Consider the following 57671-nt stretch of genomic DNA (forward strand, 5'->3'; position numbering starts at 1 on the left):
CACGGCTTGCGTTTCCAGCAACACCACGTCCTTCAGGGTCGGAGGAACCGGCGGCGTCGGGTCTACTGGCGTCGGGTCTACTGGCGTCGGGTCTGCTGGCGTCGGGTCTGCTGGTGTCGGGTCGGCTGGTGTCGGGTCTGCTGGCGTCGGGTCTGCTGGCGTCGGTTCCACTGGCGTCGGTTCCACTGGCGTCGGTTGCACCGGTGTCGGTTCTGCTGGCGTCGGTTCCACTGGCGTCGGTTCCACTGGCGTCGGTTCCACTGGCGTCGGATCTACCGGAACGTTATGCGGCGTCTCATCCACAGGCGCAGGATCGCTTTTAGCGGGAGGATTCTCCGGCTTGGGCGGCATGCCGGAAATGTGATCGACGCGCGGCAGCTCCTCTGAATCGAAGCGATGCTTGCTCAAGTCTCCCGGATGCACCACCGGCGGCTGCTTATGCGCCGCATCGGCATGTTCAGCGCCAGCGGTTTCCTGCGGCGGCGTTTCTACAACAACGACCTCCTCTTTGGTGACCACTTTGGGCTCTTCCTTGCTGACCTCTTTCGAACTTTCCTTCTCGGCGGTGCCCTTGCCCTCGTCGTGATGCGCGACAGGCGCAGCTACGTTTGGCGCAACCGTGACCGTCGTTACATAGGCAAGTAACTGATCCGACGGAATCTCTTTTCCATCGGCGAACACCAGCGTAAAGACCTGCTTACCCATGGTCGCAAATTGCGCCGCGAACGGGAAAGTCATGGTGTGTCCATCAGCGGTCTTGACGACAATGTCAGGACCGTTGATCGAAATCTGCACTTCTGAAAATTTGAACGGCAACTCGTTTTTTGAGTAAGTTTCGAGAATGACCGTTGTGTCTAGCTGCTTAGGGACTGGCAATTTCATGTTAAGGCTCCATTAGGACGGCTCATCAACATGAACCGTTCAACAATATGACTACAAGGTGACCGAGTCTGGGAACTCGTCAGGACTCGGACAGGGCCGTCGATGCGCCCGTCATCAAGGGTTTCAAAAGATATTGGGCAAGGGAACGATGTCCAGCGAGCAAATAGCTTTCTACGGCCATGCCTGGATAAATCGGCTTCTTCAAATTTGACTTGGGGACTTCCACGGTGACATCGTAAAAACGTCCCGTTCTGTCGTCGCCCAGCGCGTCGGCGCTGACCACCTCGACGCGTCCATTGCACTCTGCACCTGATTCTTGCGTCGGCCAAAATCGAACACGGTGTATTGCAGCGTGGCGCTCGCCTGCGCCGCCTGGTCATAGCTGCGGCCATAACCTTGAGCCGCGCCAACAACCTTGTCCGCCGTCTTCGCAATCACGCTCACCTTCGGATAGTAGGCAGAGCGTGCGCCCATCACACGGGCCTGCGCTTGATCTGCCTGACCCCTGGCGATCTTCGTGGTCAACGCGTTGTCGGTGGCGGCATCGAGCGAGCGGGCCAGGTCCATCGTGTTTCCGGCTAACTCATTTGCCGGAGCCACATTCGCTGCGCGGTCTGTTGCCGGCGAGCTCTGGGTGTTACCGGCCGCCGTTTGCGCCGGCTGAGCATCTGCTTTGTCAGCAGCCGGCGACGCTAGCAACTGACCGTCAAGCGCACCGCTCACGTCGACCTTCTTCGGCCTGCGGGGCGGCTCGATGTACTGTTGCGCAAGCTGAAGCGGATTTGCCGTCGGTGTCACAATCGACCGGTTGTTGATCATGCGGTCAACCATGCGCGCCAGGTTCTCATTCTCGGCAGCCGATGCGCTGGCGCAAATTCCGCTGAACATGAGGGCCGCAATCAGCTTTCTGGGTGCAAAGGATGTGTGTGTCATGACGCGCCCCTTAAGCTGCTTCTGCCATGACGACCGCCGAACCTGGCGCACGGACGCGCCCTGATTCAATCGCCACCCGAGCACGCGAAATCTGCTCGACACAATCCATCACGGCGTTACGTTGCATTTGCACCGACACGGTCATCTTTTCCAGCGCTGCATGCTTGGTTGCCAGACTGCTTTGGAATGCTTCGAGACCCGCAACCGTGTGTTCCGTGTTCGTCTTGATATCGACCAGTACGTCCGTTACGCTGTCTACCGCCGCCGTTACCTGAACACGGTTGGTTTCCACGCTGGCGGCCATGGTGATGACCGCTTGTTTTGCCGATTCCATCGCAACCGTATTGGCTTGCAAGCTGTGCTGGATTCCACCAAGCAAGACCTCCTGGCGTTCCGCCAGATTGGCCATGCGATTCAGAGCATCGAAGCTCGCAGCGGCGAGGCGGTCTTGCTCTTTACGGCCGGCGCTGGTTACATCGACGAGTTGGGCAATGCGCGTTTCAATGGCGCTCGCAACCTGTTCAATGCGAACCATTGCCGCGTTGTTGTTACCGCTCGTTGCCGGTGCGGCATCAGCCGTTGATTCGTCGCCACCCACTACCGTGGCCCATTCGCGAATCGATTCAATCCAGTTGCTCGACGAACGGCTAATGAACTGAGCCAGCGCGCCCACTGCAAGCGAACCGATCAAACCGAGAAGCGAAGCAGAGAATGCAGTCGACATCCCGGCAAGCGGAGCGGTAAGACCACCAATCAACGCGCTTGCCGATGCCTTCCCGCCAGCGCCCGATACCAGCGCCATGGCGTCCTTGATGCCAGCCATGGTGTGCATGAGGCCGACGAACGTGCCAAGCAATCCCAGACCGATCAGTACGCCCGAAGCGTAGTCAAGCATCCGGCCGCGCCATTCAAGCGCTTCATTGAGCGCTTCGATTGCCGAATGGCGGTGCGCCGCTTCTGCGTGAGCCACGTCAGGAAAATGCTTTGCAACGGCCTTCAGCGCATTCGGCGAAGCGGGATTAACCGCAACACGCGTCCACGTGGATTCGCCGCGAAATACGATTACCGCAGCAAATATGGAATAAACAATTGACGATATTAAAACAGCGAGAATCAGTGAATTAACAACGGGATTATGGGAAATAACTTCCTTCAGCGTTTCGTAGAACACGCCGAGGCCACAGATCATGATAATCTGAATTACGAAAACAATTAATGTAGAACGCCGAGTCTTGGTCATTTCAGTTTAAATTCCAATGAAAGTTGATTACTGACTCGACCAGCCATGCATGAGCATTGGCTCCGCCGCGCTTGAAGAAGCGTCGTGACGCGAATCAGGGTTTGATTTTTAAGTTTGTGGAAGCAGGCCTTTTGAGTAAGGCACTGCAACCGTTGCAAGGCTTTTGTGCCTCGCATGACTATTAATATAGGCTTCGAGCGGACTTTCTAATTTAAGACAAGTCTTGAATTAACTGTAAATGCATTGATTCAATAATCAGAAAACTGATGAAAGTAATTCTCACCCTTTTACTTTTCAAAAAATCTCTGGAAATGATGCTGCGCGCCAAAAAACACCCGGCAGAAATTCGCCGGGTGTTGGCAGACGGATATCTTTCACCCAAATAGCCGAGTTGAAAGCGTCATCGGCTAACGATCCAGTCGAGTCAATTCATTAATTAGAACTCGTAGCCGACCTGCGCGCGGACCCCGGCGTCGCCATTGCCCGTTAGCGAGACTGCGCCGTTCATCAGCCATTTGCCGTCGTCCGAACGGTATGTCGCGCCCGCACCAAACGCCCCGTAGCCCTTGAAGTTCCCAACGCCCGCCGCCATGACCACCTTGCCCGGTGCGCTCGGCATCAAGTTAGGCATTGCCATTGCAGCGGCTACGCCACTGTAGGCCGACCGTTGCAAGGACCGCATGTCCGCGCCAACGTCCTCGCGCAACTTGTTCAGCTGGTTCACGTTGGCGGCATCGGTGCCTTTAGTGCCCGCAGCCACAGCCGCGGCGGTTACGCCGGCGCCGATTGCCGTCGCGCCGTCAGCTATGCTTTTCGCTGCATCGCCAATAGCGATTGCGTCCTTGGTTTTACTTTGTGCCGTTGCGCCCGGACCCACCGCGATGTCTGTTGTATGAAGGGCGACCGCATTCGGTCCTGCTGTCACGCCGTTGCTCTGAGCAAATGCCCCACCCGCCACACTAAGCCCAATAACCAACGCCACCGCCCGCGCCGTCTTCCCGCCGCCCTTTTCACGTCCACGGCACAATTCCGATGCAGCCACCCAAGCACCGAGTGCCTCGCTCCAAACCGATTTAAAGACCTTGTTCATGCTGAATACCTGCAAAGAGTTGTGCGAAATGTGTCTGGCGCGAAACAAATATTCGAAACGACTTGTCTAGACGCTCAGGAAAATGAAACGATCCGCGACTCTACTCAGCACAACTTGGCATTCGAATCAGATTTGTCCGAATAAGAAAGGCGTCGTTGTATGCGCCACACCCTTCTCTATCTCTTTAAAAATTCATTGAGCGTCGTTAGCGTATTTGCGCTACATGTGGAGGTGACATGCACCAAAAAAAAGCGGTGACCCAAACCCTGGGGCACCGCTTCATCTATGTCTCAGCCATCCGTCATCCAATAGTAAGGATGACGGATAAACTCACCGGCTTACGCCTCGTTGCTGACCACCTTTCCAACCCGCGCGTTCGCCGACGCCACCGCCGTCATATTGATGATCCGACGCACGGTCGCGGCCGGCGTGAGAATGTGCACCGGTTTATCCGCGCCAAGCAAGAACGGCCCAACCGTCACGCCTTCGCCACTCACCATCTTGAGCAGGTTGTACGTGATGTTCGCCGCTTCCACGTTCGGCATGATCAGCAGATTCGCCTCGCCCGTCAGCTTGGATCCCGGGAACGCAGCCTTGCGCACAACTTCCGACAACGCCGCATCGCCATGCATCTCACCATCCACTTCCAGCTCCGGCGCACGCTCGGCGATCAGCTTGCGAGCCTCGGCCATGCGCTTCGATGAAGCCGTCGGCACGCTGCCGAAGTTCGAGTTCGACAGCAACGCCACCTTCGGCGCAATCCCGAACTTCTCGATTTCGCGTGCCGCCAGAATGGTCATGTCGGCGAGTTGCGTGGGCGTTGGGATCTCGTTAACGTACGTATCGCTGATGAAGAGGTTGCGCCCCTGCAGCATCAGCAAGTTCATCGCAGCGAAGTTTTCCACGCCCTCCGCCTTGCCCAACACTTGCTCGATGAATTTGAGATGGTCGTGATACGTGTCGATCATGCCGCAGATCATGCCGTCGGCATCGCCGAGACGAACCAGCAGCGCGCCAATCAACGTGTTGAACTTGCGCAGCGCGGCCTTTGCGTTGTCCGGCGTCACCCCCTCGCGTGCGGCGATGTTGTGATATTCCTGCCAGCACTTCTGGTAACGCGGATCGTCTTCCGGATTCACTATCTCGAAATCAGTACCGGGCTTGAGCTTCGAGCCCATCTTCTGCAGACGCATTTCCACCACCGCCGGCCGCCCGATAATGATCGGCTTCGCGATCTTCTCCAGCAGCACGAATTGCGCGGCGCGCAGCACGCGCTCGTCTTCGCCCTCGGCAAACACAATGCGCGCCGGCGCCGATTTCGCCGCCGCGAACACCGGTCGCATCACCATGCCCGTGCGATAAACCGTCGTAGCCAATTCCTCGCGATACGCGTCCATGTCGTGGATCGGCCGTGTCGCGACGCCCGAATCCATGGCGGCTTGAGCAACAGCCGGCGCGATCTTGATGATCAGCCGTGGATCAAACGGCTTCGGAATCAGGTAATCCGGGCCGAATTCGAGCGAATGGCCTTCGTAGGCTTTCGCGACTTCATCGCCTTGATCAGTCTCTTCGGCCAGTTCCGCGATCGCGCGCACGCACGCGAGTTTCATCTCTTCAGTGATCGTGGTCGCGCCCACATCCAGCGCACCGCGGAAGATGAACGGGAAACACAGCACGTTGTTGACCTGGTTCGGATAGTCCGAACGGCCAGTGGCAATAATCGCGTCCGGGCGCACCTTCTTCGCTTCTTCCGGGCGGATTTCCGGCTCGGGATTAGCCAGCGCGAGGATCAGCGGCTGCGTGCCCATGACCTTGACCATTTCCGGCTTGAGCACGCCAGCGCTCGAACAGCCGAGAAACACGTCGGCTTTATCAATAGCATCGGCGAGCGTGCGGTCGCTTGTATTGGCCGCGTACCGTTCCTTCGATGGATCCAGGTTGCCGCGTCCTTCGTAGATCACGCCTTTGGAATCGCAAACCAGAATGTTGGCTTTGTTCAAGCCCAGGTGGACGAGCAAATCGAGGCACGCAATCGCCGCTGCGCCCGCACCCGAACACACGAGCTTCACTTCGTCCAGCTTCTTGCCGACCACTTTCAAGCCGTTGAGAATCGCCGCCGATGCAATGATTGCCGTGCCGTGCTGGTCATCGTGGAAGACCGGAATCTTCATGCGCTCGCGCAGCTTCTTCTCAATGTAGAAGCACTCCGGCGCCTTGATGTCTTCAAGGTTGATGCCGCCCAGCGTGGGTTCGAGCATCGCGATGGCATCGACCAGTTTGTCGGGATCGGTTTCAGCGAGTTCGATATCGAACACGTCAATGCCCGCAAACTTCTTGAAAAGGCAGCCTTTACCTTCCATCACAGGCTTGGCGGCGAGCGGTCCGATGTTGCCGAGACCCAGCACCGCCGTGCCGTTGGTCACCACGCCGACGAGATTGCCGCGTGAGGTGTATTTCTGCGCGTCGAGCGGTTCGTCGAAGATCGCCATGCAGGCGGCCGCGACGCCCGGCGAATAAGCCAACGACAAATCCAGTTGGTTCGACAAGGGCTTGGTCGGCGTGACCGAGATCTTGCCGGGCTTCGGAAACTGGTGATATGCGAGGGCGCTGAGCTTCAGTTGTTCGTCCATGATTGACCTGAGACGTTTAGGAAAAGAGTTGGAAAATGGGCGAAATGAAGGGCTAGGACACTGCGCTCGGGACGGCCAAATCTCGTTACGGATCAAATCGATTCTGGCCGCTCGGCTGGTCTAGATGATGCTGCGCGATGGCGAGGCTCATCGGAGACAAGCGCATGTGCGCCAACAGTGAAACACTTGGCCATAGCATTTTTCGTGGATAAATAGTGTACACCGCGCGTTAAAATTGACGCACAGCACCATTTTCGACAGAAAGAGCGCGTTAATATGCCAAAGCGCTTGCACTGATTGCTCCGCAAGTCTTGGATTACGTAGACAATTTCACTGCGGCTTGCCGTTTCGTCCGTGTCATGTCCGTCGACTAAAATTCCACCTACACGCGCATTGAACTCCGTCTACATTTGCTCGACCGGACGTTACCGCTGCGCCTGGCCCCACTAGCCGCCGCCGCTTGATCGCCGATCAATACGGGCCTCAGGCGCCAACCCAAAGATCCAAGGATTCGCCCATGACAGGCTTCGACCGCCAGACGATCTCCGACACCACCGCCAAGATGCTGCTCGAGGTCCAGGCCGTGCATTTCAGCGCGGACAAACCGTACATTTTCACGTCGGGATGGGCGAGTCCGGTGTATATCGACTGCCGCAAGCTGATCTCGTATCCGCGCGTACGCCGCGCCCTGATGGAGATGGCTGAGACCACGATCCTGCGTGACGTTGGCTATGAGCAAATTGACTCGGTCGCAGGCGGCGAGACAGCGGGCATTCCATTTGCCGCGTGGCTATCCGACCGGCTGATGGTGCCCATGCAATATGTGCGCAAGAAGCCGAAGGGTTTCGGCCGGAACGCGCAAATTGAAGGGTTGCTGACCGAAGGCCAGCGCGTGCTGCTAGTGGAAGACCTGACCACCGACAGCCGCAGCAAGATCAACTTCATCAACGCACTGCGCACAGCCGGCGCAAGGGTGAATCATTGCTTCGTGCTGTTTCACTACAGCATTTTCAAGGAAAGTGTGTCGGTACTGAAAGATATCGACGTGGAATTGCATGCGCTCGCCACGTGGTGGGACGTGCTGCGCGTCGCGAAGGAAGCGGGCTATTTCGACGCCAACACGCTGGATGAAGTCGAGAAATTCCTGCACGCACCGGCGCAATGGTCGGCCGCGCACGGCGGCGTAACGGGATCACCGCAATAAGCGCCCGATAGTGAAGATAGTGAATTTTTGTGTAATTAAAAAAGCCGCTCGTTTCTGCAAACGAGCGGCTTTTTTATGCAACGACACTAAAGATTATTACGTATTAACAGGAATAGCGTCATCAAGATTTCCATCGCCCACATAAGCCGATAGATTCAATAATCCATTACTTTGGGCGTATTGAAATAATTCAGAATCCCGTTCAATTCCCAACTTGCGCATAGCCGTATTCTTTTGCGTACTGATTGTTTTAATACTGCGCTTTAATTGCGCAGCAATTTCAGTAATCGTCATGCCGGAGACGAATAAACGCACCACTTCCAGTTCCCGTTTCGACAACACCACGTCGCGCTGTTGACCACTCGCCGACAAGCCCATGCTGTCGAGCGCGAGACGCACCGACGGCCCGATGTATTCCTGCCCTCGCATCACATGAACGATGGCCAGTCCGATGTGGCTCAGATCGTCGGATTTGTTGATCACGGCCGTCACACCCACCTCACGCAAGCGTTTCAGGAGCGCGGGGTTTTCCAGCATGGTCAGCACGACAATGCGCACCGTTGGAAACTGACGCCCGATATAACCCAGCAATGGCATGCCGTCGCCATATTGGCCACCCGGCATGGCAAGGTCCGACACGACCACGTCGCAGGGCGATTTTTGCAAAAGCTGAATCAATTCCGTCGATTGACGCGCTTGGCCAATCACTTCAATCTCGGGAAACTTCAATAGCGCCTGGGCGGCGCCAAACAGAATGACAGGATGGTCATCGGCGATAATGACTTTTATCCGTTGACCCATTATTTACCCCTCGCTCGTAAATGGACTAATCCCTCAAGCATTATAGGCAATGTGCTCTTATTCATTACATTGACCCTTCAGCCGGGAGAGCGAAACTGCGGCTAAACCCGAAGTCACGGTGTTGACCCTTACGGAGCCTTGTTTTGAACATTTGAAAAATTTTGTCCTTTCCCGCAATGTTAAACTTGAATCCAGCTCTAAGCCAATTTCTGAGACAAAATACATCGTTACAGTGGGTGAAACGCCGGATTTGGCCTCGCCCGTGACAGGAGAACTCGCACCATGCGCTTGGGGATCGGGCTTGTGGTTTGTGCTGTGTACCGCGCTATTGAACGGCGTGTCGTCAGGTTCCGAATTTCTCACCGCGCGGTGCTGCTGCCTGTTTTCTGCGCCGCGATGGTATCAAATGCGCCGCGTGCGGTCGCAGAAGTTATCGCGACAGTCCCTTTCACGTTGACAAGTACGGACCTTCGCCCGAACCAGCCAGTGCCGCTTGCGCTCGTGTTCGACCAGAATGACTGCAAAGGCGGCAACCGTTCGCCACATCTGTCATGGCACGGCGCGCCGGCAGCCACGCAAAGTTTCGCGGTCACCATCTTCGACCCCGACGCACCCGGCCACGGCTGGTGGCACTGGGCCGTCGCGGGAATTCCCGCGAGCGTTTCGCAGTTGCCGTCGAACGCAAGCGCCTCGGGCGCATTGCGCAAAATGGGTGCAGTGGAAGCGCGCAATGACTTCGATATTGATGGTTACGGGGGGCCTTGTCCGCCGCCGGGCAAACCGCACCGCTACGTGATCACGGTCTACGCGCTCAACAGCAGCGACTTGCGTCTGCGCCAGAGCAGCCCGGCGCTCATGTTCGAGCACGAAATCCGAACTACAACCATCGCTAGCGCGCAACTCGTCGTTACCTACGGGCGCTGACCGGTCTTTATCGTGCGTCGGCAGGTCGAATTTGGCTTTGCTAGACTCGCCAGTGAACCATCACCGGCGTTGTTTTTTTGCAGCCGGCCAAATTATCGTGAAGACGCGTGGTTCGGGTTGTTCTTGCGCAACGCGCGGCTTTGTGTCGCAAACGGGGAATGAAATGCCGAAAATCGTCATCGTTTATCACAGCGGCTACGGACATACGAAAAAAGTCGCGGAAGCCGTGCTCACCGGCACGATCGACGCTGGCGCGGACGCGAAACTGCTTGCCGTCGCCGACCTGGACGACGCCGGCTGGGCCGAGCTCGACGCCGCGGACGCCATCATCTTCGGCGCGCCCACGTACATGGGCGGTCCGTCAGCCGACTTCAAGAAATTTGCCGATGCCAGCTCCAAGCCGTGGCTCGCGCAATCGTGGAAGGACAAGGTCGCGGCCGGGTTCACCAACTCGGCGACCATGAACGGGGATAAGCATTCAACCATTGCCTACTTCGTCACACTCGCAATGCAGCACGGCATGATCTGGGCCGGCACGGGCATGATGCCGTCGAATACAAAGGCGGCCACGCGCAATGACCTCAACTTCGTCGGCGGCTTTACGGGCTTGCTGGCTCAATCGCCGGCGGATGCGTCGCCTGACGAAGCCCCGCCGCCCGGCGATCTGGAGACGGCCAAAGCGTTCGGAGCAAGGGTCGCGGCCGTGGCGGCGCGCTGGAACGCAAAGTAGATTTTTTAGCGGCGTTGCAACATTTTTAAGGCCGATTGGCCGATGTGCCCGGCAATGCCATCGCGTTGTCGCGGAAGCGCATTAAAATGGCGTTTTGACCGCGCTCGGGCACCATGACCTCCCGGCGCGACCGACCCAGCGAGATCGAGATGACCACGAAAGTATTTGTCGACGGACAGGAAGGCACCACCGGCCTGAAGATTTTCGAATATCTGTCCGAGCGGCGTGACGTCGAGGTATTGCGTATCGAGGAAACGCGGCGCAAAGACGTGGAGGAGCGCCGGCGGCTGATCAATGCGTCGGACGTTACGTTCCTGTGCCTGCCGGACGTCGCTTCGCGCGAATCGGTTTCGCTGGTGAATGCGGACAATCACCGCACGGTGGTGATTGACGCCAGCACGGCATTCCGCACGCACGACGACTGGGCATACGGCCTTCCCGAACTCATGCCGGCGCAGCGCGAGCGTTTGCGCACTGCGAAGCGCATCGCGGTGCCGGGCTGCCACGCGTCGGCGTTCCTGCTGGCAATGAAGCCGTTGGTGGCAGGCGGTCTTGTTTCCGCCGATTTCGCTGCACACGCGTATTCCATCACCGGCTACAGCGGTGGCGGCAAGAAGATGATCGCGGACTATGAAGCGGGCGGCAATCCGAAGCTGGACAGCCCGCGGCCTTACGCGCTGGGTCTTGGCCACAAGCATCTGCCGGAAATGGCGGTGCGTTCGGGACTGAAGCACGCGCCGGTGTTCACGCCTATTGTCGGCAATTTCCTGAAGGGTCTCGCCGTCACCACGTACTTCTCGCCGGATCAACTATCGCGCGCCGCCAAGCCGCAAGACGTGCAGGCGTTGTTTGCCGAGTACTACGCGAACGAACCGTTCGTGCGTGTATTGCCGTTCAATGCGGACGGCAATCTCGACGACGGTTTCTTCGACGTCCAGGCTTGCAACGACACCAACCGGGTCGAGCTGTTCGTCTTCGGCAACGAAGAGCGGTTCGTCACCGTTGCCCGCTTGGATAACCTGGGCAAGGGCGCATCGGGCGCGGCGATCCAGTGCATGAACCTCGCAATCGGCGCCGACGAGGAATCCGGGCTCACGCGTTAAGTTGACTATCGACTCCAGCAAAAGCTGAGCGCGCCAAGCGCTCTACTCAGCCAAAAGCCGGTTTCCGCCATTGTGCGAAACCGGCTTTTTCACGCCTGCGTTTTACTCCCTCCACCAGCGCCTCGGCCCCGTCTTCGAATCTCCGTCTCGCAAATTTCCCGCTGGTCAAACAGAACTTACGCCGCGTTTCATAGGGATTCTCCTAATTTATTTACGAACGTTCGTTCGTCGATGATTACGCGCTTTCGCACTAAAACCTTCTTCGTTTTGCATCGCTTTGAAACAGATTTTCTCTAATCAACCTTACGGAAAAACTTTTGTTTCAATGCACCGTCCGCGCCTTATCAGTCAAGGCACCGCCGGAACACTGCTGTTTGAATCGACTATTTAGACGTTTCAGTCGGTTGACATACGAAAAGGTGACCGCGAAATTACACGCGCAAAACTAGATAAGGGAGACAGCGGTATGCCGTATGCCATTTCGAAAGGACTCGCGCTCGCACTTGCGAGCGCGCCGTTGTTTGTTGCGTGCGGCGGCAACGCCGACACACCGGGTCCGATCAACACGCCGCAATGTTCCGGCGCGAGTTGTGGCACGCAAGGCGCGCCAGCTGTGGGTGCGGGTGCCGCGCCGTTATGTCCGGCCAACGCGGACATTGTCTCGAGCACGTATCTGGGTGGCGCGGGCAGCGGCGAGATCGTGAGCCTGAACATTGACGCCGTGAACATGAAATACTCGCTGAAGTGGCTCGAATCGCCCATTCCGCTTGTCACTGGCACTGTCAACCCGACCCGCAAGGGCACGACGATTGTTGGCGCCGTGGTGCACCCGCCAGCGGGCACGCTGCCCACGGCGGAGCAAACGCGTTGCGCGTTCGTGCTGACGCCGGGCGGTGGCCAGGCATCGGATGGCTCGATTTACACCACTGCCGCCGCGTTCAACCAGGCGAATCCGCCGACCATCTTTATCGGCCAGGGCGTGGCCGGCGGTGGCATTCCAGGTGCGACCGCGCAATACAACGGCGCGACGCTGACCGCTGACGGTATCAACCCCATTCCCGGTTTCCCGCCGCTGTTCCCGGTGCCGAACCGCCACTTCGACTTCTATCCGTTCATCGGTTTCTCGACGGTGAGCACGAACGTCGCGGATCTCAAGGGCACGTATAACGCGCTGCTGTACCACCTGGTTCCATCGAACAATTACTCGACTACAACCACGCAGGCGCAGGAATCCTTCGATGCCGCCGGCAACTGCACCGTGCCCGTGCCGGCATCGAATACGTCTTGCCAGACGACCGGCGGCGCATGGACGGCGAACGCCAGCGGCGCGTACTTCACCAGCGCTGACGCCCCGCAAGTGCAGGGCAAACGCTCCTCGCCAGCGTTGACGGGTCTCGGCTTCCCTGCGTTCCCGGCTGTCGCTAACGCGAACATGGTGATCGGCAAGATCAACGGCGCGATCGTGCCCATTGTCGTGCGCACGGGTCAGGTCTTCGTGCCATCGCCGCTCACGCCGCTGAACGCGAGCGCATCGCAAGTCGATGACGAATCCGGCATCGCCATGCTCGCTCCGAACACGGCGCTGACGTCGGGCGCGTTCGATGGCGGGTATGTCGGCGCGGATTCGAACTTCAAGTACACGGCGACGTTGCTGCAAGGTCCAGTCGGCTCGTTCATCAATCCATCGACGCAGGCTTCCGAGACCGGTTTCGGCATGAGCTACGCGCAGCAGTTGCCCGGCTTGATCGGCGTGCAGGACCAGAACGGCGGCCAGGGTGCGCTGATCTCGGCGGGTGGCTTGTACGGCATTTTCATTGCCGGCAGCACGGTGAACGGCGGGCTGACCTCCACGTCCGCTAACGCCGACACGCCGGCGAGTCCGTACTTCGGCATCGGTGCGCTGCTCAGTAAATAAGCACTGCCGAGCGCACAAAACACGCACAAGCAAACAAGACCAGGGTAGCCGGCACGCGCCGGCTACCGACGAATGACGAACGAACAAATGTGGATGGAGACAGCAGTATGAAATGGAGAACTTTTGCGTTGGGTGCGATGGGTGCGGCCGTCGCCAGCGTCACGCCGCTCCTTGGCGGCTGCGGCGGCGGCAGCGATGCGCCTCAGGCGCCGGTCGTCCGGCTGTGCCCGGCGTCGCTCGACTACACGACCACGTTCACCGGTGGCGCCGGCAGCGGCGAACTGGTCCAGCTGCAACTCGACACAACGAAACTCACGTGGCAAGTGACCTACGTGGAATCTCCGATTCCTGCCGTCACCGGCACGGTCTCCCCGACCCGCGCCGGCACGTCGCAGAACGGCACGCTGACCATGGAAACCGGCCTGCCCACGCAAAAGCTCAATCAGTGCGCGTACCAGTTGAACGGTGCGACGCTCGACCCAACGCGACCCGCGCGCATCTTCGTAGGCGAAGGGGTGGCGGGCGGCACGATTCCGGGCAAGGAACTGCAGTTCGGCGGGATTCTTGGCCAGGGTGTGGTACCTGACCGGATCTTCCCGTACTACCCGTTCATCGGCTTCTCGACGCTTGAGACCAATCTCGCCAATGTCGCGGGAACGTATAGCCAACTGGGCTATCACGAGATTCCATCGCAGAACTATGCGCGTATTTCCGTCGATTCGAAGATCACCATCAATGCCGACGGCACCTGGCAAGAGTGCGACAACACGGGTGTGAACGCCGGCAAATGCAGCCAAGCGGGATCGAACTTCGCGCAATCGCCCGATGGCAGCGGCGCGTTCGTCACCAGCAACTTCCTTGGGCAAGGCAACCCGACACTCGCAGCCGGTCCGCTGGGCAAGGGCTACATGATCGTGGGTAAGCTGCGTAGCCAGAACGTGCCAATCCTGGTGCGTACCGGCACCGCGAACGCCACGATCACCACGGGCATTCCGCCGTTCGCCGATGACGAATCCGGCATTTCGATGATGTCGCCGCAAATCAACGTGGCGTCGGGATCGGTGAATGGCGAATACGTCGGCGTGGATAACGCCTTCGATTACCGCACGACCGCGCTCAGCGGCACGCAGGCGACCTTGATCGATCCGTTCCAGCCGTCGCAGGTTGCGTTGTCGCGTGCGTTGAATCTGGACTACACGGAAACCGTTCCGGGTCTGGTGACATCGACGGTCGTGGGCGCGTCGACCGGCACTACGCCGACCGGCAAGTTCATCTTCTCCGGCGGTGTGTTCGGCTACCTCGACCAGAGCGACCCGACGACACCGTATTACACCATCGGCTCATTCGTGCAGTAACCGTCCAGCAGCCCATCAAGAACGGCTGCATGCGAACAAAACGTGGTTTTCCACGAAGACGCGCTGCGTTCGCATGACGGCCTGTAACCGAAGAGAGACGAAATGAAAAAGCTTTTGGCTGCGGGAAAACCGTTGGCGGTAGCGGTAGCTGCATGTGCGTCGATGTCGGCGCATGCGCAAAGTGCCGGCGATAACGTCGTTGGACTCGGCTGGTTCCACGTCATGCCGCAGGATTCGAGCGATGCGCTGACCACGTATGTGGCGCCCACGCCGATCAATACGCCGCTGCGGTTGCCGTCGCAATTCACGTCGGCGGGGACGAGTTTGTCGACAAAGAGCGCCGATACCCTCGGCCTCGTCTTCACGCACTTTTTCACCGATCACATTGCGACCACGTTCGTGGGCGGTGTGCCGCCCGCGTTCGAACTCGATGGTCACGGCACGATCCAGCCGCCTGGGCCGGCGGGCGCGCTTGGCAACCAGAATCTCGATCAGACGAACCCGATCGTGAAAAGCGTGCGGCAGTGGAGCCCAGCGCTGATTTTCCAGTACTACTTCAATGCGCCGACTGCTGCGTTCCGGCCGTTTGCGGGCCTTGGCGTTTCGTATAACTTCTTTACGAACATTGAGCTCACCAACGGTTTCGTGACATCGACGCAGAATAATCTTGGCGCCGTGCTGGCTGCGGGCGCGGGCAAACCGGGACCAACGTCAGTGGAGGCGAAGGCTTCGTCCTCATGGCAACCGGTGTTCAACCTTGGTGCGACTTATAACTTCGACAAGCACTGGGGTTTGATTGCGTCGCTAACCTACATTCCGCTGAAGACGACATCGTCGTTGATTATCAAGGCGGCTGACGGGACCGAACTGGCTACGACGAAGACGCGGCTGAAGGCCGATCCGCTGATTACGTTTTTGGCGGTTTCGTACCGGTTCTGAGGGGGCGCGGATCTAAGCGCGGACAAAAAAAAGCCCGCCTAAGATGGGCGGGCTGAATCCATATCAGTAGAGACATGGAGGAGACAACCCCACTTTACCAAAACCATTGGTGCAGCGCAACATCATCGTGTTGATCCACGTCAATTTGTTGCGAACGTACAACATCAAGGCTGGGTCATCGACAGAATGAAGCCCAACTGATCGATAGAAACCGGTTTTACCAGATGGATATCGAAACCCGCTTCCTGCGTCATCGCGTGATGCTGCGGCTGTCCCCAGCCAGTCAGCGCAACCAGCAACATAGCCGGCCCCTCAGGCAAGGCACGCAAAGCACGCGCGGCGGAAAGACCGTCCATTGGCGACATGCCCAGATCCAGAATTACCACTTCCGGTGCGAATTGCCGCGCTACGTCGAGCGCCTGAACGCCGCTCGACGCTTGCGCCACCTGATGCCCCAGCCCCGTCAACAGATTGGCCAGACAGCTCAACGCATCGTCGTCATCGTCGGCTATGAGAACACGTTTGGTCACGACTGCCCCCTCATTTGCCCGACACCGCGAGCGTCAACTTTCCAGCACCAGCAGTCGTTGCAGTGATCTGCGTGCGCTGCCCCCGCGCCCCAATATAGAAATGCTGCCGACCCGGCGAGTTTTGATCGTGTGTAGCGTCCGGCAAGCACGCGGCAATGTCCGCCGCCACGCCCTGCAAAGCGTCAGCCGCCGAGCCCGCGTTCGCACCCTTCGTCCATGTGCAGCTATAAGTGCCGGCTTTCGCCACGCACTGCGCGTCGCGGCCATAAGGCTGCGCGACGGCTTTGCCATCGTCGGGTCGCAAGGAGGTGAAACCATCAGGTGCGGCCGCCACGATGCGCTTGAGTGCATCGCAGGGATTGGGGGTGTCGTCGGCGAGAGCGATCCCCGGCGTACTCAGGCAAGCCCATGCAAGGCCCGCCGATGCCGCCACGAACATGAGACCCCGAAGAGTGCTTTTCATAGTGGGCGCTGTCCTGTCTCCGCTTCATCTTTTTATAAGCCGGCCCCGAAACCGCCCCGGAAGCCAGCTTCCAAGTCACTTCAGAACCCGCTTCCAAGCCGGTTTCGTCGCCGACGAGACCTTTTGAAAAGCCTGCACCGGCGGCCTGTGTCCGTATGTGCGCCACCGAATGCTGCCCGGAATGCTGTCAAATTCGAAACAATCCCGAATTTGAGGCACGCGGCGCGACAAGTATAGGGAACGTCCCTATCTATTGCCTCTATTTATTGTCGATACAACGCCGTCGCACTCGGGCTTTACTTTTATGGCCGAGCAAGAATCAAACCGAATCAGTCACACCTTCTTCCCTGCGCGCCGTGCCGCGACCTTTCCCAGCACGGCAAGGTCCTTGTCGCCGTCGCCTTGGGCGAGTACATCGATCAGGTTGTCGCGCACCAGGCTTGCCACGGGCAGCGCCACGTTCACGGCGTCGCCGGCAGCGAGCGCAAGCCGCACGTCCTTCAGACCGAGCCGCGCCTTGAACAACGCCGGCTCATAGCGGTTGTCGGCGATCATCCGGCCATAACCCTGATACACCGGCCCCGGAAACAGCGTGTTCGTGATCACGTCGAGGAATGCGTGTGGATCGATGCTATGCCCCGTCATCAGCGACGCGGCCTCAGCAGTTGTTTCGATTGCCGATGCCAGCATGAAGTTCGCCGCCAGCTTGAACACATTTGCGTGTTGCGGTGCAGTACCGACGCGCCATGTTTTCTGGCCGATGACATCGAAGACAGGTTGCACGCGGGCGATGGCGTCATCCGCGCCCGCCGCCACTATATTCAGCTTGCCCGCCGCCGCCACGTCCGGGCGCCCGAGCACGGGCGCCGCGACGTACGCTACGCCGTGCTGCTCGTGCAGGTCCACCAGTTCTCCGCAGAACGCCACCGAAATCGTGGCCATGTTCACGTGTACCAAGCCCTTCGGTGCGCGCTCTAGCAAGCCGCTATCTAGCAGGACGGCGCGCAACGCGGAGTCATCCGCGAGCATGGAGAACACGGCGTCGCCCGCGAACGCTTCATCCGCCGATGCGACCACGCGCGCGCCTTGTTCGGCGAGCGCTTTCGCGGCGTCGGGCGAACGGTTCCAGACGCGCACTGTGTGGCCTGCCTTCAATGCATTCAGCGCCATCGCGCCGCCCATGTTGCCGAGTCCAATGAATCCAATGTCCATCTCACGCTCCTTGTCGACCAGAGTTCCCGCTTTAGCGGGTTACTCTGGTCCCATGCAACTTTACGTTGCCCATGCAACTTTACGTTGCGGTCGACCAGAGTTCCCGCTTCAGCGGGTTACTCTGGTCCCATGCAACTTTACGTTGCGGTTGACGAATCCGATGACCTCTCACCAAGCCCCGCTGCGACCCGTCTCAAAGCAGGCGTGTCGAACCGATGCGATACTCGAATCCATGACGACTGCCACGTTCCGTTTTCATCGGGAGTTGAATGAGTTCCTGGCGCGGCCGCAGCGCGAACAGGCGTTTGCGTGCGTGTGTCCGGTGGCGTCGACGACCAAGCATATGATCGAAGCACTCGGCGTGCCGCACACGGAGGTGGCGCTGATTCTACGCAACGGCCTGCCCACCGGCTTCGATACCCTCATGGAAGACGCCGATTTTATCGATGTCTATCCGCCCGGCGTGATGCCTCGTGCGCTTGAAATCGTGCATCCGTTGCGCGCTCCATTGCGGCTGGAGACGCTGCGTTTTATCGCCGATGCCCATCTTGGTGGCCTGGCTCAATTGCTTCGATTAGCCGGTTTCGATACCTACTACGACAACCATTTCCCCGACGATGAAATCGAGCAACTTGCGCTCGCAGAACATCGCGTGGTGCTCACGCGCGATCGCGAATTACTGAAGCGCCGCTCGCTGGTCCACGGCTGCTACGTGCGCACGCTGCAACCCGATGCGCAATGGCGCGAAGTCGCTACGCGGCTTGGGCTTGCGCAGCATGTCCGCCCGTTCCGGCTGTGTCTGATGTGCAACGCGCCGCTGCGTCGCGCAAGCGCGGACGAGGTGAGCGATCGCGTGCCGGAAGGTGTGCTTGAGCGGCACGCGCGATTTGTGACGTGCGATGTCTGCAGGCGGGTCTTTTGGGAAGGGTCGCACTGGAAGCGGATGCGGGCGCGGATCGAAGAATTGATGGACGCCGCACCCGGTAATCCGCCTGTTCCGGCGTCCGGCTGATGGCTCAGTAATAGCTCACAGTAATGGCTCAGGCCCGGAGGTGCGTACAATACGCGCCTCGGCCCTGTGCCTCTATAGCTTTTGGAGCTTCGCGTGAAAAAATTCGATCTGGAAAAAAACAAGGCGCTCAAGCTCGCCAACGGCCTGAAGCAAAACAGCGCGTCGAGTTTCGGCCCGCATACTGGGCAGCCGAAGCTGGACAAGCGCGAACAGCGCCGGCTGGATCAGGAAAAGGGACTCGTCCCGTTCGCCTGCAAACTGGATAGCGATCTCGTCAGGCAATTGCAGGAACATGCGGCAAAGCATGAAGGTGGAATGTCGGAAGCGCTGGCGGACTTGCTGGTCAAGGCTGGACTGGAACGCAAGGCTACGGTTTAAGCTCGCGCGTTAAGTCGACAAGTCTGCTCGAATGAACGCGACTGACTCAATGCGGCGCTTTAACCGCGCATGGTCGTCGAGCTAAAGCGCAGCGCGGGTATATCGTCTGCTGAATTAAAAAGCCGTTCCGGCGTGTCGCGGAACGGCTTTTTAACGCGCCCGTTCAGTTCAGTCCAAGCCGCACTCGCCGGACTGAAACCGGCGCCAGTCCTGGATGTGTGCACGCCAAGCGCGCGCTAGCAGGAAACACCCGGTAGTCCCACGCGAACTTATTTCAAACGCTGCCTTCTTTCTCGATCACCAGAATTCGCGCGATACCCACCGGCTCGGCAACATGTTCGTCGCCGGGTTGGGCGTGAAAGATATCGCCAGCGTCCAGCAGTACTTCTTCCTCTACGCCCTCCCGCCGCACGCGCATTCGCACTTGGCCTTGCATGACAGCGAAGACTTCCTCACCGTCGTTCACGTGCCATTTATACGGCGCATCGGTCCAGTGCAGGCGGCATGAGACGCCGTTCATCGTGGTGATATCCAGCGCGCCCCACGCGCGCTCGGCAGTAAATTCGCGGCTTTTAATAACTTTCATTGGTCATCCGGCAAGACATCGAAGCATCGGGACATTGGGACAAAGCCCGCGTTTTGTCGATACCGGCGTGTCGACGCATTGGGTCAGGGGCCTTGGCGAGTGTAAAGAGCGCTGAGATCGTTTTCAAGCGGCGACGAAAAACGCGCCCGGCCTGTGTGGCGGGGCGCGTTTCGATAATCACCAGCTACATTGGGGATATGTTCTGGACCGGTCAGGCTTTCTTGTTGTACGCGTTGCACCAACCCTTCGACGCAACCTGCTTGCCCGCGAACATCGGGCAGGCTGCAAAAGCGTCGGTGGCTTTGCCTTGATAGAACGAACAATTGCCGCAATCCTGACCGGCGGCGTAGCGCGGGAATTTGGCTTTATCGACGGTTGTGGCGTCGAGCTTGTAGCCGAGGCTTTGCGCCATCGGATCTGATTCGGCCAGTTTGACGGGGTCGGCGAATGCGGTGCGCGATACCGCCAGTGCCGATGCCACGCCAATGCTCGAAATCAGGAACGTGCGTCGTGAGGACTTCATGAGAATGTGCTCCGTTGTATTGGGGGTGTGCGCCGTTCTTATCGACGACGATCTCCAAAGCATATCAACGCGGAGCACGACAAACTAAGCCAAATCTTATAGATAACCGATGGCGAAAGGTCGCAGCGGGTTTGCCCTCATGTCGATTCTCTTATCTCGCATCGATCAGCTCATTTCACGTCATCCCACACGTCAGCCGAGCATTTTCGCGACCTTCTCCGCAATCGCCAGCGACGCCGTCAACCCAGGCGATTCAATCCCAAACAAGTTCACCAACCCGGCCATGCCGTGCGCCGCCCGGCCCTGAATCAGGAAGTCGGCCGCCGGCTGCCCGGGCCCGGAAAGTTTCGGACGAATCCCTGCGTAAGCGGGCTGTAGTGCGTCGTCGGGAAGATTCGGCCAATACGCACGAATGGCGGCGTAAAAGCTGGCCGCGCGCTGCGGATCGACGGAGTAATCGATCTTCTGGATCCATTCCACGTCTGGACCGAACTTGGCCTGCCCGCCCATATCGAGGGTGAGATGCACACCGAGTCCGGCTTCATTTGGCATCGGGTAAATCAGGCGGTCAAATGGTGTCCGGCCGCTCACGGTGAAATAATTGCCCTTCGCGAAATACAGCGGCGGCACATGACGCGCGTCAAGCCCGCGGATAGCGCGTGCGATCTGGTTCGCCGATAGCCCCGCGCTGTTGATCACGCAGCCGGCCTGAAAGCGCATGGGCGCCTCGCCTCCGGTTTCCACAATGAACGCACCGTCACAAGCGTCGATGTCCGTTACCGGCGTATGAAACGCCACAGTCGCGCCGTCGCGTTCCGCATCGCCTTGCAAGGCGAGCATGAACTGATGACTATCGATAATGCCGGTCTGCGGCGAGAACACCGCCTCCACGCACTGAAGCTGCGGCTCCATCTCGATGGCTTCGGCGCCGCTTACGCGCACCAGGTCTGTGACGCCGTTTTCGACGGCTTTGTGCTGGATTGCCGCGAGTTGCGGCAATTGATTACGCGCCGTGGCAACGAGTAATTTGCCGCAGCGGTTATACGGAACGCCGTGGGCATCGCAATACTCGTAAAGCATCGCCCGGCCGCGCACGCACAAGGCGGCCTTCAGCGAGCCGCGCGGGTAATACAGCCCCGCGTGGATCACCTCGCTATTGCGTGAACTCGTGCCCGTGCCGACCGCTTCGCCCGCCTCGAGCACGATCACCTCGCGGCCACGCGCGGCCATCGCCCGCGCGACGGCGAGTCCGACCACGCCGGCGCCAATCACCACACATTCGATTCTGTCCATCTCACTATTCTAGGCCAGCCAGCACGACCGTTCCGCGCGCTTTATTGCGCTTTTTGTGCAATTGGCAATACTGATTTCGCCAGGACACCATTTTCCGAAATAATCCGGGCCAAATCCAGAAATATGGCCTTTTTGCCCGGGAAAAGTCAGTTTCAGGCCATATTTCGAGGGGTTTTTGCAGATTTCGCCAAAATGCCTCCGTCAGAACCCGATCGATTTCTTTCGGCCACCATTGCCCAATTCGATATCTCGAGCCTGCACTTCATGCCGGTTATCGATGCGCGCGTTGCCAAAAGCGTTCAGCATTGCACGCCGCATGGCTCGCGGAGAAGCCTGGGTCAACGCGTCGAGCGGCGCGTCGCCGAGTGTTTCCGGAAAGCGTGCGCCCCAAGCGTGGGCGCTGCGGATCTCGTCATAAATCGACTGCGCGATGCGGCGCGCGCCATCGCGGTCCGGCGGCGCGATTTCGTACACGTTCATCCGGTTCAGCAACGGCTCGGGAATCGTGTTTGCCTGATTCGCCGTCGCAACCCAGACCACGTTGCCGGCGTTGATCGGTATTTCGGCGAATTCATCGATAAAACTCTGCGCCGTATCGTGTTCCAGCAACGCATAAAGTGCGCCGAGCGGGTCGTATTGCGCGTCGCCTGTCGCTTTGTCGATTTCATCGACCGTCATCACCGGATTGGCGTAACTGCCGTTCACGAGCGCATCGAACACCTTGCCCGGCTTCGCGTTGCGCCATTGCGACGACGCGCCCGACAAGATCCAGCCCGCCGTCAGCGAACTCATGGCGAGGTAGTGGCACGACGTGCCGAGCAAACGCGCAAGCTGTTTCGCGAAATGCGTCTTACCAATACCCGGATCGCCGAGCAGCAGCATGGGCATCAATTCGAGCCGGTCCTCGGTTTCGAGGCACAGTGCGATCTGCTTGCGAATGTCGTTGAGCGGCTCGTGGAAATTGGGCAAATCCGCCACCAGATCGTCTATGGAAGGCATCCGGTTTGGCTTGACGCAAAAGCGCAGATTGCCCGCTTTGAGCATCTTTTCGTACGTTGCGCGCAGCGCCTCGCTGCCCCCTTCGCTCAGGTCGTTCAACGCGGTTTCGACCTCGTCCAGGTCGTAGACCTTGCTGAACGACGCCACGGCGAGTTCCTGTTTAATGACGGCGGTGCTCATCGCTTTCCCCGGTTTTGTTGATCGATAAATTCAGTTTATCGGCCACAAAAATGCGCGCAAGCGAGCAGTCCCGGGCGTCTGCTGCTAATCGCCTAAAAATGCGATAGCTTCGGCAGGCGGCCCGAAGCGCTTGTATGATCGATGAGTTGCGCTGCGGAAAAAGCGGGGAGCGAGCGGGTGCGAAAAGTGCGCTGCCTGTGCATGACCGGCTAGGCGCAACACGAAAGATTGCTGCAGTTTTTGCGTTCGCGCAGGTAGCTTTTGGAAACACTTGGCGCTGAACGCACGCACCAGATCAGTGTCAGAAATAACCTACCCGGATCGACCGGGCCATGGCCCAGACGCAATAAGGGATCAGGAGAAAAGCACACATGTTGAAACACCACACGGCAGCGCTGCTGTTCTGCGCCGCAATCACCGCGCCTTTCAGCGCTTTTGCGCAAGGCACGCAGCCGCAGCCGGTCAAATGGGAGCTGCAGGTTTTACAGGATGGTCAGCAGATCGACAGCTTCACTGGCACGACCAGCGTCGGCCAGGCCCGCACCGATACCCATCATCACGTGGTAAAAAACAACGTAGGTTGCGCGGACAAACCCGCCGGCGATATTGACCTGCAGCGGACCCTCACCATTTCCCCCATCCACGCCAACAGCGACGACATCACGTTGCAGATCGACGCGCAGGAAACCTTACAAAGCAACACCGCGCCGTCGACCGCGGAGGGTTGCAAGCTGCCGCCCCAACCGCGTCAGGTCAGCGCCACGCATCCCGGGCTGGTTCTCAAGCCGGGCGAATGGTCGACGTGGCAGATCGTCGATAAAAATCCGTCGCTCACCTACAAGGTTCGTGCGACGCTGGCAACGGCTGCGCAGTAGCGCGCCGCGCGTCGAGACATTCGACGCCACCGCGTCCCACACCGCGCCGTTCAACTCCGCGGTCAATACATTCATCGAATGCGAAATCCAGAACATTTCAACTCCGGCATTCCCTCCGCTCACGAGATCCCCGACTTCGTGGCCGTGAGCTGGAACCTGCACAAGGGCCGCTCGCCGCTTGGCCTCCAGGCGTGGAGCGCGATGCAGCGCTGGGTCCAGTCGACTAAAGCCGATGCCTATTTCCTGCAGGAAGCCATGGCTCGACGGATGCCGCAGCCTGTGTTGGCAGCGAGCTTCGGCAATCCACTCGATGCCCCGGTCGATGACATCTGGCACTGCCAGGCAACAGAAATAGCAACGTCGCTCGATTTGCAGATCGCGCTCGGGCAGAACGTGTTCAAACCATCGTGGCGACATGGCAATGCGATTCTTTCGCCGCATCCGCTGGATCTGGGTGGACGGTGGGACATCTCGGCGCACAGGTTTGAGCGGCGCGGCTTGCTGGTCGCGCGCGCCACGTTTGCCGGGCGCTCGGTCACGCTGCTGTGCGCGCATCTCGCATTGACGCGGGCGGCACGGCTGCGGCAGATGAACTGGATCGCGTTGTGGATTTCAAAGGAAGCGCCTGTTGGGCCGCTCGTTTTGGCGGGCGACTTCAACGACTGGCGTAACGATTCGGTAGGGGTCTTCGGCGAACTCGGGATGAGCGAAGTGGCGACCATGCTCGGCGAATCCGGGCGGACCTATCCCGCGTTTTCACCCGCGCTCGCGCTCGACAAGATGTTCGTACGCGGAATGAAACCAGTTGAATGGATTACGCCGACGCAGGACACCGCATGGTTGTCCGATCATCTGCCGTATATGGCGAAGCTGCGGGTGGAGTAACTCGTCTTTTTAGTGACGGCCTGCAAATGACGCGGCAATCACGGCTTCTATCGCGGTGAAGGACACGGGTTTGACCAGGTGATGGTCGAAGCCGGCGTCGTGGGCTGCCTTCTTGTCACTGTCCGCGCCATATCCCGTCAGCGCGATCAGCAATGCGGATTTAGTCACCGAGCGCGTGCGCATCTCCCGCGCAACATCGAAGCCGTCCATGCCCGGCAAGCCGATATCCAGGATCACGACATCGGGCGCGAAGTCATCAACCATGGCAAGCGCGCTCGGGCCGTCATGCATCACGCGAACTTCGTGGCCGAGCGTTTCGAGCAACATCGACATGGCTTCGGCTGCATCGACGCTGTCATCGACGAGCAATACCCGGCGCGGTTGTGTGGATTCGCCTGGCGCGCTGTCGGTCATCATCATGGTGGTACTTTCCTGGATTTTTGAGAATGCTGAAGGTGCTCGCGCGCTGAGCGAATCAGGCGCGCGGACAATTTCAGGATGATACCGGGAAAGTGGATTCACTCCGTCTGGCGGTAGATTCGGCAGACTCGTGCGGCATCCAGCCGAAGCGCGCTTGCATCATTTCACCCGGCATCAACACCCCGCCGCCTACGTCTTCTCGCGGCGCGTCGAGGTTCAAGAAATCCACCGTGTTCGTGACAGGTTCCACGCACAACAGGTTCGGATGCGCCGACGGCGCGTACAGGACCATGTGATTGAACGGCTCATCGGCGTGAAGCGTCACGCTGCGGCGCTCATCCGGCCAGTCGATGGTCGCCGACCTCGACCAGCCCGCAAAGTTGTTGTCCAGATCGTAAGCATCGGCGGATAAGCCTTCCGGCGACGCCAACGCATCGACGCACGGATGCGCGCCAAGCTTTGTCGGCAGGAGATCCTGTGTGGCGTGCCACATTGCGCGGGCGTTGGTGTGGATACGTGTGGCCGGCGTCCGAGGGTAATAAGGATGATGACCCATGCCGAACGGCATAGGCTGATCGGCGAGATTGCGTATCCGCATGGTGACGAACAAGCCTGAATCATCGAGTTCGAAACGCTGCGTGGCTTCGTATCGATACGGCCAGTGATGCGCCGGTTCGCTGCCGGGCTCGTGGTTCAGATGCAATTCCACCATGGTCGATGAGACCAAACCCACGCGCCACGGCCGCCGCCACGCGTGTCCATGCAGCGCGTGATCGAATGCGTTGCCATCGGCGGATAGATCGACCTCACGGCCATCGAAAGCAAAACGCGCATCGCGCAGCCGGTTGCAGTACGGCAGCAACGGAAAGCTCGCCATGCCGAGCGGGTTGCACGCAGCGAGCGCGTCGGCCGAAGCGGGGCGCAGCCAATGCAACTCGGTGCGACCATTGGCATTGGCATTGGCATTGGCATTGGCGTTGGCGTTGCCGCCATCCCGCAGATCGTAGAACGCCGCGATCGCGCCGCCGACGTGCGGCGCCAGCAACACTCGCCGATCCTCAAAGCGTAGTTCGATCAGCGCAGCGTCATTCAACGCCAGGCGAAACGCGTCGTCAGCGATCGGCGCGCGCTGAATGGACTGGGCGGCGGCGCTTTCACCCGCGCCTTCGTGGCGATCGGCGTTCAATATGCGAACCGCTGATAACTTTCGTCGAAGGTCCGCGGCGTCTTGTCGACTTGCGGGCTATAACGCAGCAGCCGTTTCGCGCGGGCGGGCAGCGCGGCGAACACATCGCGCGGCACTTGCACCTGCACTTCCGGCCTGAAATACCACGAACGGCTATAACCAATCACGACCATCGGACGCGGGGTATCGGTGAAATTCGGTGTGCCGCGATGCAAACCGCGCACGTCGCGGATCATCACGTCGCCGAGTTGCATCGGGACGCGTTCTGCTGGAAAACGGCCATCCGCCAAACCAGCGAGCGCTTCCTCACGCGATAACCGATGCGTCCCACGCGTGGTTTCCAGCGACCCGTTCTCCCCATTCACATCGATAAGCGGAAAATTCACCGCCAACTGAAACGATGGCGTTTCCGGCAGGCCATCGAACAAAGGCGGCGTGTCGCGATGCCAGTCCTGAAAGTCGGAGCCGCGCACGGGTGTATCGGTGGCGAGCTGGCACATCACGGGATCGGGACCGGCAATTCGCTCGACGATCCCCAGCACGTCGTCATCGCAGAAGATGGCAGGATCGGCGAACTCGCCTTCAAACGGCAACGTGACGTAATAGCGCCCGGGTCCTCGATTACCGCTGTCGCCCTGCTCGCGCGCCGCCGCTTCGTGCGGCTCGAAAAGGGGTGCGAAAGCCGCACGCCACGCTTCGAGCGTCGCACGCGGGAAATGGCTGTGCAGCAGCACAAAGCCGTCACGTTCGAAGTCCTCCGCAAACGCATCGCGAGCGCGCTCGTCGTAGCGGGCCATTGTTGTCTCCTTGTGTTGCGCCGCGTGAACCGGGCGCGGTCGGCACGCGAGGCTTTCATTGATCCGATAGCCCGCGCGCGCCCCGAGAATCGCACGATCGCCGCGAATTAGTCAATATTATTAGTAATAACACTTAGACCAGCCGGATCACCGATAAGAGCAATACAGGCAATGGTTTATGAGCGTTGTCGGTAGAAAATATTAGTGGTACCGTCGGCGGCATCCGCAGAACGTTTCAGCGCCACGCAACGACAACGCCGCCGCTTTTTCGCGGCCACAGACAATGAAAAAATCCACGCAACGCCGTCCGACGATGACCGACATCGCGAAGCTGACCGGCGTCTCGCAATCGACCGTTTCGCTCGTGCTGAACAACGCGACCAGCGCGAAATTCTCCGATGCTACGCGCAACAAGGTACTGAAGGCGGCACAGGATCTCGGCTACCGGATGACGGCCCGCGAACCGCTGGACGCGGCGATTGGGGCGAACGAGAAGAACTTGATCGTATATCTCGCCGATGAGATTTCCACGAGCCCGCATCCGGTGGTGAACATCGACGGCGCACGCGATACAGCGTTCGCAAACGGCCGGATGCTTGCTGTTTACTCGACCCACGGCAACGCAGAGATCGAGCAGCAAGTACTCGACGCCACGCTGACGAATCCCAACGTGCTCGGCGTGATTTACGCAACGGTTTATACCCGCAAGGTGATCTTGCCGGCTGCGCTTTCAAAGGTCCCGACGGTCCTGCTGAACTGCTACACAAGCGATTCCGAGCTTTCGTCGGTGGTGCCGGCGGAAGTCACGGGCGGCCATACCGCGACGGAATACCTGCTGAACGCGGGGCATCGAAGAATTGGGTATGTGAATGGCGAGCCCTGGCAGGACGCGGCGCGCGACCGCCTGAAAGGCTATCGGATGGCGCTCTCGACTGCGGACCTTCCGTTCGCCGCTGAACTGGTGCGCGAAGGCGACTGGAGCTCGGGTTCGGGCTTCGAGCAAACGCTCTCTCTCATGCGCCAATCCAATCCGCCGACAGCCATTTTCTGCGCGAACGATTTGATGGCGCTGGGCGCAATTGAGGCGCTGAAACAGCTTGGATTGCGCGTGCCGGAAGACGTGTCCGTACTCGGCTACGACGATCAGGAAATCGCCCGGCATACCCATCCACCGCTCTCCACGGTCGTCCTGCCCAACTATGAACTGGGCCGATGGGCCGTCGAAACACTGCTGCAAGAGGAGCACAACCGCGCCGCCGGTGCACCGGTACGCCGGCGCACGGTGAAGCTCGACGGACCGCTGGTGGAACGCGCATCGGTAAGGGTAATTACCGTGGCAAAACAGCCCGCAATTAATAATATTAGCGATTGACCAATAATAAAATACGGTGGAATAATCATCGCACCCCGACTTATTGAGATGAAGCGGCGAGGACGGAAAACACCGTAGGACCAACCACTTAAAAAAGCAGGACCATCCATACCGGAGGAAGACATGCTGTCGCTTGAAAACTTCAACAAACGCAAATTCCCGTTGCGCGTGCTGGCCACGTCGGCGCTCGCGCTGTCGATGGTGGCGGGCGTAAGCATCGCCCACGCCGACGACTCTCCCCTGCCGAAACTCGCGAACAAGAAACCCTTGCGCGTCGGCTTCGCTCAGACGGAAAGCAACAACCCGTGGCGTCTCGCCGAAACCAAGAGCTTCAAGGACATCGCGGCGAAGTGCGGCTGGCAGATGGTGATGACCGACGCGAACAGCTCGGCATCGAAACAGGTCGCCGACATCCAGAGCATGATCGCGCAGCACGTCGATTTGATCGTGTTCCCGCCGCGCGAAGAAAAGCCGCTCGCGCCAATCGTGCTGCAGGCAAAGAAGGCGGGGATTCCGGTGATCCTGGTGGACCGTAACGTGGATCAATCGGTGGCGAAAGCGGGCCAGGACTACATCACGTTCATCGGCTCTGACTTTATCAACCAGGGACAGCGCGCGGCCGACTGGCTGGTCAAGTCGACCGGCGGCAAGGCCAAGATCATCGAGCTGGAAGGATCGACGGGCGCGTCCGCGGCGAACGATCGCAAGAAAGGGTTTGACGACGTGATCGCGAAGAATCCGGGCATGCAGATCATCGCGTCGCAAAGCGGCGACTTTGCCCGCGACAAGGGCCGTCAGGTCATGGAAACGCTGCTTCAGGCGCATCCCGATGTCACCGCCGTCTACGCGCACAACGACGAAATGGCGCTCGGCGCGATTGCCGCAATCAAGGCGGCCGGCAAGCAGCCGGGCAAGGACATCACCATTGTGACGATCGACGGGACGAAGGGCGGCATGGACGCCATCGCGGCCGGCGAACTCGGTGCCAGCGTGCAGTCGAGCCCGTTCTTCGGCCCGCTCGCGTGCGACGTGGCGCAGAAATTCGCGAAGGGCGAAACGGTCCCGCCGTGGGTGAAAGTCTCCGACCGCTTCTACGATAAAAGCAACGTGCAGCAGAGCATGCAGTACGGTTATTGAGCGGACACGTTCAGTGAACGTGTAACGCTTGGTCGACAGAGCAACGAAGGTGTTCGAAGCGGCGCGCCCCGTCTTTCGCGGGCCGTCGCTTCTTTTGTATCCGGCGCGCGCAAACGCATTCAGCATTCATTGCGTGAAACCAACCGCCAGGGAGACGCACTAGATGAACACGCCGAATTCTGGATCCCCCCTGCTCGAAATGCAGGACATCGACATCAGCTTTGGTGGCGTGGCCGCGTTGCGGCACGCGCGGCTTTCTGTGTCGGCGGGAGAGGTGCATGCGCTGATCGGGCAGAACGGCGCGGGTAAATCGACGCTGATCAAGATCCTCACGGGTGCATACCGGCGCTCGGCGGGCACGATTCGTTTCGATGGCCGCGAAGCCGATTTCCGCAGCCCGAAAGAAGCGCGCGAAGCCGGTATCAGCACGATCTATCAGGAGATCAATCTTGTCCCGTTCCGCTCGATTGCCGAGAACATCTTTCTCGGGCGCGAGCCGCGCCGGTTTGGGTTGATCGACTGGAAGACGATTCATCGTCGTGCGCAGGAATTGCTCGACTCGTTTGGCTTGCAGATCGATGTAAGCAAACCCGTGCGTGAGTTTTCGACGGCTATCCAGCAGATGGTGGCGTTGGCGCGGGCGGTATCGTCGGAAGCGAAGATGGTCATCATGGACGAATCCACGTCCTCGCTCGATGAACGCGAAGTCGAATTGCTGTTCACCGTGGTGCGGCGCTTAAGGGACGACGGCCGCGCGGTGATTTTTGTGTCGCATCGGCTGGATGAGTTGTATGCGCTGTGCGATCGCGTCACGGTCATGCGCGACGGGCAAACCGTCGCGGAAAGCCCGATGGCCGCGCTCGACAAGTTGCAACTCGTCACCACCATGCTTGGCCGCACGCTTGCGGCCGTGGTGCACGAGGACAGCGCGGTCAAGGAAGCCAACCTCGCCAAACGCGGTTCGACGGCGATCAGCGCAACGAACCTCGGCGCGGGCGCGAAGGTGACGGACGTATCGCTTGATGTCCACGCGGGCGAGGCCGTAGGTCTGGCCGGTCTGCTTGGCTCGGGCCGCACGGAAACCATGCGGTTGATGTTCGGCGCGGATTCGACCGAACGCGGGTCGCTTTTCATCGATGGCAAGCCGGTCACGCTCAAGTCGCCGCAAGACGCCATTGCGCGCGGGATTGCGTATCTCACCGAGGATCGCAAGGGCGAAGGCATCGTGCCCGAGCTGTCCGTGCGCGACAACCTCACGCTCGTGTGCCTGCGCACGCTGACTAGACGCGGCGTAGTCGATGTCGCAAAGCAGCGCGAGATAGTGGATCGGTTTATCGAATCGCTGGGGATCAAACTGCGGTCGCCCGATCAGCCGATACGCGAACTCTCGGGCGGCAATCAGCAGAAGGTTTTGCTCGCACGCTGGTTGGCGACGAACCCCAGTTTGCTGCTGCTCGATGAACCCACGCGAGGGATCGATGTCGGCGCTAAAGCCGATGTTGCGAAGATCATCCGCGAGCTGCGCGACTCGGGGCTGGCGGTGTTGCTGTCGGCATCCGAGCTCGAAGAGCTCACTGCCGTGGCCGATCGCGCTGTTGTGATCCGCGATGGCAGGACCGTCGCCGAACTGGATGGTGCGCGCATGAGCGAGGCGTCGATCATGGATGCGATCGCGTATGGGTCCGGAGAAGAGTCCGCGCTGGTGGAAGCGATCGATGCCAAAGAAGGTCAGCCATGAATCAGAAAACGCAACCGGCAACCGCCGCGCCGCTTGTACAGAACGCGCCGAAGAAAAAGCATCGGATAACGATCCAGCGCGAGATCGCCGTGCTGCTCGCCATGATCCTGTTCAACCTGCTCTTCACGCAGCACTTCTGGTCGCTGCAGACCTTCAACGTTAACCTCACGCAAGTGGTGACGATCGTGATCGTCGGCATTGGGATGACGCTGGTCGTGGCGACGGGCGGTATCGATTTATCGGTAGGCGCTTCAATGGCGATTGCCGGTTCGCTCGCGCCGATGATCTTCATGAACGTCGCCGGGCCATTCGGCATTGCACTAGCCTTTGTCTTGCCCGTCATGGCCGCGGCCCTCTGCGGTGTGTTCAACGGCTTCCTCGTCACGAGGCTTTCTGTACAGCCCATTGTCGCGACACTGGTGCTGTTCATCGCAGGACGCGGCATTGCGCAGGTGTTCACCGATGGCAGCCTGCAAGCGTTCGATAACCCCGCGTTCCAGTGGATCGCGCTGGGCCGCGTGGCGGGCGTGCCGGCGCAAGTGTTCCTGATGCTCGCGCTCGTGGCGTTGTTCGCGTGGATCGTGCGCAAGACCTTGTTCGGCCAGTACCTGCTTGTGACCGGCGGGAACGAACAGGCCGCGTACCTGAGCGGCATTCCAACGGCGCGCGTGAAAATGATTGCGTACACGTTGTGCGCGGCGCTGGCGGGGCTGGCAGGGTTGATATCGATATCGGTCAATTCCTCGTCGGACGCCAATGTGATCGGCCTCGGCTCCGAGCTCGATGCCATTGCGGCAGTGGCCGTGGGCGGCACGGCGTTGACGGGCGGCAGAGCGTACATAGTGGGGACGCTGATTGGTGCGCTGATCATCCAGTTGCTCCGATACACGCTGCTCGCACACGGCATTCCCGATGCCGCCGCGCTCGTGGTGAAAGCCGGCATCATCATCGCTGCGGTGTATGTGCAGCGGCGCCATCGATAGGGAAACATCGACATGAAAAAGAACCTTCCTATTTTGCTGGCGTTAGCGGCCTTGCTCGTACTCGGCGTGCTTCGATACGACCACTTCGCATCGGCCTACAACATCAACTCGTTCTGGCGATACAACTCGATGTTCGCGTTGATATCGGTAGGCATGGCGTTTGTGATCATCACGGGCGGTATCGATTTGTCGGTGGGAACGGTGGCTGCGCTGGCGAGCGTGGTGGCCGCGCTGGCGAGCCCGCATGGCGGTCTGGTCGCAGTGCTTGCGGGCGCGGGCGCGGGGCTCGCGATAGGCGTATTGAATGGCATCGTGATCACGCACATGCGGATCTTGCCGTTTATCGTGACATTGGCGACCAGCCTGGGGGCGCATGGGTTGGCGTTGCTGCTGGGACATAACGATGCCGTATCGATCGCGCCTACTTCCAGTTTCGGCAACTTCGGCCAAGGGGATTTTTGGGGCTTGCCGATACCGGGAATCGTGGCGGCGGTGGTAGCCGTTTTGGGCTGGCTCGCCTTGAGAAGCACGCGCTTCGGACGACACGCGCTGGCAATAGGCGGCAGTGAAGAAGCCTCGCGTTTGATGGGCTTGAATGTGGACAGGACGCTGGTTGCCGTCTATGCATTGAGCGGTTTGCTGGCCGGCCTTGCGGGCGCGATATTGGCTGCCCAATTCGGCGCAGGGCAACCGAACGAAGGGGTGGGCTGGGAGCTGTTCGCGATATCGGCGGTGGTGCTTGGCGGGACGTTATTGACCGGCGGGCAAGGATCGATCGCGATGACCATTGCCGGCGTCGCGCTGCTGGGTTTGGTGTTCAATCTGCTGAACTTTGAGAATGGATTGGGCTTTATCAGCCTGTCGGCGTATTGGCAATCGGTGATACGCGGCGTGTTCTTGTTGCTGGTGATCGTGCTGCAAGCGCGCGTGCTGAAGAAGCGGGTGACGGTGACAAAGCTGGCTCATTGAATGGATAAGCCGCCACGCAACGTGGCGGCTTATAAGAATAGGTGAGCAAGTTTCAGGAAAGAGAATCTGCTAAGTTACTGACACTGATCCAGCAGAAAGCCCGAAGGCGAAAATTACCGCCATGTTCGACCTCTTCGACGACATTCCCAAGCCTGACATCGTATGGTTGCCTGACTGGCTGGACGCGCCGAGTGCATCGGACACGCTAGCGGCTTTACTCGATGAAATCACCTGGCAACAGGACTCAATGAACACGCCCGCCGGCAAGATTCCCTTCCCGCGTTTGACCGCGTGGCAGGGAGATCACGGCGCGGTGTATGTGTACTCAGGTATTCGCAACGTCCCGAAGCCGTGGACGCCGACCGTGCTGGCGCTGAAGACGCACGCGGAAGAAACATCCAAAACCCGCTTCAACAGCGTGCTGATCAATCGCTACCGCACGGGCCAGGACAGCATGGGCTGGCATGCCGACAAGGAGCCCGAACTCGGGCCACAACCGGTGATCGCGTCGGTGAGTCTGGGCACGACGCGGACCTTCGAGTTCCGGCATACGAAGACGCGGCAAACGCATACGCTTCAACTCACGCACGGAAGCTTGCTCATCATGCAGGGGCGCACTCAACTTGACTGGGCCCATAGAGTGCCGAAAGAACCGGAAGCCCGCGGAGAACGGATCAATCTGACGTTCAGATATGTGGACTCATCGGCGGCGCTGAAGCGTTCGTAGACCTGCTCACCGCTTCGCGACGAAATCAATCTCGACGAGCGCATCACGAGCCAGTCCCGTTACTCCAACACACGTCCTAGCCGGCAACGGCTTAGGCAAAAAGTAGCTCTTATACACCTCGTTCATCGCGGCGTAATCACGTTTGAATTCGGTCAGGAAAATCCGCACGCTGACCACGTTATCCAGCGACAACCCTATCCCTTCCAGCACAAGAATCAGGTTATCCATCACCCGGCGCGTCTGCGCTTCCACACCTTCGGGCAAGGGTTTGGTGTCATCGGCGGGATCGGTCGGCATTTGGCCAGTGAGGAACACCCAGCCATCCGCTTCGGCCGCGTGAGAAAAAGGACCGACCGGCGTGGGCGCGGTATCGACCATGGAAAAGGTGGGCAGCGTCATCGTGTCTCCTTAAAAAGTACAGGCCGTTACCGTAACGGATCAAAAATCCGGCCGCTGGGCCTGACGATCACAACGCTCGACGGCTTGCGGCACTATCAAATTTCGGCGACAAGCATCCACCCGCAAACATCCCTTCATTTTCATTACATTGCGACGGCATGCGCCTTGCTCTAGTCGAGCATCACAGGACGATCCCATGCCCAAGAAAAAGAAATTCAAGCTTCCCAGCCCCAATGATCGTCTGGCGCTCCTGAATGAGCGCCGCAACATGAAAATGGCTGAATCCGCGCATGCTTACGTCCGCGGCGCCACGACCAAGTTCTATGAATGGCTCGACGGCATTGAAGGTCACTCGCTGCCCGAAGGGCCGGCTATCTGGATCTGCGGCGATTGCCACACAGGCAATCTCGGACCCATTGCCAACGCCGACGGCCGCGTGGAGATCCAGATCCGCGATCTCGACCAGACCGTGATCGGCAACCCGGCGCACGACATCATCCGGCTGGGGTTATCGCTGGCAACGGCCGCGCGCGGCTCCGACCTGCCCGGCGTCACGACAGCACGCATGATGGAAGCACTCGCGCAAGGCTATGAACATGCCTTCGACCGTTCCAGCCGTCGCTCCGCCGAGGACACAAAACCCGAAGAAGTACGGGTGATGATGAAGGAAGCCGTGCGCCGCACGTGGCAGCAACTGGCGATCGAACGCATTGAAGACATTGAACCGAGCATTCCCCTCGGCAAGCGTTTCTGGCCGCTCGAAAAAACCGAGCGCGCCGAAATAAAGGCGTTGTTCCAGCAGCGCGAGATTGCCAATATCGCAACCGCCCTGCGCAAGGACGCCGACGAAGAAAAGGTCACCGTAATCGATGCCGCGTATTGGGTGAAAGGCTGCAGCTCGCTCGGCCGGTTGCGGTACGCGGTGTTGCTGGACATCGATGGCGGCGCGATAGAGGGCGACGATCTTTGCCTCATCGATATCAAGGAAGGCGTGAAGGCCGCCGCACCGCGTTATACGGATGCGGACTCGACCAAGCGCATGCCACGCGATAACGCCGAACGTATTGTGGAAGGAGCACGGCATCTGACGCCGTGGCTGGGAGAGCGGATGCGCTCCGCGCGTTTGAACGACCGGTCGGTGGTAATTCGCGAGTTGTTGCCGCAGGACATGAAGCTGACGGTCGAGCAATTGACGCAGGATGAAGCGATGAAGGCAGCGCGCTTCCTGGCGATGGTGGTTGGCAAAGCGCACGCAAGGCAGATGGATTCGGCACAGCGACGCGCGTGGTTATCGGAGTTGCGCCGCGCTAAGTCGAAATCGCTCGATGCGCCGTCGTGGCTTTGGAAAAGTATCGTGGAGTTGGTGAGCAGCCACGAAGCCGGTTATCTTGAACATTGTCGGCGGTATGCGCTGGGGTCGGCTTCTTAACGGAAGCTGCGTTCATCGGCCTACAAAAAGAAGGGCTGTTCCAAGTAGCGTTGGAACAGCCCTTCTTTTCTTTGTACAAGCCGTCTTGATGTTTGACGACCGATCAGAGGATCGATCGACACTTACTCAATAGCCGTAGCCGCGGCGTTCGCGCTCATGATTCTCGCGCCACTGTTCATGACGCCATTCGCGGCGATGCCATTCACGTTCGCGCCATGCCTCGTCGCGATAACCACCGTAACCGCCGTATCCATACCCCACGACAACAGGCGGCGGTGCGACATACACCGGCGCTGGCGCGTAGTAACCCGGTACGCCGATCCCCACGGCGACATCCACATGCGCCGACGCCGCCGCCGACACCATCAATACACTCAAGCCCAGTACTGCACCCAGGATCTTCTTGTTCATTGCGTCTCTCCGTGCACATGGTGTGCAAACGTGTTGTTTACGTCACCGAGTGTAGGGAGAGCGCTCTGATACAAGTGCTACCGGAATACGATAAAGGTAACCAAGCGTATCTGTTACTAGAACCCCGCCGCCAGCCCGTCCCTGCGGCTATCGCTCGCCGCCACATACCCGCGCTCAGGATCGTCGCGGTCCAGCTTCCAGATGTACTGACCCGAACCGAAGTCCATATAAGGGTCGTCGACGGATTCGATCGTGTGTCCCATCGCTTGAAGCGCCTGCACCGTTTCGCGATCAAGCGTCGATTCCACATCGACGGTGAAATCGCGATTCACCTTCCAGCGCGGAGCATCACAAGCGGCTTGCGGTTGCTGACCGTAATCGAGCAAACGCACGATGGATTGCAGATGGCCTTGCGGCTGCATATCGCCGCCCATCACGCCAAAGCTCATCACCGCTTCTTGCGTGCCGTTCACGTCCTGCGTGAGGAACGCAGGGATGATGGTGTGGAACGGCCGCTTGCCGCCTTCCACCACGTTCGCGGACTTCGGGTCCATAGAGAAACCAAAACCGCGGTTTTGCATCGCAATACCCGAATCGGGCACGACCACACCTGAGCCAAAACCCATGTAGTTCGACTGGATGAAACTCACCATCATGCCGCGCTCGTCCGCCACCGACATATAGATGGTCCCGCCCGCCGGCGGCATGCCGAAGTCGAAGTGCTTCGCCTTGTTCGGATCGATGAGTTTGGCGCGCTCGGTGAGATACGCGTCGTCGAGCATTTGCTCGGGCGTGACGTCCATGGAACGCGGATCGGCGACGTACTGATAGACATCGGCGAAAGCGAGCTTCATGGCTTCAATCTGCAAATGCTGCGATTCGATCTTGTCGACGGTCAGCGACTTCACATCGAATTTATCGAGGATGCCGAGCGCGATCAGCGCGGCAATGCCCTGCCCGTTCGGCGGAATTTCATGGACCGTATGTCCGCGATAATCCTTCGAGATCGGCTCGACCCAGTCGGCCTTGTAGTTACGCAGATCGGCAGCGGTCATCGCGCCGCCGCCCTGCTTCGCAAACGCCGCGATCTTCTCGGCAATCTCGCCTTCGTAGTACGCGCGCGGCCCGTGTTCGGCCAGCGCGCGCAAGGTCTTGGCATGACCGGGATAACGCATCAACTCGCTGATCTCCGGCGCACGGCCGCGTGGCATGAAGGTATCGGCGAAACCCGGCTGGTCTTTCAACTCGGGAATGGCCGCCGCCCATTTGTACGCAACGATGCTCGCCACCGCATGCCCACGCTCGGCAATTTCAATAGCCGGTTCCATCAGGTCACCGAACGGCAGCGAGCCGAACTTCGCGTGCAGCGCTTCCCATCCCGCGATCACGCCGGGCACGGTGACCGCATCCCAACCGCGCTTCGGCTGGTTCGCCAGGCCATTTTGCTCGCCGTATTTGTTCTTGAAGTAATCGACGTTCCACGCGGCCGGAGACACACCCGATGCGTTCAAGCCATGTAGCTTGGCACCGTCCCAGACGAGCGCGAACGCGTCGCCACCAAGGCCGCACGACACGGGCTCGACCAGCGTGATGGCTGCTGCTGCCGCGATAGCCGCATCGACGGCGTTACCGCCCTTCCACAACATGCGCAAGCCGGCTTGCGCGGCGAGCGGATGCGACGTCGAAACAATATTGCGCGCGAACACAGGCAAGCGCGGCGTGGGATAGGGGTTCTGCCAGTTGAAGCGGGTCATGGAAAACTCGTCTCTTGTGTGGTGAAAGTTGCTGAAGTCAAAGCTCGCGCGGATCGAGCGCGTCGCGCAATCCATCGCCGAGCAGGTTGAAGCCGAGTACGGCCAGGAAGATCGCGATGCCCGGGAAGATCGACATCCACGGCGCCTGGCTGACGAAGTCCTTCGCGGTGTTCAGCATCGATCCCCACGATGGCGCGGGCGGCAATTGCCCGAGGCCGAGGAACGACAGGCTGGCTTCCGCGATGATCGCCATGGCAACCGTGAGGCTGGCCTGCACGATGATGGGCGGCAGCACGTTCGGGAAAATATAGCGGACGATAATGCGGAAATGGCCGAGCCCGATCGCACGCGCACCTTCCACATAATCCTCCGCTTTGACGCTGATTGCCTGGCCGCGCGTGAGGCGCACGAAACGCGGCATGGCCGAGACGCCGATAGCGATCATCGCGTTGGTTAGGCTGGGTCCGAGGAACGCGGCCAGTGCGATCGCAAGGATCAGGAAAGGGATGGACAGCAAGGCGTCGGTGAAGCGCGAGATCACGCCATCGACCAGCTTGCCGAAGTAGCCTGCGAGCAAACCGAGCGGCACGCCAATCACGACCGCAATCCCCACCGACACCACGCCCGCCAGCAACGAAGCGCGGGCGCCCCACAGCAGGCGCGTGAGCACGTCGCGGCCGAGTTCATCGGTTCCAAACCAATGACTAGCCGATGGCGCTTGCCGCACCGTCATGAAGCTCGCCTGAATGGGATCGTAGGGCGAGAGCCACGGCGCGAAGATGGCTACGAGAATTACTAGCGACACAATCGCCGCGCCAGCCACAGCCGCACGATTGCGCATGAAGCGCCCTAACGCGCGATTGCGTTTGCGCGGCAGAGCTGCTGTTTCCACTTCCACAATAGTCGCCATCAGCTTTTCCTCAGCCGCGGATTGAGCAGGACGTATAGGACATCGGCGAACAGATTCACCACGATAAACCCTACCGCCGTGACCAGCACCACGCCTTGAACGACGGCGTAGTCGCGATTGAAAACCGCATCGACGACAAGCTTGCCGAAGCCAGGAATAGTGAACACTTGTTCCGTCAGAACCGCGCCTGCCAGCAACTCGCCGAACAGCAAAGCAAGCACCGTGACGATCGGAATCAGCGCGTTGCGAAAGCCGTGCTTGACCACGACCGTGCCGCGTAAAAGCCCCTTGGCGCGCGCAGTCCGAATGTAGTCGCTACGAAGAACGCTGAGCATCGCGCTACGCGTGTGGCGCATCAACTGCGCGCCGAGCGCTGCGCCCAACACGAACGCGGGCATCAGCATGGTCTTGATGCTCAACCAAAAGTCCTCGGTCGGCGACACGTATCCGGATGAAGGCAACAACTGCCATTTCACCGATACTAAAAAGATCAGGATGATCCCGAGCCAGAAATTCGGTATGGACATGCCCGTCAGCGCAAGAACATTAGCGCCGTAGTCGAGCGCTTTGCCCTTGTTCGCCGCCGATAAAACCCCCAGCGGCATGCCAATGCCAATCGCGAAGATCATCGCCATGACGGCCAGTTGCAGCGTCACCGGCAACTTCTGCGCGATGAGTTTGGTCACCGGCACATCGGTCCTGAGCGACGCGCCCAGATCGCCATGAAGAATGTCCTTCACCCACAGCGCGTATTGCACGGGCACGGGTTCATCGAGGTGATACTTCAGCCGCAACGTAGCTATGACCTGCGGGTTCTGGTCTTCGCCGGCCATCGCCATGACCGGATCGCCGGGTAGCATTTTCTGCAGGCCGAAGATCATCATCGACACCAGGATCAGTGTCGGGATTGCAACGAGCGCGCGGTTGGCGATGATTCGTATCATTAACGGACTACCCCTTGATGCTCACGCCACGCAGGCGGATCAGCCCGTCAGGGTATGGCGTAAAGCCCTGCACTTTCTTCGACAATGCGTACGGCCACGGCTGCGCGTAGAGGTAAACAATCGGGTCTTCGTCGGCGAGGATCTTTTGCGCGGCGTCATAGATCGGCTTGCGTTCGGCGACCGTCGCTTTCACACGCGCGTCGTCGAGCAGCTTGTCGACATCGGGATTGCAATAGCGCCCGTAGTTCAAATTGCCCTTGCACGTCACGAACTGATGCAGGTTGCCATCCGGGTCCGTGCGTCCCGACCAGCCGAGATACAGCAATTCGAAGTCGCCTTTCGTCGATGCATTCAGCGCAGCGGCGTAGTCAGTCGGACGCAGCTTCAGGTTGATGCCGGCCTCCGACAGCATGGCTTGCAGCATCTGCGCCATCTGGTTCGATACCGTGTTGTTACCAAAGGTCAGCTCCACATTAAGCTGCTCGAAACCCGCAGCCTTGAGCAACGCCTTCGCCTTCGGAATATCGCGTTTGGTTGTCTTGATCGATGCATCGAAGTACGGGCTGTTCGCCGGGATCGCCTGGCCTATCGGCGAGAAAATCCCGCCACCGATCACCTGGTTGATTGCATCGCGATCAATGGCAAGTTCGAACGCCTGGCGCACGCGTTTGTCCTTGAACGCCTTCGGCGCACGCGGTCCGTTCGAGATGTTGAACGTGAGATCGTAGAAGCCTAAGCCGCTCATCGAAATGAAGTTGAGATTCTTGTCGCTTTTCACCGAAGCCACATCGGACGGTGCAAGGCGTTCCAGCATGTCGAGCGAACCCGAACGCAGGTTCGCGAGGCGCACGGTGCTATCGGGAATCGGCTGAAAGATGACTTTCTGGATCGGGTATTTATCGGCGTCCCAGTAGCCCGCGAATTTCTGCAGCACTACACGGTCGTTCTGCACGCGCTCGACAAACTTGTACGGACCCGAGCAAACCGGATGCGTGGAAACGCCGGCGTCGTCGGTGAGGGTTTTCGGCGCGAGCATCATGCCGGCACGGTCAGTGAGTGTGGCGAGCAGCGCGGCGTCCGGCGCTTTCAACACGATCGCGACAGTGAATTCGTCGACCACATCCACATGATCGATAGAAGCTAGCTCGCTCTTGCGATTACTCGCGGGCATGGAACGCGCGCGGTCGAGATTCGCCTTCACGGCGGCGGCGTTGAACGGCTCGTCGTCGTGGAATTTCACGCCGTGGCGCAGCTTGAACGTAAGCGTTTTATTGTCCGCGCTCATGCTCCAAGAGGTCGCGAGCATGGGCACGATCTTTAGATCCGGGCCAATATCCACCAGCGAATTGCATAGCGAACTGAACACGATTCGATCGACAACCTGACTGCTGCGCGCCGGATCGAGCGAGCCAATGTCGTCCTGCAAACCAATCCGGATAGTCGAATTCGACTGAGCCATCACGGCGCTGGAGCTAGCCATACTCGCGGCGAGTGCCGCGGCCAAGAGAATCTTTCGCATCTGCATTTCCCCGTTTTTATCGTGTGTTCAATTGTTCTTTGATAGCGTCGTCAACCAGCGCCTGACGTTGCCGATACACCGCAAGCCGCTCGGTAAGCTTCGGGCTGACGATGGAAACAAGAGGCGCGCCGCCACCCGCGTTCTGGATCTCGCGCCAGAAATGGCAAGCGACCCGGTGGCCGTTCTCCAGCGTTTCGCTGACCGGTTGCTCGTTGGAGCAGCGTGAGCGCGCATGCGGGCATCGTGGATGAAAACGGCAGCCCGAAGGCGGTGCGGTCGGACTCGGCAGGTCGCCCGTCAAAGAAGGTTTACTGCGACGCTGACGCGGACTGCTTGCCGGAATCGCCTGCAATAAAGCCTGCGTATAAGGATGAAGCGGCTGGTCGAACAATACGTTCACATCCGCCATTTCCACGATTTCGCCGAGATACATCACCGCCACGCGATTGCTCATATGGCGGATCACCGCGAGGTCATGCGCGATCATGATCAGCGTCAGGCCAAGCTCCTGCTTCAGCGACTCCAGCAGGTTGATCACTTGGGCCTGCACGGAGACATCGAGCGCCGAGACGGGTTCATCGCCGACTATCAGTTTGGGCTCGCCCGCCAGCGCCCGCGCAATGCCAATACGTTGCCGTTGCCCGCCCGAAAACTCATGCGGATAACGTTCGGCATAACCGGGCTGCAATCCCACCGTGCGCAGCAAGTCGGCCACGCGCTCGTTAAGCGCGGAGCCCTTCGCGAGACCATGCAGCGCGATCGGCTCACCAATGATCTGCCCTACCGTCATGCCTGGATTCAGCGACGCAAACGGGTCCTGAAAGATAATCTGCATCTCGCGACGCAAACGGCGCATAGGCTCGGTGCCCAGATGCGTAATGTCCTTGCCTTCATAGATCACGCGGCCTTCGGTGCTATCGATAAGACGCAGCAACAGGCGCCCGAGCGTCGATTTGCCGCAACCCGATTCCCCGACAATGGCAAACGTCTCGCCCTTCTGCACGGAGAACGAGACACCGTTCACGGCGTAGACCGTCGGCGTACGCGTGAACAGGTTGCGCGTCCCGCCGAAGTGCTTGGTCAGTTCCTTCGCTTCAATAATGGGGACGTTGAGGTTCATGCCACCGCCCCATTGCGCGCGAATTCAACCGGCGCGACCCAGCATGCCACCCGGTGCGTTCCGTCCAGCCGCTTGTCCTTTGGCACCGCATCGATACACCTTTCCTCAACAAACGGACAGCGCGGCGCGAACCGGCAGCCTTTCGGCATCTGCTCAGGCGACGGCACGGAACCGCGAATGGTGGCGAGCGCGCCCTCGCGTTTTCCCACCGATGGAATCGCGCCCATCAATCCGATGGTGTACGGATGCTGCGGATCATCGAATATTTCGTTGACCGAACCATATTCCACGATCCGTCCCGCATACATCACCGCGACGTAATCGGCCACTTCGGCCACCACGCCGAGGTCGTGCGTAATCAATACCATCGCCGTGCCGGTTTCGGCTTGCAGGCTGCGCACCAGCAATAAAACCTGCGCCTGAATGGTGACGTCGAGTGCGGTCGTGGGTTCATCGGCGATCACCAACTGCGGGCGATTGGCCAGCGCCATCGCGATCATCACGCGCTGGCGCATGCCGCCGGACAACTCGTGCGGATACGCATCGAGTCGCGATTCCGGCGCTGGAATGCGCACGAGGCGCAGCATGTCCAGCGCTTCCTTGCGCGCCGCTGCGCCGCTCAAACCGCGATGCCGCTGCACGCATTCCGCGATCTGATGCCCGACGGTGAACGCGGGATTGAGCGAGGTCATCGGCTCCTGGAAGATCATCGACATCCGGTTGCCCCGGATATCGGCGAGTTCGCGTTCGCTCAGCGTGAAGAGATCGCGGCCGTCGAAAATCGCCTTCCCCGCGACAATATTGGCCGGCGGGCTGGGCAGCAAGCCCATTAACGCCAGCGACGTCACGCTTTTGCCGCACCCCGATTCCCCGACGATGCAAAGCGTTTCGCCCGCGTTCACGGAGAACGAGACGTCCTCGACGAGATTCGGGACATGCGCGGCGCGCGAGAATTTCAGCGAGAAACCGCTGACTTCGAGTACGGGATGCCCGGCAGGCGCATTGACCTGATCGTGGCGATCAGGCTGATTCACGGGCAGCTTGCTTAACGTCGACAAATTCAATACTCCGCTGCTGGGCAATACAGGCGGCTAACCGGTGGCCATTGTTTTCTCTCGGCGACAAAGCTGCCCGTCGCCAAAACTTTCAATGAAGTAATTATGTCGGCCCAAAAGCATCAGGAAATATTAAACTTTCTTTTTGATGCTTAACTTTTTCTTGAATGACTCACGCGTACTAACTCATGCCGACTATTCGAATGCTGAAGACGTTCCGGGCGGTTGCGCGGACGGGCTCGTTCGCAGCCGCGGCCGATAAGGTTGCGCTTACCCAGGCCGCGGTCAGCTTGCAGATGCGCGGGCTGGAGCAGGCGCTGGGGCGGCAGCTTTTTGACCGCAGCGCAAGGCAGATCACGCTGAGCCGGCAGGGGCACGAGATTCGGCCGAAGATCGAGCAGATCTTGGATTTGCTCGATGAACTGGAGGCTACGCCGGCTGGGTCGATGCAAGGTCCTGTGGCAATTGGCGCGGTGGTATCGGTGATTCAGGCGCTGTCGCTGGGCGTGGCGCGGCTAAAAACGGCTCACCCTGGGTTGGATGTGAGGTTGCTGTCGGCCCGGTCGGACGAACTGACAGTCATGGTTGAACAAGGCGAGGTGGACATTGCGGCGGTGGTAGCACGCCCCGATCAAGCCTTGCCTGACACGCTCAAATGGACGCCGCTATACACGGAGCCGCTGATGCTGATCGTGAGCCGCGAGATCACCGATACCGACCCGCGCCGAATCCTCGCGTCGCACGGATTTTTACGTTTCGACCGGCGCGTGCGAACCGGCGTGGTCGTCGATCAGGCGCTGACAACGCTCGGACTGGAGGTGACCGAGTATCTGGAGCTGAATTCCATTGAGACGATCGTCGCGCTGGTGAGGAAGAACGTGGGCGTGACCGTGTTGCCGCAGTTGCATAGGGCGGGATGGCAGACGGACCCGTCGTTGCGGCTGATTTCGATTGCACAGCCACCCATTCTTCGCACGGTCGGAATGGTCGAGAGGGCTTCGTACGGGCGCACGGGGATCACGGCGGCGATTATCGATACGCTTCACGACTAGATTCTGGGTGCTCGGCGGCACGCGAACCCGCATCTCATTATTAGCAGATTGCGAAAAGTCAATTGCATGCTATCGATACAATAAATCAATAGTAGGGGTATACACTGCATTTCATCGACGCAGTGAGCAGAAAAAACCAAGCGACTGCGCCCCTTAAAAGTCATGCAAATCGGAGCAACATCATGAACAAGAATCTTATCGCCGCATTGTTGGTCGCCGCTTCCGCAGCCCTGGCTGCCCCCGCTTTCGCCAGCAGCGGCTACGGCCCGGCACCCTCGTATAACCCGACCGTCGGCGCACCGGCATCGCAACGTGGCCAAAGCGCCCAAACCGTCGCAGCCGAAAACGCGCAAGCCAACGCGAACGCAACGTCCTACGGTGGCGTGCAAGACACGCAATCGCAGTCGGGCAGCCGCGTTAGCGTGAGCAACGAACGCTCGCTCTACTCGCATAACTAATTCCAAAGCCGCACGAACGGGGCGATCGATCAAACATCCGCTCCTGTCGTTACGCTGACGATGCACGAAATGCTGATACCGGATAAGCGTAAGCTCATTCGGTATCGGCATTTTTAATTGCGAGAGAAGGTTTCGACAGGACGATCAGGACGCACTCAGCGCGGCTTAATGTTCCCTTAAGTCTCGCGTTTTATGATGAGTTCTTCATTGATCCCCCTGTAGTACCCCCTCTTCAGGCCGCTTTGCGGCCTTCTTTTTTGGTGTGACGGATGAAGACCCTTTGGCGTTTGTGCGCGGTAGCCGTATGCCTGGTCGGTGGTGTCGGCATTGCCGTATGGCTGTTTTCCGTGATCGTGCGTATTGTCTGATCTGCAAGGCCACGCGGACTCTTACGCTCCCTTCAATTGCGGCTGCATATTGAACGCGAGCTTCATCGGTTGCCACTCAGCGCTTGTTGCACCCGGCAACGGGCGTTGAAACCTTGCCATCAACGCATTCGCGCGAGTGGAAAGTCCGGAACGCTGGGGCTTTTCGTTGAAGGTGCGCACGCTCATCGGCACGACCGATACCGCTTCGGGACAAGTGCTGATGGCGTTCCAGGAGGAACTGGAACGCAAGCGAATGCTTAAGTTGCACATCCCCGTTGATGGCGAACTCCCGGTCGTTGCAAAACAGCTTGCCGCGGATCCGGCACGGATCAAGGAACGCGGACATACGCGCATGCCTAGCCGCCAGGTTAAGGGCGTCAAGAATCTTGCATACCCTGTGTTTGGACGAAACGGACACGCCATTGCTCCGCTGACCACGCCGTTCATGGAACGCTTTGATCAAGCGCCGGTACCCAAGATGAACGAGGTGGCGGAAAGGAGGAAAGCGGCGGTGCAAACGCTGATCGGGTTAATGGGGTTAAATGTGTATTGGGAGCCGGGTGTGGGCGGGAGTTGAGTTACGCGCCCTCTGCTTTGCTACGTTGCGGCTTCAATATCAACTGAATGGAGAGAGGAATATGAATCTGGCCTTTTCTGCCGGCGCCATCGATCTGAAGACTGCGTTCGACGCCGTCACCGAACACTGGTCGCCCAAGGTCGTAGCGCAGGTCAATGACCAATACGTGAAAGTCGCCAAGGTTCGGGGCGAGCTCGTCTGGCACAGCCACGCGGGCGAAGATGAACTGTTCTACGTCGTACGCGGGAGTCTGCGGATCGAGTACGAAGGCGGCAAAGCGGTCCATTTGCCTGAAGGATCCATGCACGTGGTGCCTCGCGGCGTTCTGCACAATCCGGTGGCGGAAGAAGAATGCTGGATTGTGTTGATCGAGCCGGTCACGACCAAACATACGGGCGATGTAGAAAGCCCGTTGACGAAATCGCTTGCACAGCAATTGGCCTGACGAATCAGGCTGACTAGTTAGGTTGACTAAGTAGTCTGATTATATTGGCCTGACTAAAACCGACTAAGCCTGATTCATAACCAGGCGTTTCGGCTCCGCGATCTTCCCTAAAGGAAAAATCGTAGCGCGTCCGACGACCAGGCGTCTCGCCACGCCTGGCCGCCGGCACGCCACCTCTCCCCTCGTTAACTATTTAATTCGCTACGTTTCACTCGCCGGTTACAACGCCCCCGTTGTTCTATCCCCGTCGCGTCGGAACCGGCGTCCCCATGCTGAACTTCAGTGTCAGCTTCTCCCCGTCTACTCCTTTGGACTTTTAATAACAGCGCGCAAACGTTTGTGTGCTGCACGGCCATTTGTTTTATTTCTTCGAGTAGCTTAGGACTTCTTTGCTCGAATCGTTAGGCTTAATCGTTAGGCTCATTTAGCCACGAGATTTCGTGATGCGCATCCCTACTAAAGCAGGCATACAAATGTGCGTGCGAGCACTCAAGGAGTCGCGCAACAACCGGTCGAAGGAACCCGCGCACTAAGCTAAGAACGCGCCAACGATGCAGTGAACAGATCCAACTCCGGCGGCAACGGTTCAACCGCATAACCCCGACGCACCCACTCGTCCAGGCCGCCATATAAAACGCGCACGTTCACGACCTTTTTCCGGAGCAGCTGCTTGCGAACCTTCCTGACGGTCGCATCGTTCGGATACATGCCATACACAACAATGTTGCTGGCCGAAAGATTCGCATCCATGGTTTCCAGCGATTCAACATCGAGCAGCAACGCCCCCGGAATTCGATACAACTCGTCACGCCGGACCGAAACTGGTCGCGCATCGAGGACCAACGGTGGCGTGCTTGAACGCATCATCCGGTCGAGCCGCTCCGGCGAGACAATCCTGCGGCTCAGCCACTTCCGGAAACGCCAGCGCAGCAGATATCGATACGTCAGATAAAGAACGGTGGCGGTAAACAGCACGTCGAGAATCGATCCCCCGTGGGGTCGGAGCACGCTCAACAACAACCCGAGTTGCCGCTCGAACAACGCGCCGCCGAGCAACCAGAAAGAAGCCCACGCCACCGTGCCCACCGTATCCCACGCAACGAACACGGCCGGCGCGATCAGCGTGGTGCCCATCAGCGGCGGCGTAATCAGAGCGAGGCCCGGAACAAACTTCGCCACCGCCACGATCGCGACGCCAAACCGTTCGAACAAGGCGCGCGTGGTGCGCATGCTTGCATCAAGCGACAACGACATACGTCCGAGAATATCGGTCAGGCGACGGCCATAGATACGCCCCGCAGAAAACCACACGCCGTCGCCGAGCAACGCAGCGACTACCGCGGCACACAGCACGTGGGAGAAAACCAGATTCCCGCCGGCGATCGCGGAGCCCGCAAAAATAAGCACGGGGATAGCCGGCAGCGGGACACCCAGCCGCGTGGCCAGCACATTGGCGAAGACGGCAGCGCTTCCCCAGTTCTCGATTGCCGACGGTGGAATTTGTATCAAGTACTAGTCTCCAGAAGCATTCAGCATCGCGCGCCCGACGCTTGCGTTTCATAGTGCGTGTGCAGCTCATCGCTTCATGAGTGCGGGATCAATATCATTTCACCACTTCATGACTCATTGCCTCTCGGACGCCACCAGCGTCACAGGAATGCCCACACAACCTGTACTTCTCGCCACCTCCAGGCCACTCCACGGCGATGCCTCGGTGTGGTCGGCAATCATCGAGTCGATTCGTCTGTCCCGACGCAACACGTTGAATGGCCACGATGGCCGCAGCAACCGCTCGTGGACGAGTGAGCCGAGCCAGATAGGTGTTGGCGGCCGTCCGCCCCGATGCGCCACCGCATACTGCGTCGGCCAGAATCGCAAGACATCGCGCTCATCCGCGCTCAGGTGAGAGCGCGTAAATACCAGCACCGATGGTTGGCCATTGTTCAACCTCGGCAACACCGGAAGCGCCGTAGCCGCCACGTCCGGGGAAACGAGAGACAAGATGCTATGCGCCGATAAACGCGCCCCCTCTGTCCATCCCCGGCGCTCCAGTTGATCCCTGATCTCCCCGGCCGTTGCTGCCCATTGAATGGTGATGGGCTCGAGCCGGTCACCGTCCATGCTTGACCGATAGCAAGAAAAGGTCCGCCACACGGTATCCGTCCATTGCATCGGCGTCACCACAATCGCCGCTGGGGTCGACTCGGCCGCCATCGCGTCAAGGCTCGTCCTGAACTGCAACGCGACACTCACGCATACAAGCACCAGGACGGCGACCGGCATCATGGCGCGGGGCGGCGGTTTCGCGGGGTATCGCCACACGGCGGTGAGCGCAACCAGAAAGACCCAGGTGGCAGCGAGTGCGGCGCCGCCGACGGCATCGGAGAAAGTGAAGTGGCCGAAATAAAGCCCCGAGAAGGCAACCGAAGCCAGGATGGCAATGGTTGCCATCGCGACGAATACCCTCGCCACCGGCCCCACGCGGCGCGCCAGCAAGAACGAGAGGAAGCCGTAAATCACCACGCTGGCTGCGACGTGATTACTCGGGAACGCGCGCAAGCTGGACGCTACCGCACCCGGAAGCGGACGCTGGATCGTGATCTGGATTGCCAGGATCAATAGCTGGGAAAACATAACGGCGGTCAGCCAGTACGCGACCGTGCGCCAGCGGCGTTCAAACGCCATCCATACGACGACCAGCACCGTTAGCGCGGCGAGTGTCGGCACGCTGCCCAGCGTGCCGAGCACAGCCAGGATGGCGTCGCCCCACGAGGATCGGAACGATTGCAGGAAGCGATAAACCGACACATCGACTTGAACCAGCGGGTCGCCGCGAGAGACGCCGTGCAGCGTGGAAAAGAACACGGTGGCCGAAGCGAGCAGCAGCACGGAGATCACGGCAATAAGCGCGGCGGCCTGATGCTTCGGATCAAGGATACCGAGCACTACCCGGCCCATTGCGCCAGGGTGATGACGCGCCCACCGCAGCAGATTTCGGCGCGACGAGTCCGTCCACGCCCGCGCGTGCGAGACAACAAGGCTCGTCGCCCGGAACGTCAGCCACGTCGCGGCAACCAGGATGGCAAGCACCGCGACGAGCCGGAAAGACACGGCGCCCGCCAGTTCGATCGATGCTCCGAAGACAACGCCTGGAAGGATATGCACGGGCGCCCAGACGAGCGCCGAGATGATGTTGATGACCAGGAATCGCAGCGGCCGCATCCCCATCATGCCCGCCACGACGGGAACAACCGCGCGCAGCGGTGCAATGAAGCGCGCGAAGATCACGCTTTTTGCCCCGTGTGCCTCGAAGTAGCGCTGCCCCGCCAGCAGCATGCCGGGGTGCGTGCGGAACGGCCACAGCTTCGCGATGGTTTCCTTGTGGCTGCAGCCGAACCAGTAGCTTGCGGCATCGCCTGCCACGGCCCCCACGAGCGCGCAGGCGAATACCCAGCCGAGGTTGAGAGAACCCGTGCCGACCAGCGCGCCTGCCACGAACATGGCGGTGCTGCCCGGAACAAACGTGCCGATAAACGCAATGGATTCAAAAAATGCTGCAAGCAAGACAACCGTGAGAGTCCACTCAGGATGCCCCGAAAGCAGATGCAGCAATCTGAAGTAGGCATGCTCCATCGGCGTCTCCGGACCGTTCTGTCCTTTCAACAGATTTTAAGACTGTTCCCGCAAGGCTAGAAGCGGTGTTGAATCTCGCTGTATCGCCTGCATGCTGAGGGTTTGAATGGCGAGTATGTGCCTGCGACGCAGTTATTGCGCCACTCCGGTTCGCCCGTCTCATCTGGCGTGGAGCGGGAGCGCGCGACATAGGAACGATCGTGCCCCGAGTCACGTCGGCCCAGCGTCCTGCTGCGCGAAAAGCCACGACCAAGCCGGACGCATGCCAACGCAGCGTCGCTTAAGCTTAAGGTGAGTTTTGAGGGTCCCGGCGGCTCTGATTCAGAGAAGGTAGCAAGACCGCGACCTGCTAAGCACGAGCGGTCACGAGCGCAGCACGTTCCAGAAGGGCATCCAGATATCGGAAAACGAACGTACGCGATCCGCAGGTGCCGGTTCCTCTTCTGGCTGCGTGCCGTGCGTATCGGGAGCGGCCTCAGAAGCGGCCTCCTCCGGCTCCGCCGGTTCAGCCTCCGACTGCCTGGACGCGTGGAGCGCAAGGGCGCTATCGGCGATACGACACGCGAGGTCGTCGTCGCATTCGTGGGCCAGCAACACGCCGCGAACGACGTCGCGGTTATAGCCCTGCGTCGCGAAGCGCATCGCCAGCACGACGCGGCTGGCATATTCCGCTTCCTGCGCGGCGCGCACCGCGGCCTCGCGCTCAGCCTGCTCCCGCTCCTCACGCCGGCGCTCGGCTTCCTGCCGCTTCATTTCCTCAGCAAAAACGGCGTCGTAGACCTGCCTTTGCGCGGGATCGGACAGAATTGCGTAAGCATTTCGAATGTCGAGAAACGCGGCTCGCGCAACATGCTCCTGACCGGCATTGCGATCCGGATGCCAACGCATGACCGCTTTCCGGTAAGCCCGTTTTATCTCTTCAGCCGTCGCGTTTTCCGGGACGGACAAGGTGTCATATAAGGTTGTCATCGCGATGCCTCAAGCTTATCCGCGAGACATCCTAGCACGGGAAAAAAGACATTTTTATAGCGTGGCAAGATCTAACCGCGCGTGGTGCCCAGCCAAATTCAAGCTCGATCAGCGCGCTCAATGCGCCCTCCGCCCGTCACACGTGGTGCGACGCTCCTGTAACATAAACGCTCGAACACGCGAAATGGTTAATGGAATGCACAACAAATCTTTAGAAGAAAGGCTTCGTTTGCAGGCATACCATCTATGGGAAGCGGACGGTCGTCCCGAAGGACGGTCTACGGAGTATTGGGAGAAAGCGCGCGCCTTGTTAGAACAAGAGCTCGCTTCTCTCACACCACCCCATGAAACAAACGAAGCCGACAAGGTTGCCGCGAAGCCTGCAAAGAAGCCGGTCAAGACGAAGTCAAAAGCAACGCCTGCTGACGAGGACAGCGTCAAGACACCGAAGGCCAAGTCCAAGGCTGACGCCAAGGTTGCACGCAAGACGGCGACTAAGACGGCAGCTAAACCCAAGATTGCCGGCACAGACACAGCGCCGAAAAAACCAAAGACCGCCGCTAAGTCCGCGACCAAGCCGAAAGCAATCGCTGAGGCTGGAGAGAAACCCGCTAAGAAGACAGCAGTCAAAGCCGCAGCAAAGGTTTCCAAAACCCCGAAGAAGTAGCCCAGGACGCCGTATTTTTGCTTGGGGAAGACGGCCTCGGGTGAAATCACGCGCTCGCTTTTTATCGCCGGATAGTGCATCGGCGAGTCATGATTCTGTTCGTATTTTTGTGGAGCACGTATGCGAAGATTTTTCGCGGTCATCTTGTTGGCCGCTGCAGCGAGCGCCGCCGTACCCACGGTGGCCGACGCTCGGCCCCGGCAGGAATGCCGGCGCGTCTGGGTCCATGGTCATTACGTGCGGCGCTGCCGTCCGTTGCCGCCGAGACACCATCATCATCGCCCGCCTCCGCGCCATCGGCCGCCGCCCCATCGGTATTAGAGATCGCTGGCGAGCGTCCTCAGGACCCTAGCGCGCGACTCACCATTAGCGGCTTGCAGGTCGTACAGATCCAGGCCGCTAATCAGCACCTCTCAGATCAAAGCACCTCCATTACTACTCGGCTCGTCCTTAGCGGAATCGTGGAAACGGGACGCCCCCCTCCTTCGCTACCCGTGCGATCGATAAGTTATCGTCCCCGGCGTTTCGCAAACCTGCATCGATATCCTGAGCATTTACATCCAGGCCCGAGCGACACCGGAATGCTGCGGCTGAATAACGCAGTCCGGAGTCGCAAAGACCTGTGCTTCTTCCATTTCTTATGCGCCGCAAGCCGGCGAATCTAACCCTAAGCACTCAACGCACGAGACCTAAAACCCGGGTCTTTTTGTCATGGATTGAAACAAACTGTATTAAGAGATGCGTACCTTTAATACCAAGCCCTATTAGCCGCTTCCGAAATCAGAGAACGCATGGCATAGTGCGGGCAATCACTCTTGAGAAACAATTAGGATAACCCCATGTTTCAAGGGGTTTGCGCGGCTGGGGTAATCTGGAAGCCGAGAGCAGTCGCGCGGCGCCTGAGGGCATCGATGCTGCGTTGACGCTGCTGTTCTTCGTAATGCTGCTGGCCCTGGTCGACGAAGGCTTCGCCCCGCGTGAGCATGAAGTACACCATGCGGGCGAGCTTATGGGCGACGGCGGTATTCGCACGCGGCTTGTCCATACGTGAGCACAACCGCCGATAAAACGCGCCCAGCGCCGAGTCGTTGCGCGACAGGCTCATCGCGGCCAGCTTGAGCGCCTGGCGCACCCGGTTGGTGGAACGCCGGGTGCGCGCACTAAGCACCTTGCCGCCGCTGACCTTGGTGCCAGGACACAGTCCCAGCCACGAACAGAAGTGCTTGACGTTGGCAAAGCGACTCAGGTCCGGGCCGATCTCCGAGAGTATCGTCATTACCGTGGTGACCGCCAGGCCGTTGATGCGCGTCAGGTCCACGCCCGCCCAGCGCGCCAGGGCCGTGCGTGCATCAAACTGCGGGGTGTTCTTGCCGCGCCGCTTGCCCGGCCCGCTGAGTTCGACCTCGTGGCAGCCCAGTGGCGCCAGTAACGCCTCGATCTTCGCGTCGCACTCGAGCACCCGCTGGGCCAGGCTGTCGACCATCGCCAGGGCCTGCCCGAGCACGAACAGGTGCTCCTCGCGCCAGTTGCCTGTCAGCGCCCGCTCGATGTCGCGCTCGCTGGCCTTGACGCGGCCGTTGCGATGCCGGGCCAGCACTTTGGGGTCACGCTCGCCGGCCACAATCGCCCGCACGATCGCCTGCCCGGTCATGCCCATCACGTCGGTGAGCACCTCGGTCAGTTGCAGGTTCATCTGCACCAGCGCCTTCTGCATGCGCTGCACCCAGTCGGCCTGTTCGGTGAGCAGCACCTCGCGCTGACGGACCACCGCGCGCACCACGCAGACCTCATCGCCCGGGCGCCAGGCCGCGCGCAGCAACCCCAGGCTCATGAGCTTCTGCAGCCATTGGCAGTCCTGCACGTCACTCTTGCGTCCCGGTACGTACTTCATCTGCCGCGCGTCGACCAGCCACACCACCAGTCCGCGCCGCTCTAGCACCTCGTAGACCGGGATCCAGTAGACCCCGGTCGACTCTAGTGCCACGGTGTCGACCCCGCACGAGAGCAGCCAGTCGGCCATCGCGTTCAGGTCATCGGTCATCGCCCCGAATTCACGCACCGGCTCGTCATCTGCCTGTCGGGGCACCGCTACCCAGTGGCTCGAGCCGCCCACATCGATCCCCGCTGCGTTCGGGAACACCTCGTCTTCTTCTCGCTTGCGCATCGCCATCGCCTGCTCCAGAATCGTGAGTGAACGGCAGCGCCATGGGAATCGTCGAAATTGACTCGATCTCTTGAACGGGATGCGGCTTGCGCCGCTCACCACTGTCGCCGACGAATCCCGGACCATGCTCTTAAGCGGGCTCACTCCACGGCGTGCATGCCGCGAGCGCGCACCATTGGTCTGCCGGTCATCGCAGCGCTGCCGTTCACCGGTATACCTCATCTCCGTTTCTCCGCCAACGCCGAGCCCGGCACGGGCTTGAAATGCTCTTAAGGAAACCATAATGCCCACACTAGAACAGATTCAAGCCAAGCTGAAAAAGCTGCAGGCTCAAGCAGAAGCCATGATCGCAAAGCGCGCGCAATCCGTGCTCGACGACATCCGCAAGCTAATGGAAAAGCATGGCCTGACCACCGCTGATATTGAAGCGCATTCATCCACGAAGAAGCCGCGCGGCCGGCCTGCAGGCAAAACATCCAAGCCTGGCGTCAAGGCAAAAGCAGCGGCAAAGCCAAAGCTGCCCGCCAAGTATCGCAATCCCAAGACGGGCGAAACGTGGAGTGGTTGGGCCCGCCCGCCGCTTTGGATCAAGGACGTCAAGGACCGCACGAAATTCCTGATTGATGGCCACGGCGACAACCATGCCGTTGTAGCAAGCGCGACAAAACCCGCAAGCAAGAAGGCGGCAAAGAAAGTGACGGCGAAAACGCTCAGCGTTAAGGCGCCGGCAAAGAAAGCTGCTGCTAAGAAAACGTCGGCCAAGAGCGCGGCTGTAACGAATGTTCCCGTGGAAAAGGCAGCCGCCAAGAAAGCACCCGTGAAACGCGCGTCGGCCAAGAAGGCTTCGGCTGCGAAGAAATCCGCACCGGCCGCGAGCAAGGCGATGCCTGCGGCAAGCCAGGATTCCGCATCGGCGGTAGCGGTTACGTCTGCGGTTTAACGGTTTAACAAAAGCTAAAACGCCCCTCATTGGTGACCGAGGGGTCGCCTAGCTTGCGTGTTTTTGATTTCCGTTGGCGTCGTTCAGCCGCGACCGAGCCTGGAAAATTTGACCGGGCTTCTGGGAACGGCCGAGAAGCTTTACCGGAATGTGCAGCAGGCGGGGCGACGCGTGACACTCGCTCCACTTGCCGTGTTTGGGGCAGGCACCTGATGCGGCCAAGCACCTTCGCCAGAGTTTGATTACTGACCGACCATCCGACAAGCAGAACGCATCGGGGGCTGTTCATCAGGCTAACTGGCCCATCTCGTCCTAACCGCGGCCACCGCCGTGGCCTCCACCGCCGCCGCCCTGCCACTGTCCACCACCGCCCCCGCCGTGCCCGTAGCCGCCACCGTGGCCGTAACCGCCGCCGTGATATCCGCCTCCGTACCCATGGTTCCAACCATGCCAGTTCACTCCATGGTTGTAGTAGTGGCCACCGTACCAGCCGCCACCGCCCCCACCGACGTAGATACCACCGCCGTAAACAGCCGGATAACCCGAGTAGTACGGCCCAGCATAATCTGTTGCGTAAGGGTAGCCGTATCCGTCGTATCCATAGCCATAACCATAACCCGGCGCGACCGCACAGCCGCCGAGACACGCAACAAGTGCTAACAATGCAATTGGCTTAAGCATGTGATCTTCTCCCGCGCGTCTTGGCATCTTACTTAGCGTCTTACTCTTAAGTAGGAGCCGAGAAACCTTGCTTTAGTTCAAGCACAATTGTGTCTCTGGATTACAGAATGAAGCGCGTGGCGGAGGAAGATATCGGCGGCTAAATCCGCGCGCGGGTCATACTCGTAATGCTTGGCGTCTTTCTGTCACGCGGCGGATCAAAGTTTCATATTCGGCCGGAAATTTTCGAGGCGTCCCGGGGCGTCCTCCACCAAGTCCATTTCGTCGATGCAAATGAAGACAACACAACCGGCCCCTAAATCGTGATGCCGATGCAGTAAGGCTAACAGCGGCCACGCCACGCCGAGTTCAACCGAAGACTATTCCCGGCGCCGGGCGCACACTGGCATAACATTGCTCTACTGCCCGTTCTTTGCGGCACCCTTGGCGCCGTTCGACGGCATCGCGCTCATATTCGCGTTAGCGTTACTGTCCATTCCCGGGTTTTGCATATTGCCGGGCATGGAATTTGTTGGCGTGGCAACCGGATCGCCCCAGTGCGTCATTCCAGCCGTTGCTGCGCCGTGCGCATTACCGCCGCCCGAGCCACCGTTCCCGTTACCGCCACCCTGCGCGAATACTGCCGCCGAACCGCACAAGAACGCCACCGACACGCCCGCCAACATCGCTTTCCGCATTGCCTTGTTCATGATTTTTCCCCATTAGCCGCGAGTGCAAGATTGCGTCGCGTCAAGGCTATATACGGGGCTTGCGGGGCGCTGGATGCAAGGCATGCCTAATTGAAGAAATCCGCCGCTCAATGAATGTGGCGATGATGAATATCCGGGAAATGTCCATGGGTGTGCGTCATCGGCACGTGTCGATGCGGATGAGTGTGCGGCTCATCTCCATCCCACTTGAAATCGTGCGTGTGTTGATGATGCTCGTCATGGCGATGCCGGTGGTTGTGGTCCATCAACACGTGCGTATGGGCGTGCTCGTGGCGCTCACGAATATGCAGCCACACGCCGAGCACCATCAACGCGGCGGCCACCCAAAACAACGGCCCCGGCATATCCGGCCACAGGATCAGCGAAAGCGTCACGCCGAATAGCGGCGCGACTGAAAAGTACGCGCCGGTGCGTGCGGTCCCGAGGTTGCGCAACGCAACAACAAACAAAACCAGGCTAACGCCGTATCCAGCCAGGCCGGTGAACATGGCCGCCGCCGTCTTGACCAAACCCGGAAGATGAGCGCCGAGCGCAAGGGCAATGCAAAGATTCACCGATCCGGCGATCAGCCCCTTCAGGCAAGCGATGACCATGGCGTCATTCGTCGATACCTTGCGCGTCAGGTTGTTATCGATCGCCCAGCACACACAAGCGCCTGCGACCAGCAGCGCGCCAGCGGATACACCGGCCGCGCCCGGCTGCCACGAGAGCGCCACGCCGCCAGCGACGATTGCGACCATGCCGAGAAAAATCTGCGTATCCACATTCTCACGGAACACGACCCACGCGATCACCGCCGTGAACACGCCTTCAAGATTCAGCAATAGCGAACTCGTTGCGGCCGGCGTGGTGCTCAGGCCGAACATAAGCAGCACCGGGCCTGCGATACCGCCAGCGACAATTGCTCCAAGCAACCAGGGCACTTCAGCCAACTGAATCCGGCTTTCGTTAGCGCGCTCCTTTTTGGACCGCCTGACGCGCTGGAAGGCAATTGCAATTGCCAAACCAACACCGCTGCCTAAATAGAACCAGCCTGCGACCATGAACGGCGACATCGTGCCAAGAAGGGTCTTGGCAAGCGGGGTGGTCGCACCAAAAAGCGCGGCCGCGAGAAGCGCCGTGAACGCAGCGTTGTAGCGCACAGACATGGGTGTTCCTGACTCGGGATTTAACTGCGATTCTAAAGAAGGTGATGGCGCTCTGTCCGCAACGCTCTCGCGCTAATGTCCTGGCGCCATGATCTTGCGCACGTGCAAAACCATCAGATCTTTATGTCACTTTGCCAGTTGTAATCGACAGGCCGCACTTAAGCAGCGCCGCCTGTCAACATCGGGACATGCAACCGCGCGCTTGCGGCCGGCCAGAACCGTTTGTGCGTGGCAACATCCTCAGCCCGAAGCTTATTGCTTTTGCATTGTCACGATAGTCATCGTGCCGCCCACGTTCTCAACGCGC

The 57671-nt window shown here is 59.5% G+C and carries 56 protein-coding genes (2 of these 56 cut by a window edge); 24 read left to right on the forward strand and 32 right to left on the reverse strand.

Translation table 11 applies throughout. The features are described 5' to 3' along the window. The 5 genes from SBC1_RS16420 to SBC1_RS16440 form a co-directional block, all read right to left on the reverse strand. Positions 1-882, reverse strand: partial view of an S-layer family protein gene (locus SBC1_RS16420; RefSeq protein WP_165988529.1) — the start only. 3804 nt of this gene lie to the left of the window's left edge; the window shows 882 of its 4686 coding nt (coding positions 1-882); the start codon lies at positions 880-882; its stop codon lies beyond the left edge, outside the window. 201 nt (positions 883-1083) lie between these two features. Next, entirely contained in the window at positions 1084-1815 is a 732-nt protein-coding gene (locus SBC1_RS16425; protein WP_165988531.1) for a TolC family protein, read from the reverse strand. A gap of 10 nt (positions 1816-1825) precedes the next feature. Beyond that, on the reverse strand, positions 1826-3004 hold the full coding sequence (locus SBC1_RS16430; protein ID WP_165988533.1) for a MotA/TolQ/ExbB proton channel family protein: 1179 nt from the start codon (positions 3002-3004) through the stop codon (positions 1826-1828). 487 nt (positions 3005-3491) lie between these two features. Further along, positions 3492-4145 (reverse strand): ESPR-type extended signal peptide-containing protein, encoded by a 654-nt coding sequence (locus tag SBC1_RS16435; protein ID WP_165988917.1) that lies wholly within the window; start codon positions 4143-4145, stop codon positions 3492-3494. 338 nt (positions 4146-4483) lie between these two features. Further along, a complete protein-coding gene (locus SBC1_RS16440) occupies positions 4484-6775 on the reverse strand; it encodes an NADP-dependent malic enzyme (protein ID WP_165988535.1) in 2292 nt (763 codons plus the stop codon). 517 nt (positions 6776-7292) lie between these two features. On the opposite strand from SBC1_RS16440, the gene SBC1_RS16445 reads away from it, so the two are divergent. Beyond that, complete coding sequence (locus SBC1_RS16445) at positions 7293-7979, forward strand: orotate phosphoribosyltransferase (RefSeq protein WP_165092743.1); 687 nt, start codon at positions 7293-7295, stop codon at positions 7977-7979. Positions 7980-8075: 96 nt separating this feature from the next. Here the strand turns inward: SBC1_RS16445 and SBC1_RS16450 are convergent, their stop codons facing one another. Further along, positions 8076-8780 carry a response regulator gene (locus SBC1_RS16450; protein WP_165092744.1) on the reverse strand — a complete coding sequence of 235 codons (705 nt, stop codon included), beginning with the start codon at positions 8778-8780 and terminating at the stop codon, positions 8076-8078. 396 nt (positions 8781-9176) lie between these two features. Here SBC1_RS16450 and SBC1_RS16455 point away from each other — a divergent pair, with 396 nt between their 5' ends. From SBC1_RS16455 to SBC1_RS16480, 6 genes are all read left to right on the forward strand, one after another. Next, on the forward strand, positions 9177-9704 hold the full coding sequence (locus SBC1_RS16455) for a YbhB/YbcL family Raf kinase inhibitor-like protein (RefSeq protein WP_165988919.1): 528 nt from the start codon (positions 9177-9179) through the stop codon (positions 9702-9704). A 163-nt stretch (positions 9705-9867) separates the two neighbouring features. Then, complete coding sequence (locus SBC1_RS16460; RefSeq protein WP_165092745.1) at positions 9868-10434, forward strand: flavodoxin family protein; 567 nt, start codon at positions 9868-9870, stop codon at positions 10432-10434. Between the two features lie 149 nt (positions 10435-10583). Next, complete coding sequence (argC, locus tag SBC1_RS16465; protein ID WP_165092746.1) at positions 10584-11537, forward strand: N-acetyl-gamma-glutamyl-phosphate reductase; 954 nt, start codon at positions 10584-10586, stop codon at positions 11535-11537. A gap of 466 nt (positions 11538-12003) precedes the next feature. Beyond that, positions 12004-13452 (forward strand): DUF2957 domain-containing protein, encoded by a 1449-nt coding sequence (locus SBC1_RS16470; protein ID WP_165988537.1) that lies wholly within the window; start codon positions 12004-12006, stop codon positions 13450-13452. A 107-nt stretch (positions 13453-13559) separates the two neighbouring features. Then, positions 13560-14807, forward strand: coding sequence for a DUF2957 domain-containing protein (locus SBC1_RS16475; RefSeq protein WP_165092748.1), 1248 nt, complete (start codon positions 13560-13562; stop codon positions 14805-14807). 102 nt (positions 14808-14909) lie between these two features. Further along, complete coding sequence (locus tag SBC1_RS16480) at positions 14910-15746, forward strand: OmpW family protein (protein ID WP_165092749.1); 837 nt, start codon at positions 14910-14912, stop codon at positions 15744-15746. 164 nt (positions 15747-15910) lie between these two features. Here SBC1_RS16480 and SBC1_RS16485 read toward each other — a convergent pair whose 3' ends face one another. The 3 genes from SBC1_RS16485 to SBC1_RS16495 all read right to left on the reverse strand — a co-directional run bounded on the left by SBC1_RS16485 (position 15911) and on the right by SBC1_RS16495 (position 17951). Beyond that, complete coding sequence (locus tag SBC1_RS16485; RefSeq protein WP_165092750.1) at positions 15911-16276, reverse strand: response regulator; 366 nt, start codon at positions 16274-16276, stop codon at positions 15911-15913. Positions 16277-16286: 10 nt separating this feature from the next. Further along, positions 16287-16715, reverse strand: coding sequence for a hypothetical protein (locus SBC1_RS16490; protein WP_241202122.1), 429 nt, complete (start codon positions 16713-16715; stop codon positions 16287-16289). Positions 16716-17072: 357 nt separating this feature from the next. Next, positions 17073-17951: an NAD(P)-dependent oxidoreductase gene (locus SBC1_RS16495; RefSeq protein ID WP_165988539.1), complete on the reverse strand. Its 879-nt coding sequence runs from the start codon at positions 17949-17951 to the stop codon at positions 17073-17075. Between the two features lie 232 nt (positions 17952-18183). Here SBC1_RS16495 and SBC1_RS16500 point away from each other — a divergent pair, with 232 nt between their 5' ends. Both SBC1_RS16500 and SBC1_RS16505 read left to right on the forward strand, forming a co-directional pair. Then, a complete protein-coding gene (locus SBC1_RS16500) occupies positions 18184-18963 on the forward strand; it encodes a Mut7-C RNAse domain-containing protein (RefSeq protein ID WP_165092753.1) in 780 nt (259 codons plus the stop codon). Positions 18964-19056: 93 nt separating this feature from the next. Then, complete coding sequence (locus SBC1_RS16505; RefSeq protein WP_165988540.1) at positions 19057-19341, forward strand: hypothetical protein; 285 nt, start codon at positions 19057-19059, stop codon at positions 19339-19341. A 274-nt stretch (positions 19342-19615) separates the two neighbouring features. Here the strand turns inward: SBC1_RS16505 and SBC1_RS16510 are convergent, their stop codons facing one another. From SBC1_RS16510 to SBC1_RS16525, 4 genes are all read right to left on the reverse strand, one after another. After that, positions 19616-19927, reverse strand: a complete 312-nt coding sequence (locus SBC1_RS16510) for a cupin domain-containing protein (protein ID WP_165092755.1) — start codon at positions 19925-19927, stop codon at positions 19616-19618. 211 nt (positions 19928-20138) lie between these two features. Beyond that, a complete protein-coding gene (locus SBC1_RS16515; protein WP_165988542.1) occupies positions 20139-20450 on the reverse strand; it encodes a high-potential iron-sulfur protein in 312 nt (103 codons plus the stop codon). Positions 20451-20642: 192 nt separating this feature from the next. Continuing rightward, the gene (locus tag SBC1_RS16520) at positions 20643-21743 is read right to left on the reverse strand and encodes an NAD(P)/FAD-dependent oxidoreductase (RefSeq protein ID WP_165092757.1); all 1101 of its coding nucleotides are present in this window, start codon (positions 21741-21743) and stop codon (positions 20643-20645) included. 201 nt (positions 21744-21944) lie between these two features. Then, a complete protein-coding gene (locus SBC1_RS16525) occupies positions 21945-22922 on the reverse strand; it encodes an AAA family ATPase (protein ID WP_165092758.1) in 978 nt (325 codons plus the stop codon). A 371-nt stretch (positions 22923-23293) separates the two neighbouring features. Here SBC1_RS16525 and SBC1_RS16530 point away from each other — a divergent pair, with 371 nt between their 5' ends. Both SBC1_RS16530 and SBC1_RS16535 read left to right on the forward strand, forming a co-directional pair. Then, complete coding sequence (locus tag SBC1_RS16530; RefSeq protein WP_165092759.1) at positions 23294-23797, forward strand: hypothetical protein; 504 nt, start codon at positions 23294-23296, stop codon at positions 23795-23797. 78 nt (positions 23798-23875) lie between these two features. Further along, the gene (locus SBC1_RS16535) at positions 23876-24682 is read left to right on the forward strand and encodes an endonuclease/exonuclease/phosphatase family protein (protein ID WP_165092760.1); all 807 of its coding nucleotides are present in this window, start codon (positions 23876-23878) and stop codon (positions 24680-24682) included. A gap of 9 nt (positions 24683-24691) precedes the next feature. Here SBC1_RS16535 and SBC1_RS16540 read toward each other — a convergent pair whose 3' ends face one another. The 3 genes from SBC1_RS16540 to SBC1_RS16550 form a co-directional block, all read right to left on the reverse strand. Next, positions 24692-25102: a response regulator gene (locus SBC1_RS16540; protein ID WP_165092761.1), complete on the reverse strand. Its 411-nt coding sequence runs from the start codon at positions 25100-25102 to the stop codon at positions 24692-24694. A 73-nt stretch (positions 25103-25175) separates the two neighbouring features. Then, positions 25176-26288: an aldose 1-epimerase gene (locus tag SBC1_RS16545; RefSeq protein ID WP_371826741.1), complete on the reverse strand. Its 1113-nt coding sequence runs from the start codon at positions 26286-26288 to the stop codon at positions 25176-25178. Then, the gene (locus SBC1_RS16550) at positions 26285-27085 is read right to left on the reverse strand and encodes a phytanoyl-CoA dioxygenase family protein (RefSeq protein WP_165092762.1); all 801 of its coding nucleotides are present in this window, start codon (positions 27083-27085) and stop codon (positions 26285-26287) included. The genes SBC1_RS16545 and SBC1_RS16550 overlap by 4 nt, the downstream gene beginning before the upstream one ends. Positions 27086-27368: 283 nt before the next feature. On the opposite strand from SBC1_RS16550, the gene SBC1_RS16555 reads away from it, so the two are divergent. From SBC1_RS16555 to SBC1_RS16580, 6 genes are all read left to right on the forward strand, one after another. Further along, positions 27369-28457: a LacI family DNA-binding transcriptional regulator gene (locus SBC1_RS16555; RefSeq protein WP_241201966.1), complete on the forward strand. Its 1089-nt coding sequence runs from the start codon at positions 27369-27371 to the stop codon at positions 28455-28457. A gap of 123 nt (positions 28458-28580) precedes the next feature. Beyond that, positions 28581-29594 carry an ABC transporter substrate-binding protein gene (locus SBC1_RS16560; protein ID WP_165092763.1) on the forward strand — a complete coding sequence of 338 codons (1014 nt, stop codon included), beginning with the start codon at positions 28581-28583 and terminating at the stop codon, positions 29592-29594. Positions 29595-29757: 163 nt separating this feature from the next. Further along, on the forward strand, positions 29758-31332 hold the full coding sequence (locus SBC1_RS16565) for a sugar ABC transporter ATP-binding protein (RefSeq protein WP_165092764.1): 1575 nt from the start codon (positions 29758-29760) through the stop codon (positions 31330-31332). Further along, entirely contained in the window at positions 31329-32315 is a 987-nt protein-coding gene (locus SBC1_RS16570) for an ABC transporter permease (protein WP_165092765.1), read from the forward strand. The genes SBC1_RS16565 and SBC1_RS16570 overlap by 4 nt, the downstream gene beginning before the upstream one ends. 12 nt (positions 32316-32327) lie before the next feature. After that, a complete protein-coding gene (locus SBC1_RS16575; protein WP_165988544.1) occupies positions 32328-33284 on the forward strand; it encodes an ABC transporter permease in 957 nt (318 codons plus the stop codon). 121 nt (positions 33285-33405) lie between these two features. Beyond that, complete coding sequence (locus tag SBC1_RS16580; protein WP_165092767.1) at positions 33406-34011, forward strand: alpha-ketoglutarate-dependent dioxygenase AlkB; 606 nt, start codon at positions 33406-33408, stop codon at positions 34009-34011. 6 nt (positions 34012-34017) lie between these two features. On the opposite strand, the gene SBC1_RS16585 is transcribed toward SBC1_RS16580, so the two are convergent. Then, a complete protein-coding gene (locus tag SBC1_RS16585; RefSeq protein ID WP_165092768.1) occupies positions 34018-34410 on the reverse strand; it encodes a RidA family protein in 393 nt (130 codons plus the stop codon). A gap of 196 nt (positions 34411-34606) precedes the next feature. On the opposite strand from SBC1_RS16585, the gene SBC1_RS16590 reads away from it, so the two are divergent. Further along, entirely contained in the window at positions 34607-35839 is a 1233-nt protein-coding gene (locus SBC1_RS16590; protein WP_165988546.1) for a DUF2252 domain-containing protein, read from the forward strand. Between the two features lie 126 nt (positions 35840-35965). Here the strand turns inward: SBC1_RS16590 and SBC1_RS16595 are convergent, their stop codons facing one another. The 7 genes from SBC1_RS16595 to SBC1_RS16625 form a co-directional block, all read right to left on the reverse strand. Then, complete coding sequence (locus tag SBC1_RS16595; protein ID WP_165092770.1) at positions 35966-36250, reverse strand: hypothetical protein; 285 nt, start codon at positions 36248-36250, stop codon at positions 35966-35968. 116 nt (positions 36251-36366) lie between these two features. Further along, entirely contained in the window at positions 36367-38004 is a 1638-nt protein-coding gene (gene ggt / locus SBC1_RS16600) for a gamma-glutamyltransferase (protein ID WP_165988548.1), read from the reverse strand. Positions 38005-38041: 37 nt separating this feature from the next. Continuing rightward, the gene (locus SBC1_RS16605; protein ID WP_165092772.1) at positions 38042-38914 is read right to left on the reverse strand and encodes an ABC transporter permease; all 873 of its coding nucleotides are present in this window, start codon (positions 38912-38914) and stop codon (positions 38042-38044) included. Then, a complete protein-coding gene (locus tag SBC1_RS16610) occupies positions 38914-39858 on the reverse strand; it encodes an ABC transporter permease (protein WP_165092773.1) in 945 nt (314 codons plus the stop codon). The genes SBC1_RS16605 and SBC1_RS16610 overlap by 1 nt, the downstream gene beginning before the upstream one ends. A 7-nt stretch (positions 39859-39865) precedes the next feature. Beyond that, positions 39866-41377 carry an ABC transporter substrate-binding protein gene (locus SBC1_RS16615; RefSeq protein WP_165092774.1) on the reverse strand — a complete coding sequence of 504 codons (1512 nt, stop codon included), beginning with the start codon at positions 41375-41377 and terminating at the stop codon, positions 39866-39868. A 16-nt stretch (positions 41378-41393) separates the two neighbouring features. Continuing rightward, on the reverse strand, positions 41394-42497 hold the full coding sequence (locus SBC1_RS16620) for an ABC transporter ATP-binding protein (RefSeq protein WP_165988550.1): 1104 nt from the start codon (positions 42495-42497) through the stop codon (positions 41394-41396). Then, entirely contained in the window at positions 42494-43531 is a 1038-nt protein-coding gene (locus tag SBC1_RS16625; protein WP_165988553.1) for an ABC transporter ATP-binding protein, read from the reverse strand. Before SBC1_RS16625 ends, SBC1_RS16620 begins: the two co-directional genes overlap by 4 nt. 209 nt (positions 43532-43740) lie before the next feature. Between SBC1_RS16625 and SBC1_RS16630 the strand changes: the two genes are divergently transcribed. From SBC1_RS16630 to SBC1_RS16645, 4 genes are all read left to right on the forward strand, one after another. Then, positions 43741-44604 (forward strand): LysR substrate-binding domain-containing protein, encoded by an 864-nt coding sequence (locus tag SBC1_RS16630; protein WP_165092776.1) that lies wholly within the window; start codon positions 43741-43743, stop codon positions 44602-44604. A 182-nt stretch (positions 44605-44786) separates the two neighbouring features. Then, positions 44787-45062 (forward strand): hypothetical protein, encoded by a 276-nt coding sequence (locus SBC1_RS16635; RefSeq protein WP_165092777.1) that lies wholly within the window; start codon positions 44787-44789, stop codon positions 45060-45062. A gap of 504 nt (positions 45063-45566) precedes the next feature. Further along, a complete protein-coding gene (locus tag SBC1_RS16640; RefSeq protein WP_241201967.1) occupies positions 45567-46007 on the forward strand; it encodes an IclR family transcriptional regulator C-terminal domain-containing protein in 441 nt (146 codons plus the stop codon). 61 nt (positions 46008-46068) lie between these two features. Next, positions 46069-46452 carry a cupin domain-containing protein gene (locus SBC1_RS16645; protein ID WP_165092778.1) on the forward strand — a complete coding sequence of 128 codons (384 nt, stop codon included), beginning with the start codon at positions 46069-46071 and terminating at the stop codon, positions 46450-46452. A 534-nt stretch (positions 46453-46986) separates the two neighbouring features. On the opposite strand, the gene SBC1_RS16650 is transcribed toward SBC1_RS16645, so the two are convergent. From SBC1_RS16650 to SBC1_RS16660, 3 genes are all read right to left on the reverse strand, one after another. Beyond that, entirely contained in the window at positions 46987-47961 is a 975-nt protein-coding gene (locus SBC1_RS16650) for a VTT domain-containing protein (RefSeq protein ID WP_165092779.1), read from the reverse strand. A gap of 114 nt (positions 47962-48075) precedes the next feature. Next, a complete protein-coding gene (locus SBC1_RS16655; protein ID WP_165092780.1) occupies positions 48076-50085 on the reverse strand; it encodes a bifunctional DedA family/phosphatase PAP2 family protein in 2010 nt (669 codons plus the stop codon). Positions 50086-50448: 363 nt separating this feature from the next. Next, positions 50449-51054 (reverse strand): J domain-containing protein, encoded by a 606-nt coding sequence (locus tag SBC1_RS16660; RefSeq protein WP_165092781.1) that lies wholly within the window; start codon positions 51052-51054, stop codon positions 50449-50451. 196 nt (positions 51055-51250) lie between these two features. Here SBC1_RS16660 and SBC1_RS16665 point away from each other — a divergent pair, with 196 nt between their 5' ends. Beyond that, positions 51251-51721, forward strand: a complete 471-nt coding sequence (locus SBC1_RS16665; RefSeq protein ID WP_165988555.1) for a DUF2934 domain-containing protein — start codon at positions 51251-51253, stop codon at positions 51719-51721. Between the two features lie 844 nt (positions 51722-52565). Here the strand turns inward: SBC1_RS16665 and SBC1_RS16670 are convergent. After that, positions 52566-53891 carry an IS110 family transposase gene (locus tag SBC1_RS16670; protein ID WP_165092324.1) on the reverse strand — a complete coding sequence of 442 codons (1326 nt, stop codon included), beginning with the start codon at positions 53889-53891 and terminating at the stop codon, positions 52566-52568. A gap of 277 nt (positions 53892-54168) precedes the next feature. Here SBC1_RS16670 and SBC1_RS16675 point away from each other — a divergent pair, with 277 nt between their 5' ends. Continuing rightward, positions 54169-54825: an H-NS histone family protein gene (locus tag SBC1_RS16675; protein ID WP_165093450.1), complete on the forward strand. Its 657-nt coding sequence runs from the start codon at positions 54169-54171 to the stop codon at positions 54823-54825. Between the two features lie 312 nt (positions 54826-55137). Here SBC1_RS16675 and SBC1_RS16680 read toward each other — a convergent pair whose 3' ends face one another. From SBC1_RS16680 to SBC1_RS16695, 4 genes are all read right to left on the reverse strand, one after another. Beyond that, positions 55138-55506, reverse strand: a complete 369-nt coding sequence (locus tag SBC1_RS16680; RefSeq protein ID WP_165988558.1) for a hypothetical protein — start codon at positions 55504-55506, stop codon at positions 55138-55140. A gap of 398 nt (positions 55507-55904) precedes the next feature. Beyond that, positions 55905-56195 carry a hypothetical protein gene (locus tag SBC1_RS16685; protein ID WP_165986821.1) on the reverse strand — a complete coding sequence of 97 codons (291 nt, stop codon included), beginning with the start codon at positions 56193-56195 and terminating at the stop codon, positions 55905-55907. 107 nt (positions 56196-56302) lie between these two features. Further along, on the reverse strand, positions 56303-57364 hold the full coding sequence (locus tag SBC1_RS16690) for a DMT family transporter (protein WP_165988560.1): 1062 nt from the start codon (positions 57362-57364) through the stop codon (positions 56303-56305). Positions 57365-57616: 252 nt separating this feature from the next. Continuing rightward, on the reverse strand, positions 57617-57671 hold the end of the coding sequence (locus tag SBC1_RS16695; RefSeq protein WP_207958413.1) for a copper-binding protein. The gene runs 308 nt beyond the window's last position; only the last 55 of its 363 coding nucleotides appear in the window; its start codon lies off the right edge, out of view; the stop codon is at positions 57617-57619.

Origin of the sequence: Caballeronia sp. SBC1, from assembly GCF_011493005.1 — a bacterium.
Classification (GTDB): domain Bacteria; phylum Pseudomonadota; class Gammaproteobacteria; order Burkholderiales; family Burkholderiaceae; genus Caballeronia.

Bases quoted from the DNA above. Each gene is read 5' to 3' on its own strand.
- SBC1_RS16425 (WP_165988531.1), bottom strand. From the start codon at position 1,815: ATGACACACACATCCTTTGCACCCAGAAAGCTGATTGCGGCCCTCATG.
- SBC1_RS16430 (WP_165988533.1), bottom strand. From the start codon at position 3,004: ATGATCTGTGGCCTCGGCGTGTTCTACGAAACGCTGAAGGAAGTTATT.
- SBC1_RS16435 (WP_165988917.1), bottom strand. From the start codon at position 4,145: ATGAACAAGGTCTTTAAATCGGTTTGGAGCGAGGCACTCGGTGCTTGG.
- SBC1_RS16440 (WP_165988535.1), bottom strand. From the start codon at position 6,775: ATGGACGAACAACTGAAGCTCAGCGCCCTCGCATATCACCAGTTTCCG.
- SBC1_RS16445 (WP_165092743.1), top strand. From the start codon at position 7,293: ATGACAGGCTTCGACCGCCAGACGATCTCCGACACCACCGCCAAGATG.
- SBC1_RS16450 (WP_165092744.1), bottom strand. From the start codon at position 8,780: ATGGGTCAACGGATAAAAGTCATTATCGCCGATGACCATCCTGTCATT.
- SBC1_RS16455 (WP_165988919.1), top strand. From the start codon at position 9,177: ATGGTATCAAATGCGCCGCGTGCGGTCGCAGAAGTTATCGCGACAGTC.
- SBC1_RS16460 (WP_165092745.1), top strand. From the start codon at position 9,868: ATGCCGAAAATCGTCATCGTTTATCACAGCGGCTACGGACATACGAAA.
- argC (WP_165092746.1), top strand. From the start codon at position 10,584: ATGACCACGAAAGTATTTGTCGACGGACAGGAAGGCACCACCGGCCTG.
- SBC1_RS16470 (WP_165988537.1), top strand. From the start codon at position 12,004: ATGCCGTATGCCATTTCGAAAGGACTCGCGCTCGCACTTGCGAGCGCG.
- SBC1_RS16475 (WP_165092748.1), top strand. From the start codon at position 13,560: ATGAAATGGAGAACTTTTGCGTTGGGTGCGATGGGTGCGGCCGTCGCC.
- SBC1_RS16480 (WP_165092749.1), top strand. From the start codon at position 14,910: ATGAAAAAGCTTTTGGCTGCGGGAAAACCGTTGGCGGTAGCGGTAGCT.
- SBC1_RS16490 (WP_241202122.1), bottom strand. From the start codon at position 16,715: ATGTTCGTGGCGGCATCGGCGGGCCTTGCATGGGCTTGCCTGAGTACG.
- SBC1_RS16495 (WP_165988539.1), bottom strand. From the start codon at position 17,951: ATGGACATTGGATTCATTGGACTCGGCAACATGGGCGGCGCGATGGCG.
- SBC1_RS16500 (WP_165092753.1), top strand. From the start codon at position 18,184: ATGACGACTGCCACGTTCCGTTTTCATCGGGAGTTGAATGAGTTCCTG.
- SBC1_RS16510 (WP_165092755.1), bottom strand. From the start codon at position 19,927: ATGAAAGTTATTAAAAGCCGCGAATTTACTGCCGAGCGCGCGTGGGGC.
- SBC1_RS16515 (WP_165988542.1), bottom strand. From the start codon at position 20,450: ATGAAGTCCTCACGACGCACGTTCCTGATTTCGAGCATTGGCGTGGCA.
- SBC1_RS16520 (WP_165092757.1), bottom strand. From the start codon at position 21,743: ATGGACAGAATCGAATGTGTGGTGATTGGCGCCGGCGTGGTCGGACTC.
- SBC1_RS16525 (WP_165092758.1), bottom strand. From the start codon at position 22,922: ATGAGCACCGCCGTCATTAAACAGGAACTCGCCGTGGCGTCGTTCAGC.
- SBC1_RS16530 (WP_165092759.1), top strand. From the start codon at position 23,294: ATGTTGAAACACCACACGGCAGCGCTGCTGTTCTGCGCCGCAATCACC.
- SBC1_RS16535 (WP_165092760.1), top strand. From the start codon at position 23,876: ATGCGAAATCCAGAACATTTCAACTCCGGCATTCCCTCCGCTCACGAG.
- SBC1_RS16540 (WP_165092761.1), bottom strand. From the start codon at position 25,102: ATGATGATGACCGACAGCGCGCCAGGCGAATCCACACAACCGCGCCGG.
- SBC1_RS16550 (WP_165092762.1), bottom strand. From the start codon at position 27,085: ATGGCCCGCTACGACGAGCGCGCTCGCGATGCGTTTGCGGAGGACTTC.
- SBC1_RS16555 (WP_241201966.1), top strand. From the start codon at position 27,369: ATGAAAAAATCCACGCAACGCCGTCCGACGATGACCGACATCGCGAAG.
- SBC1_RS16560 (WP_165092763.1), top strand. From the start codon at position 28,581: ATGCTGTCGCTTGAAAACTTCAACAAACGCAAATTCCCGTTGCGCGTG.
- SBC1_RS16565 (WP_165092764.1), top strand. From the start codon at position 29,758: ATGAACACGCCGAATTCTGGATCCCCCCTGCTCGAAATGCAGGACATC.
- SBC1_RS16570 (WP_165092765.1), top strand. From the start codon at position 31,329: ATGAATCAGAAAACGCAACCGGCAACCGCCGCGCCGCTTGTACAGAAC.
- SBC1_RS16575 (WP_165988544.1), top strand. From the start codon at position 32,328: ATGAAAAAGAACCTTCCTATTTTGCTGGCGTTAGCGGCCTTGCTCGTA.
- SBC1_RS16580 (WP_165092767.1), top strand. From the start codon at position 33,406: ATGTTCGACCTCTTCGACGACATTCCCAAGCCTGACATCGTATGGTTG.
- SBC1_RS16585 (WP_165092768.1), bottom strand. From the start codon at position 34,410: ATGACGCTGCCCACCTTTTCCATGGTCGATACCGCGCCCACGCCGGTC.
- SBC1_RS16590 (WP_165988546.1), top strand. From the start codon at position 34,607: ATGCCCAAGAAAAAGAAATTCAAGCTTCCCAGCCCCAATGATCGTCTG.
- SBC1_RS16595 (WP_165092770.1), bottom strand. From the start codon at position 36,250: ATGAACAAGAAGATCCTGGGTGCAGTACTGGGCTTGAGTGTATTGATG.
- ggt (WP_165988548.1), bottom strand. From the start codon at position 38,004: ATGACCCGCTTCAACTGGCAGAACCCCTATCCCACGCCGCGCTTGCCT.
- SBC1_RS16605 (WP_165092772.1), bottom strand. From the start codon at position 38,914: ATGGCGACTATTGTGGAAGTGGAAACAGCAGCTCTGCCGCGCAAACGC.
- SBC1_RS16610 (WP_165092773.1), bottom strand. From the start codon at position 39,858: ATGATACGAATCATCGCCAACCGCGCGCTCGTTGCAATCCCGACACTG.
- SBC1_RS16615 (WP_165092774.1), bottom strand. From the start codon at position 41,377: ATGCGAAAGATTCTCTTGGCCGCGGCACTCGCCGCGAGTATGGCTAGC.
- SBC1_RS16620 (WP_165988550.1), bottom strand. From the start codon at position 42,497: ATGAACCTCAACGTCCCCATTATTGAAGCGAAGGAACTGACCAAGCAC.
- SBC1_RS16630 (WP_165092776.1), top strand. From the start codon at position 43,741: ATGCCGACTATTCGAATGCTGAAGACGTTCCGGGCGGTTGCGCGGACG.
- SBC1_RS16635 (WP_165092777.1), top strand. From the start codon at position 44,787: ATGAACAAGAATCTTATCGCCGCATTGTTGGTCGCCGCTTCCGCAGCC.
- SBC1_RS16645 (WP_165092778.1), top strand. From the start codon at position 46,069: ATGAATCTGGCCTTTTCTGCCGGCGCCATCGATCTGAAGACTGCGTTC.
- SBC1_RS16655 (WP_165092780.1), bottom strand. From the start codon at position 50,085: ATGGAGCATGCCTACTTCAGATTGCTGCATCTGCTTTCGGGGCATCCT.
- SBC1_RS16660 (WP_165092781.1), bottom strand. From the start codon at position 51,054: ATGACAACCTTATATGACACCTTGTCCGTCCCGGAAAACGCGACGGCT.
- SBC1_RS16665 (WP_165988555.1), top strand. From the start codon at position 51,251: ATGCACAACAAATCTTTAGAAGAAAGGCTTCGTTTGCAGGCATACCAT.
- SBC1_RS16670 (WP_165092324.1), bottom strand. From the start codon at position 53,891: ATGGCGATGCGCAAGCGAGAAGAAGACGAGGTGTTCCCGAACGCAGCG.
- SBC1_RS16675 (WP_165093450.1), top strand. From the start codon at position 54,169: ATGCCCACACTAGAACAGATTCAAGCCAAGCTGAAAAAGCTGCAGGCT.
- SBC1_RS16680 (WP_165988558.1), bottom strand. From the start codon at position 55,506: ATGCTTAAGCCAATTGCATTGTTAGCACTTGTTGCGTGTCTCGGCGGC.
- SBC1_RS16685 (WP_165986821.1), bottom strand. From the start codon at position 56,195: ATGAACAAGGCAATGCGGAAAGCGATGTTGGCGGGCGTGTCGGTGGCG.
- SBC1_RS16690 (WP_165988560.1), bottom strand. From the start codon at position 57,364: ATGTCTGTGCGCTACAACGCTGCGTTCACGGCGCTTCTCGCGGCCGCG.